Origin of the sequence: Agromyces binzhouensis (assembly GCF_042672355.1) — a bacterium.
Classification (GTDB): Bacteria; Actinomycetota; Actinomycetes; order Actinomycetales; family Microbacteriaceae; genus Agromyces; species Agromyces binzhouensis.
In genome coordinates, this window is the sequence record NZ_JBHXVJ010000002.1 from 1 (window position 1) to 55,915 (window position 55,915).

Below are 55,915 nucleotides of genomic sequence, written 5' to 3' on the forward strand. Positions count from 1 at the left end.
GGCGCGACGTGCACGGGAAGGCGCGTCACGCCCGCGGCATCCGTCGCCGCCTTCTTCGGCGCGTCAGCCGATCTGGCCGCGGATCTCGCCGCTCGGGATGTCACCCGGCTCGCCCGTGACCGGTGCGACGCCGTCGTTCGTGTGGACGTTGACGTATGCGCCGCCCGACTCGATCGCATCGACGAGGTCGGCGAGCGACGCGCCCGCCAGCGGACCGATGAGGTCCGCCGCCGTGATCGTTCCCGTGGCGATCACGCCGCTCGTGCGTCCTCCACCCGGTGCCGCCGGCCCGAACAGGAAGGCGACGACCTGGCCGTTCTGGCCGGCGGGGGCGAGGTGGATGTGGGACGCGACCGGGTTGTCCAGGTTCGCCACGATGAGGCGGTAGTCGAGTTCGGTGCCGTCGGCCGACAGCATGAAGACCGCTTGGCCTCGCGCGAGCGAGTCGTTGGCCGGGGCCTCCTGTGCCGCGGAGAGCGGGGCGGTCCAGGTCGACGGGGACGCCTGGGCGATGCCCGGGCTCAGTGCGGCCGCGACGGCCAGGGCGGCCGCGGCGAGGATCCGGGAGGTTCGCATCATCGGACTCCTGTCTCGAACGTCGCCGACTCCGGTGTCGGCCGACGAGGGCATTCTCCTCGCGCCGAGCGAGCGCCGGAACCCCCAGTCCAGGTCGGCACCACCCGTGCCCCCTCCGCCCGGTCGCACCCGCGTGCGCGCCACGCGCGACGCATCCCTCCGCTCCTTCGCCTTCGGGTCTACCGTGTGCGGCAGGGGAGGCACATGGAATTCGGACCGGTCATCACGAGGGCGGGCGAGGTCATCGACCTCCTCGGCGTGGTCGCGATCGTCGTCGGCGTGCTCTACGCGATGGCGGATGCCGCGATCCGTCGCATCCGGAACCTCGGCCCCGTCTACACGCGGTTCCGTCGCGTGCTCGGCCGCGGCATCCTCATCGGCCTCGAGCTCCTGGTCGCCGCGGACATCATCCGGACGGTCGCGGTCGAGCCGACGCTCGAGTCGGTCGGCGTGCTCGCCCTCATCGTCGTCATCAGGACCTTCCTCAGCTGGTCGCTCGAGGTCGAGATATCCGGCCGCTGGCCGTGGCAGAAGGCGCGGGCCGGCGCGGTGGACGACGATGCGGTCCGAGCGGCGACGGCCGCCGACTGATCGACGCCCGAACCAGCCGTCCAGTCCCACGTTGCTCAGCCCTGCATGCCGGAGTAGCGTGCGGCCATGGAGTGGATGTGGATCGCGATCGGGATCCTCGCCGCCCTGATCGTCCTCGGATTCGTGCTTGCATCGCGCATCCGTCGCGACCGATCGGCAGGAACCGAAGGACCGGATCTGTGGGATGACGCCGACGCGCAGCGTGGGCGAGATGATCCTGAAGTCCGGGAGTGGAGTCACGGCGGACCGTACTGACCTGCCGTCCGAGCCGTCAGCCGTCGAGTGACCAGACCGCCGCGACGGAACGCATCGCGCGACCCTCGGGTGGGCGAAGGTCGACCAGCGCGACTTGGGCGAATCGGATCGAGCGGCCGGGCGGCACCGAGCCGTGCGCGGTGTCGGTCACGTGCGGTCGGTAGTCCGGACGGGCGCGTGCGACGTCGACGTCGGCGTCGCGGAGCGCATCGAGGAGTCGCGTGCGCATCGCTCCGAGCGGGCCGTCGTCGCGGACCAGCGTCACCGGGACGTCGCGGCGTCGACCGAACATCGCACGATCGAAGGCGGTCGCCCGGATCGAACGCCGACCGTGCAGCACCGGTCCGATCAGGTCGGAGACCCATGCCGTGCCGTGATCGGTCTCGAAGGGCTCGACGACCGTGACGTGCAGCGGCCACGACGAGACCGGGAAGCTGCCGCCGACCTCGAGCGGGTCGATCGGCAGCACCACGGCGTAGCGTCCCATGCGGCGAGGCTACGCCGCACGGGACGCCCGCGGGTGTCGGATGCCGGCGTCAGATGCCGGTGTCGCCGAACAGGTCGAGCAGCGCGTCGGGCGCGAACCGCACCTCGACCGACCCCGTCGGGCCGCGGTCGGCGGCGCCGACCCAGAGCCCGGATCCCTCGTGCACGCGCATCCAGCCGTCGCGGAACACGATGTCCGTGCCGACGACGATGCCGATGACGGGCGACTCGCCCGCACGCACGGCGATCGAGCCCTCGATGTCCTGCTCGGCGTGTGCGTCGACGTCCTCGCGCGCCGTGACGCCGACGAGCGGGCGCAGTGCCGGGGTCGCGAAGCCCGGCACGTCGAACGGGCTGCCGGTGGCCGCATCGGCGACGACTCCGACGTGCACGCTCGTCGAGACGAGCGCGGTCTCGGCGCGACCGTCGAGCACGAGGCGACTGCCGACGCGGAAGCGGTAGAACACGCGGCCGTCCGCCGGCGCCGTCGGCAGCACGACCGCGGTGACCCAGTTGCGGGTCCACGCGAGCGGATCCCCGCCGCGGCTCGGCGGGTCGTAGAGGCTCGCGGTGATGCGCACCGCGCCGTCGGTCCGCGTCGGCGCGGCGCGGAGCGAGGTCGGGCGCTCGCCGGCCGGGGCGACCGAGCGCGCCTGCTCGAAGGCGGGCAGGCGCTGGGTGTCCCACTCGCGCAACCAGGACTGGAGGCGCGAGCGGAGTGCGTCGAACGTGGGCTCGGGCGAGGCCGGGGCCTCGTCCTCGACGGTGGCGGGGGTCGCGAGGAGCGCGGCGAGGTCGCGCACGGTCGTCGCGCCGCGGGCGGCGGTCCTGGGAGCGTCGAGCAAGGTCATGATGGTCCTGTCCTCCGGGTGGGTGGCGCGTGCGCGCCGGAAACGCGATGAGGACACGGTACGGACGCGCCGGGGCCCGCGGCATCCGCGCAGGCACCGGGGCGGGGTGGGGGGTGACCCTGAATCCGAGGGTGTGGGATTCCCCTGCTCAGACCAGCAGCTGGTGCTCGGCGAGCTCGCGGTAGAGCGGCACGGTCTCGACGAGTTCGTGGTGCGTGCCCTCGCCGATGACCCGGCCCGCTTCGACGACCACGATGCGGTCGGAGTCCACGACCGTGGAGAGTCGATGCGCGATGACGATGAGCGTGCGCCCGGCGGCGACCGCGTCGATCGCCTCGCGCATCATCCGCTCGTTCACCCCGTCGAGCGAGGACGTCGACTCGTCGAGCAGCAGGATCGGCGGCGCGGCGAGGAGCGCTCGCGCGATCGCGAGGCGCTGGCGTTCACCGCCGGAGAGCATGATGCCGTTCTCGCCGACCTGCGCGTCGAGGCCGGCCGGGTCGCGCTCGAGCACCGTGCCCAGGTTCACGGCCTGGAGCACGTGCTCGCACTCGGCGTCGGTGGCGTCGGGGCTGCCGAGCTTCAGGTTGTCGCGCAGGGTGCCCGCGAGGACCGGTGCGTCCTGCTCGACGTAGCCGATCTGGGCGCGGAGCTCGGAGCGGTCGAGCGAGCGGAGGTCGAGTCCGCCGAGGCGCACGGTGCCGACGCTCGGGTCGTAGAAGCGCTCGATGAGCGCGAGGATCGTGGACTTGCCCGCCCCCGACGGCCCGACGAGCGCGATGCGCCGCCCGCGCGGAACGCTGAAGGAGACCCCTCGCAGCACCGGCTGGCGCTCGGTCACGTCGGGTTCGGGCAGGTGCTCGTCGGGCGACTCGTTGCCCGGGTCGGCCGGGTCGGACGGACGGGTGACCGCGTACGCGAAGTGCACGTCGTCGAACTCGACGGCCGCGGCATCCGGCAACAGGCCCTCGTTGGCCGGACCGACCATGACGGCTCGCGCGGCGAGCTGCCGGTCGTGGGCGTCCTCGTCGGGGAGGTCGAGGATCTCCTGGATGCGACCGAGTGCGCCGAGCGCCTGGTTGACCGACGTGATCGCGCCGAAGGCCTGCCCGAGGGGCAGGATCATCATGAACAGGAACAGGATGAAGGCGACGAGGTCGGCGATCGTGATCGCGCCCGACGCGACCCGGAATCCGCCGACGCCGAGCACGACGAGGAACGACACCTGCATGGCGATGCCCGCGATGGGCACGATGAGCGCCGAGACCCGCGCGACCTTGACGCCCATCTCCCATGCGCCCTCGGCCTCGATCTCGACGTCGCGCACCTCGCGCTCGGTCGCGCCGGCGGCGCGGATCGTGCGGACCGAGGTGATCGCCCGCTCGACGGATGCCGCCACGTCGCCGACCTTCGCCTGGGCGGCGTGCGACGCTTCGCGCACCCGGGTGGAGAGCAGGGTCACGGTCGTGATCGCGACCGTGATGACGAGGACCGTGAGGCCGAGGAGGACCGGGTCGATGACGAGCATCGCGATGATCGCGCCGACGAACGTGACGGCACCGCCGACGGCCTCGACGAGCCCCTGGGTCAGCACGGCGCGCAGCATGGTCGTGTCGCTGCCGACCCGCGAGACGAGGTCGCCGGTCCGGCGCGTGTCGAACTCGGCGATCGGCAGGTGGAGGATCTTCGCGATGAGGCGCCGACGGCTCGAGAGCACGACGCCCTCGCCGGTGCGCTGCAGCAGGTAGTGCTGGTAGCCCGTGATGACCGCGCTCACGACGACGAGTGCGACGAGGGCCCAGACGATGCCGTCGAGCGGATCGTCGGCCTCGACGATGGTGATGACGCGACCCACGAGCAGCGGCTGCGCGAGGCTCGCGATCGCGCCGATGACGGAGAGCACGGCGACGACGATGAGCACCGGCCGGTGCTCGAAGATGAACGGGAGGAGCTGGCGGAAGGTCGCGCGCGGGCCGGCCGGGGTCTCGCCGCGACGGCCGAACGGGATGCGGCGCACCGGCCGCGAGGGTCCGTCGGCCGCGGCGTCGGCGCCGCCTCCTCGCCCCGGCCGGCCGCCGGTCGCGTCGCGTCGGCCGATGAGGGGGATGCTCCCCGTCCGGGCCGCGCGGGCGGCCGCGCGTTCGGCGGCGCGCGCCGCCGAACGGGTGCCGGGTGTGGTCTCGGTGTCGCTCATGAGGTCTTCCTTCGCGGCGCGCGTCGGTGGCGTCCGCCGTCGGGGGATCGCGGGCCGCATTGCAGCATACGTCGCCCGGCTGGGAGCTCCGGCTCCGGCCGGCGCCGCCTGTGGACAGCCCGGCCGTGCCCGGCGGGCCGTCAGTCGTGCGCGACGTCGCCGCCCGGCGACGCGATGACGGATGCCGCGAGCGCATGCCCCGCGACGCACGCCGCCGCGGCATCCGCTCCGGCGATCGCCGCCGTGACGTAGCCCGCCGCGAACGCGTCACCGGCGCCGGTGAGGTCGCGCACGGCATCGACTGGCGGGACGGGGACGCGCGCGACGGGCACCCCGGCGTCGAACACCTCGGTGGGGTGCGGTCCGTGCTTGACCACGACCCGGTGCGCGACGGATGCCGCGACCTCGCCGCCCGCCGCGACGCCCAGCAGCTCGGCCTCGGTCTCGTTGGCGAACAGCACGTCCGGGCGGAGCTCGGCGAACCAGCCGAGCACGCGCTGCACGCCGAGCCCCTCGAGCAGCCCCGTGGACGACGCGTCGATCGACACGCGCGCGCCACGCCCCCGTGCGAGCGCGATCAGGCGCTGGACCTCGTCGCGCATCGACTCGTGCTCGAAGCCGTAGCTCGGAACGTGCAGCCAGGCGACGCCGTCGAGCCAACCCGGCTCGACGTCGGAGAGTTCGGCCGCCGCCGCGCGGTCGGGGAACATCGTGCGCTCGCCGTCGGGGGCGACGACCAGGACGACCGCTCCCGTGCGTCCCTCGCGCTGGACGCGCACGTCGACACCGGCCTCGGCGAGCACCGACACGAGCGCGGCGCCGGCGCCGTCGTCGCCGACCCGGCCGATGAAGCGCGTCGGCGTGCCGGATGCGGCGTGCGCCGCGACGTTCGCGGCGCTGCCGCCGCGCGACCGGAACACCCGCGCCGCCGAGTCGGTCGCGGCCCGGATCGGCTCGGTCGCCCAGACGACGATGTCCTCGAGCAGGTCGCCGACGACGACCAGGAGCTGCGGCTCGCGAGCCCCGGACCCGGCGCCGCGGCGGGCCTCAGCCGGCGAGCTCACGCGCGATCTCCGCTCCGAGCCGGGCGTTGCCGCGGTACACCGCGAGGTTGGCCTCGAGGCTGCGGCCGCCGGTCGCGCGCTGGACGAAGTCGAGCAGGAACGGCGTCGTGTCGTGCCCGGTCACGCCCGCGGCATCCGCCGCGGCGAGCGCCTCCGCGAGGACCCGGGTGTGGACGTCGGGATCGAGCTGGTCGAACTCGGCCACCGGGTTGGCGACGAGCACCGCCGAGGCGAGGCCGAGCTCGTCGCGGGCGCGTGCGACGGCCGCGGCCTCGGCGGCCGACTCGACGCGCGACGGGACCGGGAACCCGGAATCGGCGACGTAGAAGCCGGGGAAGCGGTCGGTCCGGTAGCCGAGCACCGTGATCCCGAGCGTCTCGAGCCGCTCGAGCGTCGCAGCGACGTCGAGGATCGACTTCACCCCCGCGCTGACGACCACGACGGGCGTCGTCGCGAGCGCCGGCAGGTCGGTCGACTCGTCGAAGGTGTCGCTCGCACCGCGGTGCACGCCGCCCAGCCCACCGGTCGAGAACACCCGGATGCCGGCGCGGTGCGCCAGCCACGCCGTCGCCGCGACCGTCGTGCCCGCGTCGAGCCCCGCGGAACGGGCCACCGGGAGGTCGCGCGTGCTCGCCTTGACGACGTGCTCGGCGGTGCAGAGGCGCTCGATCTCCGCGTCGTCGAGGCCGACGATCGCGGTGCCCCCGACGACGCCGATCGTCGCCGGCTCCGCGCCGGCCTCCCGGACCAGCGCCTCGGTCGCGAGGCCCACCTCGAGGTTGCGCGGGCTCGGCAGCCCGTGGGTCAGGATCGTCGACTCGAGGGCGAGCACCGGTCGGCCGGCGTCGACGGCGTCGCGCACGCGGTCGGCGATGCGCAGGGCGGGGGAGCGATCGGGCTGCATGCGCCTCATCGTATGTCCGCGTGTGACGGCGACCCGCGACATCCGTCATGCCCGGGCGTATCGTCGCCTGCACGAACCGACCGACCGAGGAGCACGCCATGTCGCCGCAGAACCCGCACGCCGCCGCCGAGTCCCGCACGGGCCTCGCGATGGGCATGCGCGGCTGCGTCGAGGGCGAGTCGTGCGGCTCCGATCGGCCCGGTCACGGACTGCACCCGATGCAGGACCGGCTCTCGCGCATCGTCGCGAGCCGGTGGACCGACGCGGTCGTCGTCGCGACGGCGTCGGACGGGTTCGTCGAGCTCGTCGACCTCGAGGGCGGCGCGCACCGGGTGTGGAACCACGGCGCCCTCACGGGGCGGCTCGCAGTCGGCGACCCGGTCGCGCTGCACCCCGTGTACGGCGTGCTGGCGCGCGGGGACGACCGCTACAGCGTCGCCGCCGTCTGACGCACGCGACGCGGCCGCTCGGGCCGCGTCGACGTGATGCGCGCGTCAGCTCGCCGGCATCATCTCCCTCATCGCGCCCATCATCTTCTCCATGGCCATGACCGCCTGGTCGCAGGCCATCGCGCACATGCGGCAGTGCTCGTGCATGTCGGCGTGCATCATGCACTCCGCAGAGCACGCGCGGCACATCGTGATGCAGGTCTCCATCATCGACATCATGACCTGCATGTCGTACCCGGTGGTGCGGAGCATCATCCGCATCATCGTGTCGCACACGTCGGCGCAGTTCGCGCACATCGCGCCGCACCGGCCCAGGCCCTCGCCGGCATCGGCGTCGGCGCACATGACGCACGCCTGCATGCACGCGGAGAGGGCCTCCATACACTCCTGCATCATCGACATGTCCATGTCCTTCATGGGCATGTCCGACGCCGACATGGCGCCCTTCATCATGTCCATCGTCGTGTTCATCCCGCACCTCGCCGTCTCCGAGGAGCCGGGTGTCGGTGGTGCCGGCGCTGGGACCCGGCGACCCTCTCGAGCCGAATGCTACGCCGCGACCTCCGCGCCGAGAAGGGGGAGGAGCCGACCGTCACGCGCACGGAACAGGGCGGATGCCGCGCACGGGCGCGTCATGGTCCGTCGCCGATTTCGACGACTCGGAGCGGTCGCGTAAGGTTAGCCTTACCTTTCCGTCGATCCGGCGGATGCGACCCCCGAACCGGACACGTGCCATGACCATGCTGCTGACCAGGACCGAGCCCGCGCTCGACCTGCTCGGCGGCGACCCCTCCGCCCCCGCCCTCGTCACGCCGTCGTCGCGAGTGGACTACGGCGAGCTCCGTGATCGGATCGAGGACCGCCGCAGCGCGCTCGGCGGAGGGCGCCGCCTGGTGTTCCTCTCGGGTGCCAACACCGTCGAATCCGTCGTCACCTACCTCGCCGCACTCGCAGCCGGCCATCCCGTGCTGCTCCTGCCGACGGGCGTCGAGGGTGCGGCGCTCGACGCCCTCGTCGCACGCTACGCGCCCGACGTGATGGTCCGCGCCGACGCACGCGGGTTCGAGCTGACGGACCTCCGCGCCGGCCCGCGGCACGCGTTCCACCCCGGACTCGCGCTGCTCGCGAGCACGTCGGGGTCGACCGGTTCGCCCAAGCTCGTCCGGCTCTCCCGCACGAACGTGACCGCGAACGCGCGGAGCATCGCCGACTACCTCGACCTCGCGCCCGGCGACCGTGCCGCGACGACGCTGCCGCTCGGCTACTGCTACGGGCTCTCGGTCGTCAACAGCCACCTCGTCGCGGGCGCCAGCCTCCTGCTCACCGACCGGTCCGTCGTCGAGCCGGCCTTCTGGGACGAGTTCGCGGCCCTCGGCGCGACCTCCTTCGCCGGCGTCCCCTACACCTACGACCTCCTCGAGACCACGGACTTCGCGCGCCGCGACCTGCCCGACCTCCGCTACGTCACGCAGGCCGGAGGCCGGCTCGCCCCCGACCGGGTCCGAGCGCTCGCCCGCCTCGGGCGCGAGCGCGGGTTCGACCTCTTCGTCATGTACGGCCAGACCGAGGCGACCGCGCGCATGGCCTACCTGCCGCCAGACCTCGCCGAGGCGGCCGCCGGTGCGATCGGCGTGCCGATCCCGGGCGGGTCGTTCCGCATCGACGAGCGCGTCGACGGCGCGGCGCCGGGCGAGGGCGAACTCGTCTACACCGGACCGAACGTCATGATGGGGTACGCCGAGACGTCCGCCGATCTCGCTCGCGGCCCCGAACTCGACGAACTGCGGACGGGCGACCTCGCCCGGCGCCGAGCGGACGGCCTGGTCGAGATCACCGGGCGGCTCAGCCGCTTCGTCAAGAGCTTCGGCCTGCGCCTCGACCTCGACCGGATCGAGCGGATGCTCGCCGCCGACGGACTCGAGGCGCGCACGGTCGCGCTCGACGAGCGGCTCGCGGTGTTCGTGCGCCACGACCGGTTCATCGAGACCGCGCGCGCCGAGGTCGAGCGCGCCACGCAGCTCCCGGCGCACGCCTTCGACGTGCACGCCCTCGCCGAGTTCCCGCGCACCGCCAACGGCAAGCCCGACCATGCCGCGCTCCGCGCGCACGCGGCGCTGCTCCGGGCGACGGATGCCGCCGCGCCCGAAGCCCTGGACGTCCCGGCGACGGCCGCCGAGCTCCGCGACGTCTACGCCGAGCTCCTCGGCCGTCCCGATGCGACCGAGGACGACAGCTTCGCGTCGCTCGACGGGGACTCGTTGAACTACGTCGAGCTCGCGCTGCGCCTCGAGGAGCGGATCGGCGTGCTTCCCGCCGACTGGCCGAGCCGGAGCATCCGCTCGCTCGTCGCGCCGGAGCCCGACGCGCCGCCGGCCGCCGCACCCGGCGGGCCCGACACGACGCCGTCCGATGCGCTTTCGGCTCGCGCGGCAGCACGGGCAGGGGTGACGGCCCTCCGACCCCGGCGCATCGCACGGCTCGAGACGTCCGTGGTGCTTCGCGCGCTCGCGATCGTGCTGATCGTCGCGACGCACGCCGACGTCGTGCAGCTCAAGGGCGGAGCGCACCTGCTGCTCGCGGTCGCGGGGTTCAACCTCGCCCGATTCCGCTTCGCTGCGCCCGCTGCGCCGATCGCCGGCGAACGCACCGAACGCCGCCGACGCGTGCGCGGCCTGCTTCGCAGCGCGGCGCTCATCGCCGTGCCCGCAGTGCTCTGGATCGGCGGGGTCGCACTCATCGCCCGCACGTACGATCCGGCCACGGTGCTGCTCTCGAACTGGCTCGTACCGGGTGCGACCGGCTGGAGCGAGCAGTGGCAGTTCTGGTTCCTCGAGGCGCTCGTGTGGTCGATCGTCGGGCTGGCCGCGGTCTTCGCCGTCCCCGGCCTCACCAGGCTGGAGCGGCGCTTCCCGTACGCGTTCGCGCTGACAGTGCTCGGCATCGCACTCGCGGTGCGCTACGCGGTCTCGGGCGGGATCACCCCCTCGTCTCCGCTGCGCTACGCGCTGCCCGCCATCGCGTGGCTCATCGCCCTCGGCTGGCTCGTCGCCCGGTCGACGTCCGTGCCGCGCCGGGTGGTGGCGAGCGCGATCGTGCTCGCGACGGTGCCGGGCTTCTTCGGCGATCCGGTTCGCGAGGGGATCGTCGTCATCGGGCTCGCACTGCTGATCTGGGTGACGAGCCTGCCGGTTCCGGTCGTGATCACGGGCGCGCTCGGCGCCGTGGCATCCGCCTCGCTGTTCGTCTACCTCACCCATTGGCAGGTGTACCCGCCAATCGAGGAGTGGTCGCCGCCCCTCGCGATCGTCGCGTCGTTCGCGATCGGCCTCGTCGCGTGGTGGGCCTGGGGCCGGGCGACGAAGTGGCTGGTCGCCGCGCGGCGGCGCACGCGCACTGGACGCTGATCGCCGGGCGCCGTTCCCCGAGCTCAGCCGCGCAGCGCCCGGAGGGTGTTCGCCGTCGCGATCGCGGCCTCCGCGGCCTCGCGGCCCTTGTCCTCCTTCGACCCGGGCAGGCCGGCCCGATCGAGGCCCTGCTGCTCGTCGTCGAGGGTCAGCACGCCGAAGCCGACGGGCTTGCCCGTGTCGAGTGCGACGCGGGTGAGGCCGTCGGTCGCGGCCGACGAGACGTACTCGAAGTGCGGCGTGCCGCCGCGGATGATGACGCCGAGCGCCACGACGGCGTCGGCCCCCGCCTCGAGCGCCGCCTTCGACACCACCGGGAGCTCGAAGCTGCCCGGTACGCGCACCAGCTCGAACGCGGCGCCCGCCGCTTCGAGGGTGCGCGTCGCGCCCGCGATGAGCCCGTCGGTGATCTCGTCGTGCCAGCTCCCGGCGACGATCACGACGCGGAGGCCCTCTCCGTCCACGTCGAATTCGGGTGATCCGGTGCCGCTCATGATGCGTGTCCCTTCAGCAGTTCCTCAGCGGCAGCATCGGTCAGCTGCCGGTCGTCGATGGCGTGTCCCATGCGGGTGCGCTTGGTCTCGAGGTAGCCGGCGTTCACCGCGCCGACGCCCACCACGAGGGGGAGGCGGTCGGCGATCCGGATGCCGTGGGCCTCGAGCTGGTGCACCTTCTCGGGGTTGTTGGTGAGCAGGCGCACGCGCTCGATCCCGAGGTCGTCGAGGATCGCGCTCGCCGCCGTGTAGTCGCGCGCGTCGATCGGCAGGCCGAGCGCCACGTTGGCGTCGAGCGTGTCGAGGCCGCCCTCCTGGAGCCGGTAGGCGCGCAGCTTGTTGATGAGCCCGATCCCGCGGCCCTCGTGGCCGCGGAGGTACACGACCACGCCGCCCCGGTCGGCGATCGTCGACAGCGCCGCGTCGAGCTGGGGGCCGCACTCGCACTTGAGCGAGCCGATCGCCTCGCCCGTCAGGCACTCGGAGTGCACGCGCGTGATCGCTCCGGCGGGGTCGGCCGCGGGGTCGCCGGCGATGATCGCGAGGTGGTCGGCACCCGTGTTGCGGTCGCGGTACGCGCGCACGCGGAACATCCCGTGCATGGTCGGCAGGTTCGTCTCGACCTCGAACTGCACCCGGGCCGACTCGTCGATCGAGGCGGGGGACTCGCCGGCCGCGAGGTCCTGCCCGCCGTGGCGTGCGCGGAGCCAGTCGACGAGTGCGGCGACCGTCGTCACCGGCAGGCCCTCGCGCTCGCCCAACTCGATCAGGCCGGGCAGGCGCATCATCTCGCCGTCGTCCTCGACGAGTTCGCCGATCACGCCGACGGGGGAGAGGCCGGCGAGGCGCATGAGGTCGACCGCGGCCTCGGTGTGGCCCGCACGCTCGCGGACGCCGCCGTCCACCGCGCGGAGCGGGAGGATGTGCCCGGGGCGGATGAGCGTGTCGGGCGTCGAATCGGGGTCGGCGAGCACGCGCAGGGTGTGGGCCCTGTCGGATGCCGAGATGCCCGTCGAAGTGCGGTCCGCCGCATCCACCGAGACGGTGTACGCGGTGCCGCGCGCGTCCTCGTTGCGTTCGACCATGAGCGGCAGGCCGAGCCGGTCGGCGAACGAGTTCGGCATCGGCGCGCAGAGGTAGCCGCTCGTGTTCCGGACCATCCAGGCGATCCACTCGCGGGTCGCGAACTCGGCTGCCATGATCGCGTCGCCCTCGTTCTCGCGCGCTTCGTCATCGGCGACGATGACGGGCTTGCCGGCGCGGAGCGCGTCGAGCACCTCGGGGATCGTGGCGAGGCTCATCGGTCGCCTCCGATCGACGAGGACGCCGGGTCGTCCGCGCGGACCTCCCGGCCCGCCCCGCCCGGCTCGGCGAGCGAGGAGGGCAGGGCGTGGTGGGCGTCCAGGCGCAGCATCCGCTGGACATGACGGGCGAGCACGTCGGTCTCGAGGTTCACCCGGTCACCCGGTGCGAGCGATCCGAGCGTCGTCGCCGTGAGGGTCTCGGGGATGAGCGAGACCTCGAACCACGACCCCTCCGGCTCGTCGCCGAGGCCGCTGACGGTGAGCGAGACGCCCTCGACGGCGATCGACCCCTTGTCGACCACGAGCGCGGCGAGGCTCGCGGGGAGGGAGAAGCGCACCACGCGCCACGCGTCGCCCGGGACGACCTGGAGCACCTCGGCGGTGCCGTCGACGTGCCCCTGCACGATGTGGCCGCCGAGCCGATCGCCTACGAGCGCCGCGCGCTCGAGGTTGACCCGTCGACCCGCCGCCACGGTGTCGAGCGTCGACATCGCGAGCGTCTGCGCCATCACGTCGGCGGTGAACGTCTCGTCGGATGCGTCGACGACGGTGAGGCACACGCCCGAGACCGCGATCGAGTCGCCGTGGCGGACGCCCTCGACCACCTTCGGCCCGCGGACCGTCACGCGCATGACGTCGGCGGCCGGCTCGACGCGGGTGACCTCGCCGAGCTCCTCGATGATTCCGGTGAACATGTCAGACCCTCTCTCGGGTGGTGGTCTCGGGGTGCGCGGCCGTGTCGGGCCGGGCGACGACGAGGACGTCGTCGCCGAGTCGCACCAGTTCGGTGATGTGGAAGCGATGCGCCTCGGCGATCGTGCCGACGCCGATGTCGCCGATCGCGGCGCGCGGCCCGCCGATGACGGCGGGTGCGAGGTAGACGAGGAGGTCGTCCGCGAGGCCGGCGGCGAGGAACGCGCTCGCGAGCGTCGGCCCGCCCTCGACGAAGAGCGAGCGGATGCCGCGTCGCTGGAGCTCCGCCAGGTCGTCGGAGAGTGCGGTGCCGGCCAGCCTGATGGGCTCGATCGGATGCCGCAGCACGGACGCGTCGGCGGGGATCGCACGCGTGCCGAAGACGACCGGGACCGGCTGGTCGTCGAGGAGTCCTCCATCGTCGTCGCGCGCGGTGAGCGCGGGGTCGTCCGCGAGCACGGTGCCCGTGCCGACGGCGATCGCGTCCGCGACCGCCCGGCGGCGATGCACGTCGGCACGCGCCTCCCGGCCGGTGATCCACCGGCTCGTGCCGTCCGCGGCGGCGATCCGGCCGTCGAGGCTCGACGCCCACTTGACCGTGACGCGCGGCCTGCGCTCGCGGGCGGCGAAGAGCCAGTCCTCGAGGAACGCCTCCACCTCGTCGGCGAGCACGCCGCCGACGACCTCGACGCCGGCCTCGCCGAGCGTTCGCGCGCCGCCCGCCGAGTGGGGCCCGGGGTCGTCGACCGCGTAGACGACCCGCGCGACGCCCGCCTCGACGAGTGCTCCGGCGCACGGACCGGTGCGGCCGACGTGGTTGCACGGCTCGAGCGTGACGACCGCGGTCGCGCCGCGCGCGCCGCCCGGTGCCAGCTTGGCGAGCGCGTCGACCTCCGCGTGCGCGGTGCCCGCGCCACGGTGCCAGCCCTCGGCGAGCACGTCGCCGCCGGGGGAGAGGATGACGCACCCGACGCGGGGGTTCACGCCCCTCGCCGGTCCGCGTTCCGCGAGCTCCAGCGCCCGACGCATCGTCGCGGCATCGGTCGCCGCCCGCGTGACCGTGGTCATCGCCTGTCGCCTGCCTTCCAGGCTCCGGGGCGCCCGGGCATCGCCGGACCGGTCGACCACGCGCATGGCGTCGCCGACACGTGCTGCCTCCCATCCGGACTTTCACCGTCGGTACCGGAATTCCACCGGATCAACCGTCCGCGCGTGACCGGGTGGTCACACGCTCGCGGCTCGCGGACTTTCACCGCCGGTTCGGACTTGCACCGACCCCGGAGCACGTTACGTGTTCGATTCTAGGTCAACGTCCCGGGGCGCCGGGTATTCCCGCAGCCCCCGGGGCCGGGACGCGCGCACGTGGGTGCCTCGCGCGGTTCAGCGGCAGGCGGTGGATGCCTGGATCTGCGCGTCGCTCGGCCGGCCGTACGCCTCGATGCCCGCGCCGGGCAGGTCGTAGCCCATGCCGATCGCCCAGGCGGTCGCCCAGATCTCGTGGTCGCCCGCGAACTCGGGTCCGTCGAAGATCGTCGCGCACGCCTCGCGGAGCACCTGCACGTGGCCGACCTCGTGCACGACGACGGCCTTGGCGTTCTCGTCGAAGTACCACGCCTCCTCGATGCTGTGGGTCAGGGAGATGAGTCCCCAGCCGTCGCCGTCGACGTCCTCGAAGAACTCGGCCGTGCCCGAGTAGTACCCGTCGCTGGAGAAGCCGCCCACCTCGTCGGCCCAGACGACGTCGAACGGGACGTCGAAGGCGATGGACCTGGCGAACGACTCGATCTCGGCCCGGAGGGGGAACTCGGCCAGGCGCGTGACCTCGGCGGCATGCGACGCCCGCAGTTCGTCGACCGCGGACGCGAGGTCGGCGAACCGGCTCGAGTCGCCGGACGAGATCGTGGGGGAGTGCCGGAGCTCGGCGACGGCTTCCTCCACTGCGACGCGCGAGGCGACGGTCGCCGACGGGTTCTGCTCGAGTGCGGCGACGGCGCGCGCCTCGGTCCCGGCGATGAGCGCCTCGGCGGCGTCGGCGATCGCCAGGTTGCCCTCGGCGACCACGTCGCGCGCGGCGCCGTAGCGGGCGGCGGCGTCCTCGCGGGCGGGGACGAGGTCGATCATGCTCAGGAGGTCGGCGTACCGCTCCCATGCGGGCGCGAAGGCGACGGGGTCGCCGATCGCGGCGATTCCCGGGCTCCTCGGTCGTTCGGCGAGGATCGCCCGCGCCTCGGCGATGCGCTCCTCGAGGTTCGCGCGGTCCTCCTCGGCGACGAGGTCGCCGACCGCGATCCCGACGAGGGCGTCGCCGCGGTCGATCGCGCTCTCGGCCCGTTCCGTCGTCTCGCGGTAGTCGGCGGCGGCCTCGTCGTATGCGGCGTCGGCGGCGGCCCACATGGGCCACATCTCCGCGTGGACGGCCGTCGCGATGAGCTGGTGGCCGATCGCCCACGCGGCGATGACGGCGGCGATGGCGCCTGCAGCGGCGAATCCGCTCATGCGCCGAGGGGCGCGGGGCTCACGCGATTCGGACGGGACCATGACGAACTCGACCGGGCCGTCGGGCATGGGCAGGCCGGCGGCGGGCGGGAGCCCGTCCCACGGGGGCGGACCCGCGGCCGGGTCGCCGGTGGGCTCCGGGGCGTCGGGGTCGTGCATGCGGTCCTCTCGCGCGCCGATGATCAGGCAGTCGCGAAGGCAAACCTACCCTGCAGTTCCGCGGTTCGGGATCACGATTCCATCGCGGTGCGACTCAGTCGGCCCGGTCGTCCCCGGCGTCGTCGACGGGCCGCTCGACCAGGCGCCGGGCCGTTCCCTCGTCGACGATCAGGTCCGTGATCAGGCCGGCCGCGAGCGCGCCGGTGAGGCCGGGGAGCTTCGCCTGGCCGGAGACCACGCAGATCCGGCGCGGCGCCCGGCGGAGCACGGCGAAGTCCGGTCCGGTCGCGCGGGAGTTCAGCGGGATCCCGTCCGTCGAGCCGTCGGCCCGGTAGAACACGGTGGCGACGTCGCCGACGACGCCGTCGCGAGAGAGCGCCTCGTAGTCGGCGCGCTCCAGGTAGCCGCCCTGGTAGACGTGGCTCGGCACCTCGGCGAACGGCGAGCCGATGCCGAAGATGGCGACGTCCATCGACGCCTGCAGGTCGAGCAGGCGGCGCGTGCTCCGCTCGCGCCAGAACGCCTGCTTCGTGGCGGGGTCGTCGAAGAACGCCGGCACGGGGAACTGCTGCACGCGCGCGCCGAACGCGTCGCCGAAGCGGCGCAGCAGCTCCGAGGCGTACAGGATGCCCGTCGTGCGGAGGTTGCCCGCGCCGTTCAGCTGCACGATCTCGGAGTTGTGCGTCGCCTTGGGGGCGAGGTGGCGGCTCATGGCGCTCATGGTGGAGCCCCACGCCACGCCGATGGTCTGGTTCGAGTCGATGAACCGGCTGAGAATCCGTGCAGCCGAGAGCGCGACGCGCTCCAGCCGGTCGACGTCGCTCGCGTGGTCGGGCACCGGGACGACGTGCGCCGAGACCTCGTGGCGCTCCAGGATCTCCTGCTCGAGTCGGCTCGGCAGGTCGAGGGGGGAGTGGATCGAGATCTCGACGAGCCCGGTCGCACGGGCGTGGCTCAGCAGGCGTGACACCGAGGATCGCGAGGTGTGCAGTTCCTTCGCGATGGCGTCCATGGTGAGGTCCTGCAGGTAGTACAGGTGCGCGGCCCGAAGCGCGTCCCGCGTCTTCCCGGTGGGCAGCTCGCCTCCCGCGGCCGGGCCCGCGGCGTCCGTCACGACCATGGAACTCTCCCTGCACGTTTGTTCATTCGGCTTGCAAGCATGTTCAACGATGCCCACGATGTATTCATCCACAGCCGGGCGGTCCACGCAAGCCCGGCGTGACCAGCTCGAAAGGACAGCGATGTCGCCCACCACGTCGCCGACGACGAACCGCCCCACGCCCGCCTCCGGCGCCCGCGCCGAGATCGCCGCGCTGCGCGCCCGACCCGCCGCCCAGGTCGTGATCATCGGCGGCGGCATCAACGGCATCGCCACGTTCCGCGACCTCGCGCTGCAGGGCGTCGACGTCGTGCTCGTCGAGCGCGACGACTTCGTCTCGGGTGCCTCCGCCGCCTCGAGCCACATGATCCACGGCGGCATCCGATACCTCGAGAACGGCGAGTTCCGCCTCGTGCAGGAGTCGGTCCAGGAGCGCAACGGCCTCATCCGGATCGCACCCCACTACGTCAAGCCGCTGCAGACGACCGTGCCGATCTTCTCGACGTTCTCCGGCATCCTCTCCGCCCCGCTCCGCTTCCTGACGCACCGGCAGGGCAAGCCCACGGAGCGCGGCGCGGCGCTCATCAAGGCCGGCCTCACGATCTACGACGCGTTCTCGCGTGACGGCGGCTCGGTGCCGCGGCACCGGTTCCTCGGCGCGAAGCGGTCGCGCGCCGAACTCCCCGCACTGAACCCCGGCCTCAAGTACACGGCGACCTACTACGACGCGAGCATGCACGACCCCGAGCGACTGGCGCTCGACGTGCTGCACGACGGACTCGCCGCCGGGGCGCACGCGCGCGCCGCGAACTACCTCGAGGCCGTGGGCCTCGGCGCCGACGGCGTGCGCGTCCGCGACGGCGTGACGGGAGAGGAGTTCGACCTCGCCGCCGACGTCGTCGTCAACACGTCGGGACCCTGGACCGACCTCACGAACGCGCAGCTCGGTCGCGACACCCGCTTCATGGGCGGCACCAAGGGGTCCCACATCGTGCTCGACAACGACGAGCTCCTCGCCGCCACCGGCGGGCGCGAGATCTTCTTCGAGCACGAGGACGGCCGCATCGTGCTGATCTACCCGCTCAAGGGCCGCGTGATGGTCGGCACGACCGACCTCGAGCACGACATGCGCACGCCCGCGGTCTGCACGGAGGAGGAGGTCGACTACTTCTTCGACCTCGTCGCGCACGTTTTCCCAGGCATCCGGGTCGACCGCTCGCAGATCGTCTTCCGCTTCTCCGGCGTGCGGCCGCTGCCCAGGCACGACGACACCCAGCCCGGCTTCGTCAGCCGCGACTACCGCATCGAGCGGGCGGAGGTCGCCGAACGACCCGGCACGACGCTGCTCAGCCTGGTCGGCGGCAAGTGGACCACGTTCCGTGCGCTCGCGGAGCACCTCGCCGATGACGTCCTCGGCCTCGTGGGCCGCGACCGCGTCCTGTCCACCAAGGGCCTGCCGATCGGCGGCGGCGCCGGCTACCCGACGACGGATGCCGCGCGGCTGGTGTGGGTCGTCGGGCACGGCGACGGCGTGGGCCGAGAGCGGGCCGAGCAGCTGCTCGAGCGCTACGGCACGCGCGCCGCGCAGATCATCGAGGCGATCGAGGGCGCCGCCGAGACGCCCCTCGCAGACGCGCCCGACTATTCGCGCGAGGAGGTCGCCTGGCTCGCCGCGAACGAGCGCGTCGTCCACCTCGCTGACGTCCTGCTCCGCCGCACGAGCCTCGCGTTCACGGGTGCCGTGACCGCACCCCTGCTCGACGAGCTCGTCGCCGTCGTGGGCGACGTCCTCGGCTGGGACGCCCAGACCCGATCCGTCGAGGTCCGACTCGCGCGCGCGGTGCTCGCCGAGCGTCACGGCGTGATCCTCGAGGAGCTCGCCGCGCAGTGAAATCTGCACGGATGTGCATGTGGAACCGCCGCTGACCGGCCGATTCCGCGGGTACGTTTCATCCGGGCCGCCCCGGCGCGGCCCTCAGCGGCAGCCCGCCCCCGGGCCGCCCGGTCCTACCCAGAAAGGTCAACGTGGACAATCTCGGAGTGCTGTTCCTCTCGGAACTCGTCGGTACCGCCATGCTCGTGCTGCTCGGCTGCGGCGTCGTCGCGAACGTCGCCCTCGCCAAGACGAAGGGCTTCAACGGCGGGTTCCTCATGGTGAACATCGGCTGGGGCCTCGCGGTCTTCGCCGGCGTCATCGTCGCCTACGCCTCGGGCGCGCACATCAACCCCGCCGTCACCCTCGGCCTGGTCGCCAACGGCGCGACCGAGTTCGGGAACCCCGCATTCGGCACGACGGTGCCCGTCACTGTCGTCAGCGTGCTCACGTTCATCGGCGCGCAGCTGATCGGCGCGATCCTCGGTGCCGTCATCGTCTGGCTCGGGTACAAGCAGCACTTCGACGGTGAGCCGGAGAGTGCGACCAAGCTGGCCGTGTTCTCGACGGGTCCGGCGATCCGGTCGTACGGCTGGAACCTGGTGACCGAGATCATCGGCACCTTCGTGCTCGTGTTCGTCGTCATCGGCTTCGGCCGCAACGGCGACGCCTCCGGCCTGGCCGCGCTCGGCGCGCTGCCCGTGGCCCTGCTGGTCATCGGTATCGGCGCCTCCCTCGGTGGCCCGACCGGCTACGCGATCAACCCGGCCCGTGACCTCGGGCCGCGCATCGCGCACGCCATCCTCCCGATCGCCGGCAAGGGCAGCAGCGACTGGTCGTACTCCTGGGTCCCGGTCGTCGGCCCCATCATCGGCGGCGTACTCGCCGGATGGGCCGCGCTCGTCGCCCTCCCGGTGCTCGGCTGATCCGACCCACCCCACCACCTCCACCCATCCATCACTGACAGCAATGGAGTTCTCAGATGGCTGACTACGTCCTCGCGATCGACCAGGGCACGACCTCGTCGCGCGCGATCATCTTCGACAAGCACGGATCGATCGTCTCGACCGGGCAACTCGAGCACGAGCAGATCTTCCCCAAGGCGGGCTGGGTCGAGCACGACCCGAAGGAGATCTGGAAGAACACCCGCGAGGTGATCGGCCAGGCGCTCGGCAAGGCCGACCTGACCCGCCACGACATCGCCGCGGTGGGCATCACGAACCAGCGCGAGACTGCCGTGGTCTGGGACAAGAACACCGGCGAGCCGGTCTACAACGCGATCGTCTGGCAGGACACGCGCACGCAGCCCATCGTCGACCGCCTCGCGGCCGACGGCGGCGTCGAGCGCTTCAAGGCCAAGGTCGGCCTCCCGCTGGCCACCTACTTCTCGGGCACCAAGATCGTCTGGATCCTCGAGAACGTGCCCGGCGCGCGCGAGAAGGCCGAGGCCGGCGACCTGCTCTTCGGCACGACCGACAGCTGGGTGCTGTGGAACCTGACCGGCGGCGTCGACGGCGGCGTGCACGCGACGGATGTCACCAACGCGAGCCGCACCCTGTTCATGGACCTCGAGACCCTGGAATGGGACGACGAGATCCTCGGCATCTTCGGCGTCCCGCGCTCGATGCTCCCGGCGATCAAGTCCTCCTCGGAGGTCTACGGCACCGTCGAGTCCTCGAGCCTGCTCCGCGAGACGCCCATCGCGGGCATCCTCGGCGACCAGCAGGCGGCGACCTTCGGCCAGGCGGCGTTCGATGCCGGCGAGGCGAAGAACACCTACGGCACGGGCAACTTCCTGATCTTCAACACCGGCGAGGAGATCGTCCACTCGAAGAACGGGCTGCTCACGACCGTCGGATACAAGCTGGGCGACCAGCCCGTGCACTACGCCCTCGAGGGATCCATCGCGGTCACCGGTTCGCTCGTGCAGTGGCTGCGCGACAACCTCGGGCTCATCTCCTCGGCACCCGAGGTCGAGGAACTCGCGAAGACCGTCCAGGACAACGGCGGCGCGTACTTCGTCCCGGCGTTCTCGGGGCTCTTCGCCCCGTACTGGCGTCCGGACGCGCGCGGTGCGCTCGTGGGCCTCACCCGCTACGTGAACAAGGGGCACATCGCGCGGGCGGCACTCGAGGCGATCGCGTTCCAGACGCGCGACGTCGTCGAGGCCGTGAACGCCGATGCGGGGATCGACCTCACGGAGCTGCGCGTCGACGGCGGCGCGACGGCCAACGACACGCTGCTGCAGTTCCAGGCCGACATCCTCGGCGTGCCCGTGGTGCGTCCGGTCGTCGCCGAGACGACCGCGCTCGGCGCCGCCTATGCGGCGGGCCTCGCGGTCGGCTTCTGGGCCGACCTCGACGACCTCGCCAAGAACTGGCAGGAGGACCGTCGCTGGGAGCCCTCGATGGACGAGGCCGAGCAGGGGCGCCTCGTGCGCAACTGGAAGAAGGCCGTCACGAAGACCCTCGACTGGGTCGACGACGACGTCCGCTGACGCGAGCGCTCGCTCGCCGAGGGTGAGCGGATGACACGGGCCGGGGTGCACGGGAAGGCACCCCGGCCCGTTGCCGTCCCGATGCGGGTGCGCGGCTCAGGCGAACCGGCCGGCCAGCAGCGGTGCGAGCTCGGCGAGGGTGCGGATCTCCACGACGCCCGCGGCTTCGGCATCCGCCGCCTCGGGCTCGGCCGGTCGCCCACCCGAGCGGTTGAGCCACACCCCGACCAGCCCGGCCTCGGCCGCGCCGATCGCATCGGTCCGCAGTCGGTCGCCGACGTACGCGGCGCCCGAGACCGCGCCGCCCGCGGCGAACCGCGCGACCGCGACCTCGAAGATGCGGCGATCCGGCTTGGTCACGCCCTCGGCGCCGGATGCCACGAGGTGCTCGATCCGACCCGGATGACCGACCTCGAGGCCGAGTCGCACGAGCTTCGCGAGCTGGAAGTCGTGCTCGCCGTTCGTGATGATGCCGAACCGCACCCCCGGCAGCGCTGATTCGAGCGCATCGAGCGAGGTCATGACGTCGTCGTGCAGCGCCCACGACTCGCGGTAGCGCTCGAAGTACGTCGCGAACCAGGCGCCGGCCGACTCGTCGTCGATCGGGTCGCCGTGCGCACGGGCGAACTCGGCGGCACGCGCCCGCCGCTGCTCCTCGAACGTCAGCTCACCGGCGAGGTAGGCGTGGTAGTGCCGTTCCTCGAGCTCGTGCCACAGCGACTGCGCCGCGGCCTCGTCGGCGGCGTAGCCGCGGTCCCGCAGGTGCAGGACGATGCCCGACGCGACCGCCTCGCGGTGCGCCATGAGCGTGTCGTCGAGGTCGAACAGCACGACCGGGCGCCCTTCGCCCGCCGCCTCGTCGTCGTTCGCCGAGGCTGCCGTGTCGGAGCGCTCCACGCCCGTCACGCCCGGCGGAGGAACCCGACCCGGTCGTACACGGTCGCGAGCGTCCGCTCAGCGCGCTCCGACGCCTTGTCGGCGCCCATCGCCAGGAGCCGGTCGAGCTCGGCCGGATCCTCCATGAGCTCGAGCGTGCGCTCCCGGATCGGCGCGACCCGCTCCACGACGACCTCGGCGAGGTCCTTCTTGAGGTCGCCGTAGCCCTTGCCGTCGTACTCGGCCTCGAGCTCGGGGATCGAACGGCCCGTCACCGTCGCGTAGATGTCGAGCAGGTTCGCGATGCCGGGCTTGGCCCGGGGGTCGTATCGGATCTCCCGCTCCGTGTCGGTCACCGCGCTCCGGATGCGCTTGGCGATGACCTTCGGGTCGTCCATCAGGTTGATCAGCCCGTTCGGGCTCGCCGCCGACTTCGACATCTTGGAGGTGGGCTCCTGGAGGTCGTAGATACGGGCGGACTCCTTCGGGATCATCGCCTCGGGCACGACGAACGTCTCGCCGTAGCGCGAGTTGAACCGGCCCGCGAGGTCGCGCGTCAGCTCGAGGTGCTGGCGCTGGTCGTCGCCGACGGGTACGAGGTGGGTGCCGTAGAGCAGGATGTCGGCGGCCATCAGCACCGGGTAGGTGAACAGTCCGACCGTCGTGGACTCCGCCCCGTACCGCGCCGACTTGTCCTTGAACTGGGTCATCCGGCTCGCCTCGCCGAAGCCCGTGAGCGTGCCGAGCACCCAGGCGAGCTCGGCGTGCGCGGGCACGTGCGACTGCACGAACAGGGTCGAACCCGCGGGATCCACGCCCGCGGCGAGGTACTGCGCCGCCGTGCGGCGGGTCGCCTCGCGGAGCGTCGCCGGGTCCTGCGTCACGGTGATCGCGTGGAGGTCGACGACGCAGTAGATCGGGTCGTGGTCCTCCTGCAGGGCGACCCAGTTGACCAGGGCGCCCAGGTAGTTGCCGAGGTGCAGGGAGTCGCCCGACGGCTGCATGCCGGAGAAGACGACGGGGCGTGCGGTGTTCATCGTGGTGTCAGGGTCCTTCGGTCTCAGATGGCGTAGTCGACGACGACGGGAGCGTGGTCGGACCATCGCTCGTCGTACGCGTCGGCGCGGTCGACCGCGTAGGAGACCATCGTGTCGGCCAGCGCCGGCGTCGCGAGCTGGTAGTCGATGCGCCATCCGCTGTCGTTGTCGAACGCCTTGCCGCGCCACGACCACCACGTGTAGGGGCCGGGGACCTCGCCGGCGGAGCGTCGCCCGAGGTCGACCCAGCCGAGCCCGGCGCCGGCGTTGTAGCCGTCCTCGCCCTCTGCTCCCATGAAGCGGTCGAAGTAGGCGCGCTCCTCGGGGAGGAAGCCGGCGCGCTTGACGTTGCCCTTCCAGTTCTTGATGTCGAGGGTGCGGTGGCCGACGTTCAGGTCGCCGACGACCACGGCGAGCTCGTGCGTGGCGAGCTGCGACATCCGCTCGCTCATCGCGTCGAGGAAGCGGTACTTGTCGACCTGCTTCGGCGTCTCGGCCTCGCCGGAGGGCACGTAGCAGCTGACGACGGTCACGATGCGGCCGTCGACCTCGTAGTCGGCCTCGAGCCAGCGACCCGCCGTGTCGTGGTCCTCCGCGCCGAGTTCCACGCGGTGGATGTGCGCGCCGGCACGGCTCGCGATCGCGACGCCCGCGCGACCCTTCGCGGTGGCCGGGTCGTGGAGAATGCTCCACTCGTCGCCGAGGAGCGCCGACAGGTCGTCGGTGGACGCCCGCACCTCCTGCATCGCGAGGATGTCGACGTCGCGGGCGGCGAGCCAGTCGCCCATGCCGCGTCGGAACGCCGCCCGGACCCCGTTCACGTTGGCGCTGACGATCCGGAGCGGGGAGGCGGAGGGCATGCCTACGATCCTAGGCGAGCCCACCCCCACGGCCGTTCCCGTTCCGCCACGGGTGCGGCTTCGTCGGCGGGGGCGGCGGGGCGGATGCCTCGAGCTGGTCGAGATCCCGCCGAGCCCGCGCGAGCCGCCGGCTCGTGGGCACGCGCTCGTACCAGCGCGCCGTGTCGGCGGCCGTCCGTGCCTCCCGCACACGGATCCTCGCGGCCGTGAGGAGCGCCTGGTACTCGCGCTGGCGGCGCTCGGCCTCGAGCTGCTCGGCGGACACCCGCCGCAGCGACTCGTTGCGGTCCGCCGCCTCGACCGCGATCCACGCCGCCGCCACGAGGATGATGATGCTCGCGATCCGGAACCAGAGCAGGAGTGCGACGATGACGGTGAACGTCGCGAGGAGCGGGTTGCTCCCGGCCCACGACAGGACCCATCCACCGAGCATCTGGAGCACGCTGAGCGCGGCGGAACCGAGCAGCGAACCGGTCCACATCCGGCGCCAGGGCATCTCCGCGCCTGAGAGGAATCGGAACATCACGGCGAGCGCGAGCGTGTCGATGACGAACACGACGACGATCGCCCCGAACTGCAGGCCGAGCCGCACGACGGCCGACTCCGTCGTGAGGTCGATGCCGAGCAGTCCGAACAGCCAGTCGAGGAATCCCGTGGCGACGATCGAGAGGACCGCGGCGATGAGGATGGCGACGCCGAACATGAACGCCGCGGCGAAGTCGCGCGCCTTGAGGTAGAGGTACGCGCGATCGTCCTTCGGGAGGAGGAAGATGCTCCGAACGGCCATGCGGGCGTAGGTGACCCACCCGATGGCGGTCCAGATCAGGCCGCCCAGGGCGACGGCGCCGGTCCAGCCGAACAGGCTGGTGCTCGCAGTCGCGGCCGCCTGCAGGTCCTCGGTGCTGATCACGCCGTTCGGGCCGACGAGGCCGGGCGCGTAGGTGTTGATGAGGAGCAGGAGCGCGTTCAGCGTCTCCTCGTCTCCCAGCAGCCAGATCCCCGCGACGGCGAACACGACGTAGATGGCCGCGAACACCGCGAACAGCGACTGGTAGCTCATCCCAGCCGTGAGCAGGAAGCCGTTCCGGGCGAGGAAGTGGCGCCAGACGCGCACCGGGAAGAGCGCCATCGTCCACTGGGTGAACTGCTCGGCGCGGGAGATCGGCTCGTCGAAGCGCTCCAGGATCGGCGCGCTCGCGGCTTCGATCCGGTCGCGGACGCGCAGGGTCGTGGGTGGCCGTCCGGCGGGCACGCCGTTGCCGGCGGCCGCGCCGGGAGGCACGACGCCGTCGGATGGCGCGGAACCGCCGTCGCGTCCCCGTCCGCGATCGCTCACGGACTCACCCTAGCGAGCGGATGCCGCGAGCCGGATCACCCCGCGCCCGCTCCTGAGGTCGACGGGGCCGGCCGCCGAGACGGCGGAGGGGCCGGTGCGACGCGCACCGGCCCCTCCGCTCCGCGGGAATCCGTCAGGGCGTTCCGCGGAGGATGGCCTGCTTGACCTCGGCGATCGCCTTGGTCACCTCGATGCCGCGCGGGCACGCGTCGGTGCAGTTGAAGGTCGTGCGGCAGCGCCAGACGCCCTCCTTGTCGTTCAGGATGTCGAGGCGCACCTTCGCCTCCTCATCGCGCGAGTCGAAGATGAAGCGGTGCGCGTTCACGATCGCGGCCGGGCCGAAGTACTGGCCGTCGGTCCAGAACACGGGGCACGACGAGGTGCACGCGGCGCAGAGGATGCACTTCGTGGTGTCGTCGAAGCGGGCTCGCTCGGCGACCGACTGCACGCGCTCCTTGCCGGCGACCGGCGCGGAGCTCGCCTGGAGGAAGGGCTGCACCTCGCGGAAGCTCGCGAAGAACGGCTCCATGTCGACGACGAGGTCCTTCTCGAGGGGAAGGCCCTTGATCGCCTCGACGTAGATGGGCTTCGAGATGTCGAGGTCCTTGATCAGCGTCTTGCAGGCCAGGCGGTTGCGACCGTTGATGCGCATCGCATCGGAGCCGCAGATGCCGTGCGCGCAGGAGCGGCGGAAGGTCAGCGAGCCGTCCTGCTCCCACTTGATCTTGTGCAGGGCGTCGAGCACCCGGTCGGTCGGGTACATCTCGACGTCGAAGTCCTGCCAGCGCGGCTCCGAGTCGACCTCGGGGTCGAAGCGGCGGATCAGGAACGTGACGGTGAAGGACGGCGTCGCGGCGTCCGCCGAGCCCGTCGACGTGTTCTCGAGCGTGGCGGTCGTCACGTCAGTACTTCCTCTCCATCGGCTGGTATCGGGTGATCGTGACCGGCTTCCAGTCGAGCCGGATGTGGTCGGAGGCGACCGACGAGTGCGCGTCACCCGACAGGTAGGCCATGGTGTGCTGCATGAACTTCTCGTCGTCGCGGTTCGGGAAGTCGTCGCGCATGTGACCGCCGCGGCTCTCCTCGCGGTTGCGCGCGGATGCCACGACGACCTCGGCGAGGTCGAGGAGGAATCCGAGCTCGACGGCCTCGAGCAGGTCGGTGTTGAAGCGCTTGCCCTTGTCCTGGACGGCGATGTCGCGGTACCGGTCTCGGAGGCCGGCGATGACCTCGGCCACGTGGTCGAGCGACTCGCTCGTCCGGAACACCTGGGCGCCCTTGTCCATCTCGTCCTGCAGCTCCTTGCGGATGGCGGCGATCCGCTGGGTGCCGTTCGAGTCGCGCAGCATCTCGAGGAGGCGGCGGATGTCGCCGGCCGGGTCCTCGGGGAGGGGCGTGAGGTCGACGCCGGAGTTGACGTACTCGACCGCGTTGCGGCCCGCCCGCTTGCCGAACACGTTGATGTCGAGGAGCGAGTTCGTGCCGAGGCGGTTGGAGCCGTGCACCGACACGCACGCGCACTCGCCGGCGGCGTAGAGGCCCGGGACGACCGTCGTGTTGTCGCTCAGCACCTCGGCCTTGACGTTGGTCGGGATGCCGCCCATCGCGTAGTGCGCCGTCGGCATGACCGGGACCGGCTCGTACACCGGGTCGACGCCGAGGTAGGTGCGCGCGAACTCGGTGATGTCGGGGAGCTTGGTCTCGAGGACCTCGGCGCCGAGGTGCGTGCAGTCGAGCAGCACGTAGTCCTTCTCGGGGCCGGCGCCGCGACCCTCCGCGACCTCCTGCACCATGCAGCGGGCGACGATGTCGCGCGGCGCCAGGTCCTTGATCGTCGGCGCATAGCGCTCCATGAATCGCTCGCCCGAGGCGTTGCGGAGGATGGCGCCCTCGCCTCGTGCGCCCTCGGTGAGGAGGATGCCGAGGCCGGCGAGACCGGTCGGGTGGAACTGGAAGAACTCCATGTCCTCCAGCGGCAGGCCCTTGCGCCAGATGATCCCGACGCCGTCGCCGGTCAGCGTGTGCGCGTTCGAGGTCGTCTTGTAGATCTTCCCGAAGCCGCCGGTCGCGAAGATCACGGCCTTGGCCTGGAACACGTGGAGCTCGCCGGTGGCGAGCTCGTAGGCGACGACCCCCGACGGCTTCCGGACGCCGTCGACGTCGGTCATGACGAGGTCGAGCGCGTAGTACTCGTTGTAGAACTCGATGCCGAGCTTCACGCAGTTCTGGAACAGCGTCTGCAGGATCATGTGGCCCGTGCGGTCGGCGGCGTAGCACGCGCGCCGGACCGGGGCCTTGCCGTGGTCGCGCGTGTGTCCCCCGAAGCGTCGCTGGTCGATCTTGCCGTCGGGCGTGCGGTTGAAGGGCAGGCCCATGTTCTCGAGGTCGATGACCGCGTCGATGGCCTCCTTCGCGAGGATCTCGGCGGCGTCCTGGTCGACCAGGTAGTCGCCGCCCTTGATCGTGTCGAAGGTGTGCCACTCCCAGCTGTCCTCCTCGACGTTGGCGAGGGCGGCGGCCATGCCGCCCTGCGCCGCGCCCGTGTGGGAGCGCGTCGGGTAGAGCTTGGAGATCACCGCGGTCTTCGCGCCGGGCCCGGCCTCGATGGCGGCCCGCATGCCGGCGCCGCCGGCGCCGACGATCACGATGTCGTACTGGTGGTAGTGGACGCCGTCGACGACCGTCGTCTCGACGTGGTTCTCGCTGGTCACGTGTCTCCTATGCGGCGGGGCAGAACGAGGGCAGCAGCTCGGCGGGCGAGCCTGCGGGGCACGGGTCGAAGGTGAAGACCACGAGCGTGCCGAGGACGATCAGCACGACGGTGGACAGGAGCAGCGCGCCCTTCAGGATCCGCTGCACGGTGCCGGGGTTCGTGTAGTCGTTGACGATGGTCCGCATGCCGTTCGCGCCGTGGATCAGCGCGAGCCACAGCATCAGGACGTCCCACCACTGCCAGAACGGGTCGGCCCACTTGCCGCCCACGAAGCCGAAGTCGATGGCCTTGACGCCCTCGCCGACCATGAGGTTGACGAAGAGGTGTCCGAAGATCAGCACGACGAGCACGACGCCCGACGCGCGCATGTAGATCCAGCCCCACTTCTCGAGGTTGACGCCGCGTCGCGGTGCCCGGCGAGCGGGGGTGCGCGGGGATTCGATGACGGTCATCACGGCGCTCCTAGTGGCTGAAGACGTTCATGAGGTGCCGAGGCACGAACCCGAGCATCGTGACCACCCAGAGCGCGATCACGATGTAGAAGAGGACCTTCTGGTTGCGGGTCGCCCATGACCAGAAGTCGACGAGGATGACGCGCAGGCCGTTGAACGCGTGGAACACGATCGCACCGACGAGGGCCACCTCGCCGAGGCCCATGATCGGGGTCTGGTAGGTGCCGATGACCGCGTTGTAGGCCTCGGGGCTCACGCGCACGAGCGCGGTGTCGAGGATGTGCACGAGGAGGAAGAAGAAGATCGCCACCCCGGTGATCCGGTGCAGCACCCACGACCACATGCCCTCGCGGCCGCGATAGAGCGTGCCGCCCGGCTTCTGCTTCGCCGGCTCCTCGGGTGCGATCGGGGTCCGTGTCGTCGTTGCTGACATGGACGTCCCTCCTGACGGTGTGCGTCGCCCGACTGCGGGCATGACGGGACCGATGGCCCGGGTCCGAGTCTAGTGCGCTCGCGGGGGTGGTCCGGTTCGCCGTCGTGGCGAGGGAGGCGCCCGCCGTTGTCCGGGGCGGCCCACGGCTATCCTGATCGGATGCGACAGGCTCCGCTCGACCGCTTCTACAGCGTCATCCCCGCCGGCGGCGTGGGATCCCGGCTCTGGCCGCTCTCGCGCGCCGACGCACCGAAGTTCCTGCACGACCTGACCGGGTCGGGCCAGACGCTGCTCCGCGACACCTGGGTCCGGCTCGCGCCGCTCTCTGGCGAGCAGCGCATCATGATCGTCACCGGTCGCGCGCATCGTGCGGCGGTCGAGGCCCAGCTGCCCGAGCTCGCCGACGCGAACATCGTGCTGGAGAGCGAGCCGCGCGACTCGACCGCGGCGATCGGCCTGGCCGCCGCGATCCTCGAGCGTCGCGAGCCCGGTGTGATCATCGGCTCGTTCGCGGCCGACCACGTCATCTCGGGGTCCGCGCTCTTCCGCGATGCGGTGACGGCGGCCGTCGCGGCCGCCGACGCGGGGTTCATCGCGACGATCGGCATCACGCCCACCGAGCCGGCCGTCGGGTTCGGCTACATCGAGTGCGGCGAGCCCCTCGACATCCCTGGCACCGACACGGTCACGGCCGTGTCGAGCTTCGTGGAGAAGCCCGACCTCGAGACCGCGCGCGAGTACCTCGAGGGCGGACGCCACCTCTGGAACGCCGGCATGTTCATCGCTCGGGCCGATCTGCTCCTCGAGGAGCTGGCGCGCACCGAGCCCGAGCTCCACGCGGGCGTGGTCGAGCTGGCCGAGGTGTGGGACGACCCCGAGGCCCGGGGGCCGGCGGTCGACCGCATCTGGCCGACGCTGAAGAAGATCGCGATCGACTACTCGGTCGCCGAACCGGCAGCCGCCCGCGGCCGCCTCGCGGTCGTGCGCGCGCACTTCCAGTGGGACGACGTCGGCGACTTCGCCTCGCTCGCCAAGCTGAACACTGCGGGGCGGTCGGGCGAGCTCGCGATCCTCGGCGAGCACGCCAGGGTCCTCTCCGACGCGTCCAGCGGCATCGTCGTGAGTCGGTCGGACCGCGTGATCAGCCTCATCGGCGTCAAGGACATCGTGGTCGTGGACACGCCCGACGCGCTGCTCGTGACGACGAGCGAGCATGCGCAACGGGTCAAGGCCGTCGTGGACGCACTGCGCCTCGGCGGATCGAACGACGTGCTCTAGGCACGGGAAGGTGGTCGGACGGATGTCGCTGCGACGGATCGTCACGTTCGGAGTCGCGCTCGTCGTGGCATCCGCTGCCGTCACCGGCTGCGCGCCCGCGCCGGAGGGCGCCGGCGATGCCGTCGCGGACGGGTGCGTGCGCATGGTCACGAACTCGGGCGGGCTCGAGGACCGTTCGTTCAACCAGTCGAGCTGGGAGGGCCTGCAACTGGCGGAGGACGAGCTCGGCGTGGAGGCGGAGGCGCTCGTGTCGACGAGCGAGACCGACCTCGCACCGAACGTCCGCCAGGCGGTCGACTCCGGATGCGCGCTCGTGGTGACGGTCGGGTGGGAGCTGGCGGAGGCCACGCTCGCCGAGTCGGAGGCGAACCCCGAGGTCTCGTTCGCGATCGTCGACGAGACGGTGGATGCGGCGAACGTCAAGCCGGTCGTGTTCGACACCGCGCAGGCGTCCTTCCTCGCGGGCTACCTCGCGGCAGGCGTGTCGCGGACGGGAGTGGTCGCCACCTTCGGAGGCGGGAACCAGCCCCCGGTCACCCTCTTCATGGACGGCTTCGTGGACGGGGTCGCGAGGTACAACGAGGTGCACGGCGGCGACGTCCGCGTGCTCGGCTGGAACAAGGAGGAGCAGGACGGCTCCTTCACGGGCGACTTCGAGGACATCAACAAGGGCAAGGTGCTCGCCGAGGGGTTCATCGACCAGGGTGCCGACGTGATCCTGCCGGTCGCGGGCCAGGTGGGGGAGGGCGCCGCGGCGGCGGCGGTCGAGCACGGCTCGACGTCGGTGATCTGGGTCGACAGCGACGGGTACGAGACGCTGCCCGCCGAGTTCCGACCCGTCCTGCTGACGAGCGTCCTGAAGAACACGCGGCAGGCGATGGTCGAGATCGTCGGCGCGGTCCAGGACGGCACCTTCATGAGCGACCCCTACATCGGAACGCTGGAGAACGGGGGCGTCGAGATCGCCCCGTACCACGACCTGGAGTCGCTCGTGGCCCCGGGGTTGCAGGGCGAGATCGAGGGTCTGCGACAGGCGATCATCGCGGGCGAGCTCGTCGTGGAGTCGCCCTCGGCGCCCTGACTGTCCCCTGCTCGGGGGAGCCCCGCGCTTGCTCATATGAGCAGAAGGTCGCGGGTTCATAACCTTTGACTGCTGCGGGTCGAGGGGCCGATGGCGCTGATCGAAACATTGGGTAACGTGACCTCACGGTCCCCGCGATCGTTCGGGGTGCACTGTCTTTTGGAGGACACTGTGACGTTCACGTTCAAGAAGGCGGCAGTCGGCGGCCTCGCGACCATCGGTGCGGTCGCGCTCCTCGCAGGTTGCGCGTCGGCTCCCGAGGAGACCGACGGCGACGGCGGCGAGGCGCTCGACTACCTGCCCTGCATGGTCTCCGACGCCGGTGGCTTCGATGACAAGTCGTTCAACCAGCTGGGTCGCGAGGGCCTCGAGGCCGCATCCGATGAGCTCGGCGTCGAGCCGACGCTCGTCGAGTCGTCCGCCGAGACCGACTACGCGTCCAACCTGCAGAGCCTCGTCGACCAGGGTTGCAACACCATCGTGACGGTCGGCTTCCTGCTCGCTCCGGCGGCGCTCGAGTCGGCGACCGCGAACCCCGACCTCGAGTACGTCTCGATCGACGACACGGTCGACACCGACTTCGACGGCACGACCGACGCCGAGAACATCAAGCCCATCATCTTCGACACCGCGCAGGCGGCGTTCCTCGCGGGCTACCTCTCGGCCGGCATGAGCGAGACGGGCGCGGTCGGCACCTACGGCGGCATGAACATCCCGACCGTCTCGATCTTCATGGACGGCTTCGCGCAGGGCGTGGAGTACTACAACGAGGAGAACGGCGCCGACATCCAGGTGATCGGCTGGGACCGCGAGGCGCAGGACGGCTCGTTCACCGGCGGCTTCGAGGCGAACGACACCGCTCGCCAGGTCGCGCAGGGCCTCATCGACCAGAACGTCGACGTCATCCTCCCGGTCGGCGGACCGATCTACCAGTCGGGCGCTGCGGCCATCCGCGACTCCGGCCGTGACATCATGCTGCTCGGTGTCGACGCCGACGTGTACGAGACCGACCCGTCGGTGGGCGACCTGCTGCTGACCTCGATCCGCAAGGGCATCGACGTGGGTGTCGAGGACGCGATCCTCGCCGCCGGCAACGGCGAGTTCGACCCGTCCCCGTTCGTCGGCACGCTCGAGAACGAGGGCGTCGGCCTCGCGCCGTTCCACGACTTCGAGGACGCGGTTCCGGCCGACCTGTCCTCGAAGATCGACGAGCTCCAGCAGATGATCATCGACGGCGACATCACCGTCGAGTCCTACCTGGCCGGCTGAGCCGAGCCGTTCTCGGAGGGAGGCCGGTGCTGCACCGGCCTCCCTTCGTCATATTCTCGGGCGCTGCTGAGCACGCCCGCCAACATCTGAGCAGTTCGGGACGCTCATCGGCGCACTTCGGCGCACGACCGCTGCGAAACCCGGCGCGATCATTAGGATCGGTGGCATGAAACTCGAACTCCGAGGAATCACGAAGAAGTTCGGTTCCCTGGTGGCGAACGACCACATCGACCTCACTGTCGAGGCGGGGGAGATCCACTGCCTCCTGGGTGAGAACGGGGCGGGCAAGTCGACGCTGATGAACGTCCTGTACGGCCTGTACCGGGCCGATGAGGGCGAGATCCTCCTCGATGACCAGCTGCAGCATTTCGAGGGGCCCGGTGACGCGATGCGCGCGGGCATCGGCATGGTGCACCAGCACTTCATGCTGATCCCGGTGTTCACGGTCGCGGAGAACGTGATGCTGGGTCACGAGCAGACCCGTCGGGGCGGGCTCATCGACCTGGCCGCGGCGCGCGAGCGGGTGCGGGAGATCAGCGACCGGTTCGGGTTCGACGTCGACCCGGACGCGTTGGTCGATGACCTGCCGGTGGGCGTGCAGCAGCGGGTGGAGATCATCAAGGCGCTCTCGCGCGACGCGCGGGTGCTGGTGTTCGACGAGCCGACCGCGGTGCTGACGCCGCAGGAGACCGACGAGCTGATGGCGATCATGCGGCAGCTGAAGGAGTCGGGCGCGTCGATCGTGTTCATCACGCACAAGCTGCGCGAGGTCCGCGAGGTCGCGGACAAGATCACGGTGGTCCGCTTGGGCAAGGTCGTCGGCGAGGCCGAGCCGACGGCCACGAACGCCGAGCTGGCCTCGCTGATGGTGGGTCGTGCGGTCGAGCTCACGGTGCAGAAGGAGGAGCCGACCCTGGGCGAGGAGGCGTTGCAGGTGTCGCACCTGAGCGTCATCGATCCGATCGGCCAGCTCGTCGTCAACGACGTGAGCTTCACGGTCCGTCGTGGCGAGGTGCTCGCGGTCGCGGGCGTGCAGGGCAACGGGCAGACCGAGTTGACCGAGGCGCTCGTGGGGCTCCAGCCGCGCGTGCAGGGAGAGATCCGGCTCGACGGGCAGGAACTCACCCGGCATTCCGTGCGGAAGATCCTGGACGCGGGGGTCGGGTTCGTGCCCGAGGACCGCACGGAGGACGGCCTGGTCGGCGAGTTCACCGTCGCGGAGAACCTCATGCTCGACCGCTCGGACGGGGCGCCGTTCGTGAAGGCCGGGAACGTGCAGCGCGGCTTCCTCGCGGAGTTCGCGAAGGACAAGGTCGCGGAGTTCGACGTCCGCACGCCCGGCATCGAGACCAAGGCGGGTCGTCTCTCGGGCGGCAACCAGCAGAAAGTGGTGCTCGCCCGTGAGCTGAGCCGCGACCTGAACCTGCTCGTCGCAGCCCAGCCGACGCGTGGTGTCGACGTGGGTTCGATCGAGTTCATCCACAAGCGCATCATCGAGACCCGTGACGCGGGCGTGCCCGTGGTGGTGGTCTCGACCGAGCTCGACGAGGTCACCGCCCTCGCCGACCGGATCATGGTGATGTACCGGGGCAGGGTCGTGGGCATCGTGCCCGGCGACACGCCCCGCGAGGTCCTCGGCCTGATGATGGCCGGCGAGCGTCCGGCGCCGTCCGGTGACGCCCCCACCCCCGAAGGAGCCGCGGCATGAGCGACCGCAACGACCCCGACGTCGCGCTCGAGACCGGAGCGCAGGTCCCACCTGACGAGCCCGTGATCGAGCCCGAGCCCGAGCGCGAGGAGCCGTCGCGCTGGCAGCAGGCGCTGCGTCAGATCGCGACCGGGAACGCGATCATCTCGGTGCTCGCGGTGCTGCTGGCCCTCGTCGTCGGCGCAGTCATGATCGCGTTCACCGACGAGCGCGTGCAGGCGGCATCCGGGTACTTCTTCGCCCGCCCGGGCGACACGTTCGCCGCGATCTGGGACTCGGTGGCCGGGGCCTACTCGGCGCTGTTCCAGGGCGCGGTGTACAACTTCCGTCGTCCGGACTTCGCGTCCGGTATCCGGCCGCTGACCGAGACGCTGAACTTCGCGACCCCGCTGATCGCGGCCGGTCTCGGCGTGGGCCTGGCGTTCAAGGTCGGCATGTTCAACATCGGTGGTCGCGGGCAGATGCTGCTCGCGGCATCCGCCGCCGGGTGGGTGGCGTTCTCGTTCGACCTGCCGTTCCCGCTGCACATGATCGTCGCCGTGATCGCGGGCATCATTGCCGGGTCCCTGTGGGCCGGGATCGCGGGCCTGCTGAAGGCCCGCACCGGCGCGCACGAGGTGATCGTGACGATCATGCTCAACTACGTCGCCCTGTACCTGGTGTCGTGGATGCTGCGCACTCCCGGGCTGCTGCAGGCGCCGGGATCGAACAACCCGAAGACGCCGCCGATGAAGGACTCCGCGATCTTCCCCGACCTCCTCGGGTCCGGGTTCAACCTCCATCTCGGCTTCCTGCTGTCCCTCGGCTGCGTCGTGCTCGTGTGGTGGATCCTGGACCGCTCGAGCCTGGGCTTCCAGTTCCGCGCGGTCGGACTGAACCCGAAGGCCGCCCGCGTGGCCGGCATCAACGTCAACCGCATGTACGTCTACGGCATGCTGATCGCCGGCGCCCTGGTCGGCCTGGCCGGCGTGGACCAGGTCCTCGGCACCGTGACCACCGGGTTCTCCTCGGGCATCGACGCGGGCATCGGCTTCGACGCGATCACGGTCGCCCTCCTGGGCGGCTCGAACCCGTGGGGCATCCTCGCCGCGGGCATCCTGTTCGGCGCGTTCAAGGCCGGCGGGTTCGCGATGCAGGCCGCCGAGGGCGTCCCGATCGACATCGTCCTGGTCGTGCAGTCCCTGATCGTGCTGTTCATCGCGGCGCCGCCGCTGGTGCGCGCGATCTTCCGGCTCCCGCAGCCGGGCGCCAAGCCCAAGAAGCGAACCCGCACCCCACGCAAGGAGGAGGTGGCGGCGAAGTGACCGCTCCCAGCCAGCACCACGCCACCGCCGCTCCGACCGAGCGGACCCTCGACAGCACGACCCTGATCAGCTGGAAGGCGCCGATCTCGTTCGCCGTGATCACCGTGCTGCTCGCCGTTCTGTTCCTCACCACCCGGCACGGCGGCGACGCGACGTTCCGCCTGTCCACGGGCAGCGACCTGATCCAGATCCCCGAGATCACCATCAGCGGCCCGGTCACGACGTGGACCTGCATCATCCTGCTGACCGCGATCACCGTCGTGTCCGCGGCGATGGTCCGCGCCAAGCGGTCCGTCCCGCTGTGGCTGATCGTGGTCTTCGCCGTGATCGGCCTGGTCGCGTTCCTCACCTGGGCCGCCGCGGGCGCCCGCACCCCGGTGATCCCGCTGCCGGGCCTGCTCGCCGGCGCGCTCAGCCTCTCCGTCCCGCTGATCTTCGGCGCCCTGTGCGGTGTCATCAGCGAGCGGGTCGGCGTGATCAACATCGCCATCGAGGGCCAGCTGCTGGCCGGCGCGTTCACCTCGGCCGTGGTCGCCTCCGTGATCGGGCAGCAGTGGCTCGGCCCGATCGTCGGCCTGGCCGCGGCCGCCGTGTCGGGCGTGCTCGTCGCGTTCGTGCTCGCCGCGTTCGCGATCAAGTACTTCGTCGACCAGGTCATCGTGGGTGTCGTGCTCAACGTGCTCGTGATCGGCCTGACCAGCTTCCTGTTCTCCCAGGTCCTGGCCCCGAACGCGGCCCTGCTGAACTCGCCGCCCCGCCTGCAGCGCATCCCGATCCCGCTGCTGTCCGAGATCCCGCTGATCGGGCCGATGTTCTTCCGCCAGACGCTCATCGTGTACGCGATGTACGTCATCATCGCCCTGGTCTACGTCGGCCTGTTCCACACCCGCTGGGGCCTCCGGCTCCGGTCCGTGGGCGAGCACCCGCAGGCCGCGGACACGGTCGGCATCAACGTCGCCCGCACCCGGTTCTGGAACGTCTCCCTCGCCGGCGCGATCGCCGGGTTCGGCGGCGCGTTCTTCACCCTCGGCGCGGTCGGCGCGTTCAACAAGGAGATGACCGCAGGCGCCGGCTTCATCGCCCTCGCCGCGGTGATCTTCGGCCAGTGGGACCCGATCCGGGCCACCCTCGCGGCGCTCCTGTTCGGGTTCGCATCCAACCTGCAGAACACCCTCTCCGTGATCGGCTCCCCGGTGCCGAGCGAGTTCATGCTCATGCTGCCCTACGTCGTCACGATCCTCGCCGTCGCCGGATTCGTCGGCAAGGTCCGCGGACCCGCCTCCGCCGGCAAGCCCTACATCAAGTCCTGATCGAGGAGCGTCACCGATGACCGACCACCAGTCGACCGACTGGGGCCACCTTCGCGAGATCGCCCGCGAGGCGATGGCGAAGGCGTACGTCCCGTACTCCCAGTTCCCCGTGGGCGCCGCCGCCATCGCCGACGATGGCCGCGTCGTGAGCGGGTGCAACGTCGAGAACGCCTCGTACGGAGTGACCCTCTGCGCGGAGTGCTCGCTCGTCTCGGCGCTCGTCATGTCGGGCGGAGGCAAGCTCGTCGCCTTCACCTGCGTGGACGGGCACGGCAACGTCCTGATGCCGTGCGGCCGCTGCCGCCAGCTGCTCTACGAGCACTCGGCCGAGGGCATGGTGCTCGAGACCGTCTCGGGGCTGAAGACCATCGATGAGGTGCTGCCCGACGCGTTCGGTCCGCGACAGCTCGCCGAGTACCGAGGGGAGAGCGCATGAACGCCGTCGAGGCCTTCGACGCCGTCGACCTGATCCGCACCAAGCGCGATCGAGGCGAACTGTCCACCGATCAGATCGACTGGCTCGTCGACGCCTACACGCGCGGCTACGTGGCCGACGAGCAGATGTCGGCGATGGCCATGGCGATCTTCCTCAACGGGATGAGCCGCCGCGAGATCCGCGACATGACGATGGCGATGCTCGCCTCGGGCGAGCGCCTGGACTTCTCGGCGCTCGGCAAGCCGACGACCGACAAGCACTCGACGGGCGGCGTCGGCGACAAGATCACGCTGCCGCTGATGCCGCTGGTCGCCTCGTTCGGCGTGGCCGTCCCGCAGCTCTCGGGGCGGGGCCTCGGGCACACCGGCGGCACGCTCGACAAGCTGGAGTCCTTCCCCGGCTGGCGCGCCGAGCTCTCCAACGAGGAGGTGTTCGCCCAGCTGCGCGACGTGGGCGGCGTCATCTGCGCCGCCGGCGCCGGGCTCGCCCCGGCCGACAAGAAGCTCTACGCGCTGCGCGACATCACGGGCACGGTCGAGGCCATCCCGCTCATCGCGTCGTCGATCATGTCGAAGAAGATCGCCGAGGGCACGGGCGCGCTCGTGCTGGACGTGAAGTTCGGGTCGGGCGCGTTCCTGAAGGACATCGAGCGCTCGCGCGAGCTGGCGCGCACGATGGTCGAACTCGGCGAGGACGCCGGGGTCGCGACCTCGGCGCTCCTGACGAACATGAACGTGCCGCTCGGGCTCACGATCGGCAACGCGAACGAGGTCCGCGAGTCCGTCGAGGTGCTCGCCGGCGGCGGGCCGGCCGATGTGCGCGAGCTCACCATCGCGCTCGCGCGCGAGATGCTCGAGCTCGCCGGGGTCGCGGACGCCGACGTGGAGCGGGCGCTGGACGACGGCCGCGCGATGGACACGTGGCGCGCCTCGATCCGCGCCCAGGGCGGCGACCCCGACGCCCCCATGCCCGTCGCCAAGGAGCAGCACGTCGTGACGGCCGATCGCGACGGCGTCCTCCTCCGGCAGGACGCGCTGTCGTTCGGCATCGCCGCCTGGCGCCTGGGCGCGGGTCGCGCGCGCAAGGAGGACCCGGTGCAGCACGCGGCCGGCATCGACCTGCACGCGAAGCCCGGCGACGAGGTCCGCGCCGGCCAGCCGCTGTTCACGCTGCACGCCGACCAGCCCGCTCGCTTCGCGCGCGCCCTCGAATCCGTCGAGGGGGCGTGGGAGATCGGCGACGCGGGAGCGGCCGTGCAGGACGGCGGGCCGCTGATCGCCGAGCGCATCGGCCGCTAGCGACGTCGACGCGCACGTCCGTTGCGTGACCAACCGTCGCACGCAGGGATTTCCCTGCGTCGGCGACGGCCCGCGCCGCTATCGTGGTGGGGTGGACACGCACGCGACCGAATACCGGATCGAGGGAGACGGCACCGACATCCGGTCGCTGCCGAAGATCTCGCTGCACGATCACCTCGACGGCGGCCTGCGGCCGCAGACCGTCATCGAGCTCGCCGATGAGGTCGGGTTCGAGCTCCCCGCGACCGAGGCCGATGATCTCGGTCGATGGTTCGCCGACCAGTCCGACTCGGGTTCGCTCGTCGAGTACCTGAAGACGTTCGACGTGACCACCGCGGTCATGCAGACGCGCGACGGCCTGGCGCGCGTCGCACGCGAGTTCGTCAACGACCTCGCAGAGGACGGCGTGATCTACGGAGAAGTCCGCTGGGCGCCGGAACAGCACCTCACGCGGGGGCTCTCGCTCGACGAGGCCGTGGAGGCCGTGCAGGCGGGCCTCGAGCAGGGCGTCGACGACGTGCGGCGCCAGGGCGCCCGCATCCGGGTCGGCCAGCTCATCACCGCGATGCGGCACGCCGACCGAGGACTCGAGATCGCGGAGCTCGCCGTGCGTCACCGCGATCGCGGCGTCGTGGGCTTCGACATCGCGGGTGCCGAGGCGGGCTTCCCGCCGAGCCGGCACCGCACCGCGTTCGACTTCCTCGCGACCCGGTTCATGCCCGTCACCGTCCACGCCGGCGAGGCCGACGGCCTCGAGTCGATCCGGAGCGCCCTGTTCGACGGGCGTGCGCTCCGCCTCGGCCACGGCGTGCGGCTCGCGGAGGACCTCACCATCGAGCGGCAGGACGACGAGAACACGTACGTCTCGCTCGGCCCGATCGCGCAGTGGGTGCGTGACCGCGAGATCGCCCTCGAGACGAGCCCGTCCTCGAACCTGCAGACCGGCGCGATCGCGGCGTGGGGAGACGAGCTCGTCGACCATCCGTTCGACCTGCTGTACCAGCTCGGGTTCCGCGTCACCGTCAACACCGACAACCGCCTCCAGTCGGGCACGTCCCTCACCCGCGAGCTCGCCCTGCTCTCGGATGCGTTCGGGTACGACCTCGACGACTTCGAGGTGTTCCAGCTCAACGCCGCTGCGGCGGCCTTCCTCCCGCTCGACGACCGCGAGGACCTTGTCGAGCAGATCCAGGACGGCTTCGACGAGGGTTGACTCCGTCCGCCGGCGCCGGCTCCCGGCTCCGGTCCACTGCGCTGGTCCAGAACCATGCGGCGTGCATCCGCAGGCCACGCGATCACCGCTCCAGCCGAACTCCAGAACCACCTCCGAACGGACATCGATGAGTCTCCCTCCGCTTCCCGACGACGCGATCGTGCTGCGCGTCGACGTCGCCGACTGGCGCGACGCCGTCCGCGCCGCCGGGCGTGCGCTCGCCCGGTCCGGAGCGACGCTTCCGGGGTATGCCGACCGCATGATCGACGTGCTGGAGGAGTTCGGGGCGTACATCGTGATCGCGCCGGGTCTCGCGCTCGCGCATGCCCGACCCGGACCGGACGTGCGCCGGAGCGGGTTGGCGGTCGTGACCCTCGCCGATCCCGTCGCGTTCGGCCATCCGCACAACGATCCCGTCCGCGTCGTCCTGGGCCTGGCGGTCTCGAACGCCGAGGAGCACGTCGCGAGCGTCGCCGACCTCGCGAACGTGTTCAACGAGCGCGACGCGATCGACCGCATCGCCGCGGCCGAGACCCCGGCGGAGGTCCGCGCGGTCCTCCGCGTGGCAGACGGCGAGGGTCGACCTGCGACGGATGCCGCGGGGGCGCCGTCATGAGGATCGTCGCGGTCTGCGGTGTCGGCGTCGGCAGCTCGGCCATCCTCAAGGGCAACGCCGAGCGCGCGCTCGACCGGCTCGGCCTGACGGCCGACGTGACGGCGAGCGACCTCGCGAGCGTCCGCGAGGCGGCCGCCGACGCGCAGGTGGTGCTCACGTCGACGGAGCTCGCCGACCGGGTCCGCGAGGCGCTCGGCCGGACCTGGGCGGAGATCATCGAGGTCGAGAACTACTTCGACGTCGAGGAGATCGGGCGCAAGCTCGACGCGTCGCTCGGCTGAGCCGGCGGGCGGCTCGGACCCGCGGAGGCGGCTCGGACCCGCCGAGGCCGTCCCGTTCGCGCGCGTCAGGCGACGAGCGCGCGCATCCCAGCCTCCAGGCGGGCCACCGCATCGGAGGCCGCGACACGACGTTCCTCGAGCGAGCCCTCGGTCGCCGCTGCGTCGATGTACACCTTGAGCTTCGGCTCGGTGCCGCTCGGACGCACCATCACGCGCGCGCCGCCCTCGAACACGAGGCGCAGCACGTCCGCCGGCGGGTACCCGTCGATTCCGGCGGCGAGATCGTCGATCCGCTCGACTCGGATGCCGCCCACCTCGGTCGGCGGCTCGGCGCGCAGCCGGGCCATCACGTCGGCGATGCGCGACAGGTCGGTCACGCGGATCGACACCTGGGTCGAGTCGAAGCGCCCGAACCGCAGTGCGAACGCGTCGAGGTGGTCGGCGATCGTGCGCCCCTCGGCGGCGAGTCGGGCGGCGAGGGAGAGGAACGCGATCGCCGCCGAGATGCCGTCCTTGTCCCGGACGGTGCGGGGGTTCACGAGGTAGCCGAGGGCCTCCTCGAACCCGAAGGCCAGCCCGGGTGCCCGCGAGATCCACTTGAACCCGGTGAGCGTCGCCCGGAAGTCGAGCCCGTGGGCGCGTGCCACCGCCTCGAGCCCGGGGGAGGAGACGATCGAGCACGCGAGCGTGCCGGGGGAGCCCGAGGCATCCGCCCCACCCGCCGTCGCCTGCGATGCGGCGACCTGCTCGGCGACCTGCCAGCCGAGCAGCAGCCCGACCTCGTTGCCGGTCAGGCGGCGGTAGCCCTCGGGCTCGGCGTCGTCGGGGATCGCGACGGCGAGCCGGTCGGCGTCGGGGTCGTTCGCGATGACGAGGTCGGCGCCGGCCTCGCGCGCCGCCGCGAACGACAGGTCCATCGCGCCGGGTTCCTCGGGGTTCGGGAAGGCGACGGTCGGGAAGCGGCCGTCGGGCTCGATCTGCTCGGCGACGAGTTCCGGTGCCTCGAAGCCCGCGGCCTCGAGGACGCGCCGCATCGTCTCCCATCCGACTCCGTGCATGGCCGTGTACACGACGCGGGGCTGCGCGGCAGGAGCCGTCGCGATGGCCGCCGTCGCGGCGACGTACGCGTCGACGACGGATTCGCCGGCGGTCTCGAACGCGCCGCGTGGCAGCTCGGTGACCGGGGTCGACGCGGCGACGCGATCGATCTGGGCGGCGATCTCGGCATCCGCCGGGGCCACGATCTGCGATCCCTCGTCGGCGCCGCCGAGGTAGACCTTCATGCCGTTGTCGTTCGGCGGGTTGTGCGACGCCGTGATCATGACGCCCGCGCTCGTGTCGAGGTGCCGCACGGCGAAGGCCAGCACGGGCGTGGGCAGGAGCCTGGGGAGGAGGATGGCGCGCACGCCCGCGCCCGCCATCACCTCGGCGACATCGCGCGCGAACGCCTCGGAGTTCCGGCGACCGTCGTAGCCGACGACCACGCTCGGGGGCGCGGCATCCGTCGCCTGCTCGAGCAGGAACCCGGCGAGGCCGGCTGCTCCCTGCGAGACGAGCACCCGGTTCATGCGGTTCGGGCCGGCGGCGATCTCGCCCCGCAGGCCGGCGGTGCCGAAGGCGAGCCGCGAGTCGAAGCGGTCGGCGAGGTCGGCGGATGCCTCGGCATCCCCGTCTCGCACGCGCGCCACGATCGCGGCGAGCTCCTCGCGCGTCTCGGCGTCGGGGTCCTGGGCGATCCACGCCTCGGCGCGGGCGATGCGGTCGGCGTCGGTGAGGTGCGGCATCCGTTGCCTTCTCTCTCGAATGCGGCGGGCTGCGGCCCGCCGCGCGTGGCGTTCCTGGTGGGTCGTCTGGGCTCGCGGCCTAGATCGCCGCGACGACCTTGGCGAGCAGGTCGGAGATCTTCGTCTCGGCCGTACGACCGGCCTCGATGACCTCCTCGTGGCTGAGCGGCGTGGTCTGGATGCCCGCCGCCAGGTTGGTGATGAGCGACATGCCGAGGACCTCCATGCCGGCCTGGCGCGCCGCGATGGCCTCGAGCGCCGTCGACATCCCGACGATGTGCCCGCCGACGGCCTTGGCCATCTGCACCTCGGCCGGCGTCTCGTAGTGGGGGCCGCGGAACTGCACGTACACGCCCTCGTCGAGCGACGGGTCGATGCCCTTCGCGATGCCGCGCAGGCGCGCGGAGTACAGGTCGGTGAGGTCGACGAACGTCGCGCCTTCGAGCGGCGAGTCGGCCGTGAGGTTGATGTGGTCGCTGATCAGCACGGGGCTGCCGGGGGTCCAGTGCTCCTTGATGCCGCCGGCGCCGTTGGTGAGGATCATCGTCGTCGCGCCCGTGGCCGCGGCGGTGCGGACCGAGTGGACGACCCGACGTACGCCGTGGCCCTCGTAGTAGTGGGTGCGCGCGCCGATCACGAGCGCTCGCCGGCCGTCGGGCAGCGCGACCGAGCGGAGCGTTCCGACGTGGCCCTCGAGGGCGGGCTTCGAGAACCCCGGGACCTCGTCCGCGGCGATCGTGTGCGTGGTCTCGCCGATGAGCTCGGCGGCGGCGCCCCAACCCGAGCCGAGCGTGAGCGCGACGTCGTGGCGCTCGACACCCGTGAGCTCCGCGATGCGGGCGGCCGCGTCGCGTGCGACGGCGAACGGATCGGCGGCGGGGTCGTCGAGGGGATTCTGCTGCTGCATCCCCTCATCGTACGCAAGGGGCGGATGCCGCGGCACGGCGTGCGCGCGGACGTGCTCGTCTGCGCGCGCCATCCGCTCGCCCGCCCGCGTTCGCGCGCGCGCCTGCGCGTGCGTGAGAATGGGGGGATGCACACCACCTTCGAGCGCACCCAGAGGATCGCCGTACTCGGGGGTGGGCCGGGCGGGTACGAGGCCGCCCTCGCCGCCGCGCAGCTCGGGGCGGAGGTCACGCTCGTCGAGCGCGCGGGCGTCGGCGGCTCGGCCGTGCTCACCGACGTGGTCCCGTCGAAGTCGCTCATCGCCACCGCGGAGGCCTCGAACGCCGTCAAGGAGGCCGCCGACCTCGGCGTGCAGTTCTTCGCCCGCGGCGGCGACGCGAAGGCGGTGAAGCCGGACGTCGCGATCAACCTCCAGGCCGTCAACAAGCGGCTCCTGGGCCTCGCGGCGCAGCAGTCGGAGGACATGCGCACGAACCTGATCGACGCGGGCGTGCGGCTGGTGCAGGGCGAGGGCCGGCTCGACGGACCGAACGCCCTCATCGTCGCGACCGCGAAGGGCGGCACCGACTTCGACCGCATCGACGCCGACACGCTCGTCATCTCCACCGGCGCCACGCCACGCGTGCTGTCGTCGGCCGTGCCCGACGGCGAGCGCATCCTGACGTGGACGGAGCTCTACGCCCTGAAGCAGGTGCCCGAGCACCTCATCGTCGTCGGCTCCGGCGTCACCGGGGCCGAGTTCGCGTCGGCCTACCGTGCGCTCGGCGCGAAGGTCACGCTCATCTCCAGTCGCGAGCACGTGCTCCCCGGCGAGGACGCCGACGCGGCCGCCGTCATCGAGAAGGTGTTCAAGCGCAACGGCATGAAGGTCCTCTCGAAGTCGCGCGCCGACTCGGTCGTGGTCGACGGTGACGGCGTGCTCGCGACGCTCTCCGACGGCCGCGAGGTGCGCGGCTCGCACTGCCTCATGGCGGTCGGCTCGGTCCCGAACACGGCCGACCTGGGCCTCGAGGAGGCCGGCGTGCAGCTGGCCGAGTCGGGTCACATCCGTGTCAACCGGGTCGCGCGCACGTCGATGCCGAACATCTACGCCGCGGGCGACTGCACGACGTTCCTGCCGCTGGCGTCCGTCGCGTCGATGCAGGGCCGTACGGCCGTGTTCCACGCGATGGGCGACATCGTGAACCCGCCGGAGAACCGCAACATCACCTCGAACATCTTCACCCAGCCCGAGATCGCGACCGTCGGCTGGACCGAGAAGGAGATCGACGAGGGCGTCGTGCCGGGCATCGTCTACAAGCTCCCGCTCGCGTCGAACCCGCGCGCCAAGATGATGGGCATCCGCGACGGGTTCGTGAAGCTGTTCGCCTCGGCGGGCTCGGGCGCCATCATCGGCGGCGTCATCGTCGCGCCCAAGGCGTCCGAGTTGATCTTCCCGCTCGCGCTGGCCGTCGAGCACCGGCTCACCGTCGACCAGTTCGCCGAGGCGTTCCCGGTCTACCCGTCGCTCACGGGCTCGCTGACCGACGCCGCGCGCGCGTTGCACGTCGTGCGCTGACGCGCCGGCCGCGGTCCGAGCGATTCCCGGGCCGAGGCGCCGAGTCGTGCGGCGACGCGCCGGAGGGAGGCTCCCGGTCCGGTCGACTACGCGTCGGCGATCGAGAGGAGCAGGTGCCCGCTCGACACGGTCGCGCCGGGCTCGGCGTTCACGAGGCCCACGACCCCGTCCTTGTGGGCGACGATGGGCTGCTCCATCTTCATGGCCTCGAGCACGAGCACGAGGTCGCCCTTGACGACCTTGTCGCCCGCGGCGACGGCGACCTTGACGACGGTGGCCTGCATCGGCGCCGTCACGGCGTCGCCGGTTGAGGTGTCGACGGCGTGGTGCGCGGCGCGGCGGCGCGGTGCGGGGCCGCGCGAGCCGTTCGTCGACGGCGCGCCCGCGAGGCGCTTCGGCAGCGACACCTCGATGCGGCGGCCGTCGACCTCGACGACGAGGCTCGTCCGAGCGGCGGGTCCCTTGGTCTCCGCCAGCTCGCCCGTCCACGGCTCGAGCTGGTTGTCGTACTCGGTCTCGATCCAGCGCGTGTAGACCGAGAACGGCTCGTCGCCCTCCGGGGCGAAGGCGGTGTTGCGGACGATGTCGCGGTGGAAGGGGAGCACGGTCGGCAGGCCGGCGACGTCGAACTCGTCGAGCGCACGGCGGGCGCGCTCGAGCGCGTCCTTCCGGGTGGCGCCGGTCACGATGAGCTTGGCGAGGAGGGAGTCGAACGCGCCCGAGATCTCGTCACCGCTCGTGACGCCGGAGTCGACGCGCACGCCGGGGCCGCCCGGGAAGCGGAGCTGGTGGATGGGGCCGGGCGCGGGCAGGAAGTTGCGGCCGGGGTCCTCGCCGTTGATGCGGAACTCGAACGAGTGCCCGGTGGTGACGGGGTCGGGGTAGTCGAGCACGCCGCCCTCGGCGAGGCGGAACTGCTCGCGCACGAGGTCGAGGCCGGTGACCTCCTCGGAGACGGGGTGCTCGACCTGCAGGCGCGTGTTCACCTCGAGGAACGAGACCGTGCCGTCCTGGCCGATCAGGAACTCGCACGTGCCCGCCCCGACGTAGCCGACCTCCTTGAGGATCGCCTTCGACGACTCGTAGAGCAGGCGGTTCTGCTCCTCGGTGAGGAACGGCGCGGGCGCCTCCTCGACGAGCTTCTGGTGGCGGCGCTGCAGCGAGCAGTCGCGCGTGGAGACGACGACGACGTTGCCGTGCTCGTCGGCGAGGCACTGGGTCTCGACGTGGCGGGGCTTGTCGAGGTACTTCTCGACGAAGCACTCGCCGCGGCCGAACGCCGCGACGGCCTCGCGGGTCGCGGACTCGAAGAGCTCCGCGACCTCGGCGCGCTCGCGCGCGACCTTGAGGCCGCGACCGCCGCCGCCGAAGGCGGCCTTGATCGCGACGGGCAGCCCGTGCTCGTCGACGAACTCGAGCACCTCCGCGGCGTCCGCGACGGGGTTGAGGGTGCCGGGGGCGAGCGGCGCGCCGACCTTCTCGGCGACGTGGCGGGCCGACACCTTGTCGCCGAGACGCTCGATGGCCTCGGGGCTCGGTCCGATCCAGATGAGCCCGGCGTCGATGACCGCGCGGGCGAAGTCGGAGTTCTCGGCGAGGAAGCCGTACCCGGGGTGCACGGCGTCGGCGCCGGAGCGGCGCGCGACCGAGAGCAGCTTGTCGATGACCAGGTAGGTCTCGGCGCTCGTCGAACCGTCGAGGGCGTAGGCCTCGTCGGCGAGCCTGACGTGGCGCGCGTCGCGGTCCTGGTCGGCGTAGACGGCGACGGAGGCGAGCCCGGAGTCGCGGGCGGCGCGGATGACGCGGACGGCGATCTCGCCGCGGTTGGCGATGAGGACCTTGGTGATGCGACGCATGATGACCAAGCCTATTGGCGGATTCCCAGCCGCCTTTGGGTGGTGCACACAAAAAAGGCCTGCAGCTGTTTCGGTGAGTGACAACGAGCGGATGCCGCGGACCGCCCACGACCCCGCGGCACGCGCCGCGGGGATCAGTTCGTGCCGAGGTCCCAGAGGTCGATCCACGCGACGCCGAGCTCGCGGACGAGGTCGCGCAGCGTCGACAGCGAGAGTCCCACGACCGTCGACGGATCGCCGTCCACGGAGCGGATGAACGGGCCGCCGAGGCTGTCCACGGTGAACGCGCCGGCGACCGCGAGCGGCTCGCCGGTGGCGATGTAGGCGTCGATCTCCGCGTCGTCGAGCCGGGCGAACTCGACCATGGCCGACGCGGGACGACCGACCGCGCCGCGCACCGCGCCGCCGCGGTGGTCGATCACCCAGTGGCCCGACCAGAGGACCCCCGAGCGCCCGTTCTGCCCGGCCCACCGCTCGCGTGCGACGTCGGGACGGTGCGGCTTGCCGTGCAGCACGCCGTCGACGAGGAAGGCGGAGTCGCCGCCGAGGATCAGGCCGTCGATGGGCGCCCCGTCGACGTCGCGCCCGATGATCGCCTCCGCCTTCCGCTGCGCGAGCAGCTGCACGAGCTCCTGCGGGGCCAACGGACCGTGCTCGGCCTCGTGCTCCGCGACGGCCGCCTCCTCGTCGACCCCGGGGGCCAGCAGGAGCGGTTCGATCCCCGCCTGGCGGAGCAGCTGGCGGCGTGCGGGCGAGGTCGACGCGAGGTACAGGCGCATGCCTCCATCCTGCCGGTGCCGCTCCCGGCCCGCATGCGGGTCGATGTGCGATGCTCGGACGATGGCCAACTCGCGTCGCCGCCCCGCTCGCGGCACCCGCCCGGCGGGCGCTCGTCGACCCGCCCCGGCACGCCCGGCCGAGCCCGGGCCCCTGCTCGAACTCGACGTGGAGCGGATCGCCCACGGCGGCGTCGCCGTCGCCCGCCACGAGGGCCGGGTCGTCTTCGTCGCCGACGCGATCCCGGGCGAGCGCGTGCGCGCCCAGGTGACGGATGCCGGGCGCGACCGATTCTGGCGCGCCGAGACGGTCGAGGTGCTCGACGCCTCGCCGGACCGCCGCGAGCACGTCTGGGCGGAGGCATCCGTCGACCGCGCACCCGAGGACCGGGTCGGAGGCGCCGAGTTCGGGCACATCGTGATGCGACGGCAGCGCGAGCTGAAGGCCGACGTGCTCCGCGACGCCCTCGCGCGGATGGGCGGCGTCGAACGGGAGGTCGACGTGCGGGAGGTCGATCCCGGGCTCGCCCCCGGCGTCGACCGGGAGTCGGGCGCCCACTGGCGCACGCGGGTGCGCCTGCACGTCGGCCCCGACGGCGCCGTGGGACCGTACGCGGCGCGCAGCCATCGGATCGTGCCGGTCGCCTCGCTGCCGCTCGCGGTCGCGGAGATCGAGTCGATCGCACCGCTCGCCACCGATCGCCGCGGGGCCCGCGCCGCCGACGGAGCCACGGCGATCGATCTCGTCGCCCCGTCCTCGGGTACGGCAGAACTCGTGGTCCGCACCGCGGGAGATCGAGGCCCCGAGCATCCGCCGACGATCGTCGAGCGCGTGGGCGAGCGCAGCTTCACCCTCGACCGCGGCGGCTTCTGGCAGGTGCACCGGGGTGCGGCCGCGACGCTGACGCGTGCCGTGCAGGAGGCCGTCGACCCCGCCCGGTTCGACCCGGACGCGGAGAACCAGGACCTGTACGGCGGCGTGGGCCTGCTCGCCGCCGCGGTGGGCGACCGGTTCGGCCCGACGACGAGGATCACGACCGTGGAGGCCGACGCGCGCGCGACCGAGCACGCGGGTTCGAACCTCGCCGACTGGATCGGCGCGCGCGCCGTCTCGGACCGCGTCGACCGCCACCTCGACCGACTGGCCGCCGCGACGGACGCCTCGACCCGCGGCCTCCGCGGCGCCACCGTCGTGCTCGATCCGCCGCGTGCGGGCGCGGGGCGCGCGGTCGTCGAGCGACTGACGGAGCTGCGACCCGCCCAGGTGGTGTACGTCGCCTGCGACCCGGTCGCGCTCGCGCGCGACGTGGCGACGTTCCGCGCGAACGGGTACGAGCTCGAGACCCTTGGCGCGTTCGACCTCTTCCCGAACACGCATCACGTCGAGGCGGTCGCCCGGTTCGCCGCTATCGTGTGAGGACGGCGGGAATCGCGTGGTCGAGTCCGCGCGGGCGCCGGCACGACAGGAGGACGGCGTGACGGGGGACTGCGCGTGACGACGGTGACGGGCGAGGCGGGTGCGACGGTCGCCACGACGGTCGCGATCGTCGACGACCACGAAGCGGTCCGGCTCGGGCTCCGCGCCGCGTGTCGGGACGCCGGCTACGAGGTCGTCGCCGACACGGCCGACGTGCCGACGCTGCTCGCCGCATTCGACGACCCGGCGGTGGACCCGCCCAAGGTCGTGCTCCTCGACCTCTCGCTCGGCGACGGATCGAAGGTGACCGACAACGTCCGCGCCGTGCTCGCGACGGGGAGCCAGGTCCTCGTGCACAGCATCGCCGACCGGGTCGCGGCCGTGCGCGAGGCGCTCGCAGCGGGCGCAGCCGGCGTTATCCCGAAGTCCTCGCCGACGGCCTCCGTGATCGCGGCCATCGCGACGGTCGCACGCGGCGACGCGCTGAACAACGTCGAGTGGGCGAGCGCCATCGAGGCCGACCGGGACTTCGCGAAGGCGCAGCTCGGACGGCGCGAGCACGACGTCCTGCACCTGTACGCGTCGGGCCTGCCGCTGAAGCTCGTCGCCCAGCAGCTCGGCATCGCGCACTCGACGGCCCGCGAGTACCTCGACCGCATCCGCGCGAAGTACGTCGAGGTGGGGCGGCCCGCCCCGACGAAGGTCGACCTGCTGCGCCGCGCGGTCGAGGACGGCATCCTCCCAGGGCTCGATGCCGAGGCCGGGGATGGTCGGCGCTGACCTGCGGGCGAGCCGGCTCGTCCCACGCCGCGCGGCGGTGAGCCGCGCCCAGGTCGAGACCGTCTCCGGGCGGGCGCTGGGCGCCTTCGGACTCGTGTTCGGCGCGCAGACGGTGCCGACGGCCATCGACGAGGCGCGCTTCCTGGCGGACGGCGCGGGCGTGGCGATGATGGCGGTCGTCTACGGCACGATCGCCGCGCTCGCCGCGGCGACGTTCACGCGCGTCGCGGTGCGGGTGGCGGCCCTCGCCTTCGCGACGATCTACGTCATCGCGCTCCTCGCGTGGCCGTTCCTCGTGGTCGACACGGCGGCCATGACCGGACGCACGCCATGGCTCTACTACCTCTGCACGGTCGCGACCACCGCGGCGGTGATCGCGCTGCCGGTCGTGCCGGCCGCCGCGTACACCATCGCGGTTCCCGCGATCTACGGCGTCGTGCGGCTGAGCCCGTCCGGCGGCGGCGCCGGCGCCCTCCTCTCGGTGCTCGACACCATGTACGCGGTGATCCTCGGCGTCGTCGTGCTGGTGATCATCACCATGCTCAGGCAGGCCGCGATCGCGGTGGATGCCGCGCAGGAGGCCGCGCTCGAACGCTACGACGCCGTGGCCCGGCGTCATGCGATCGAGATCGAGCGCGTGAAGGTCGACGCACTCGTGCACGACAGCGTGCTGACGACGTTGCTCTCGGCGGCGGCTTCCCGGACGCCCGCCGAGCGCGCGCTCGCCGCGCGCATGGCCGGCGACGCGGTGCGCAGGCTCGACGAGGCGGCCGTCGAGGTCCCGGGCGTCGACGACCGCGTCGCCCTCAGCGTGCTCACGCGCCGACTCCGCAGCGGCGTCGCCGGGTTCTCCGCGCCGTTCATCGTCCGCATCGAGGGCGCCGACGGAGTGGAGCTGCCGGTCGAGGCGATCGACGCGCTGTCGTCGGCCGCGATGCAGGCGATGGTGAACAGCGTGCAGCACGCCGACGGCCCGATCGGCCGCGTCCGCCGGGAACTCGAGGTTCGCGGCGTCGGGGCGGGAGGATGCGTGATCCGCGTCATCGACAACGGGTCGGGCTTCGACCCGGCCGCGGTCCCGCCGAGCCGCCTCGGGCTCCGGGTCTCGATCGAGGAGCGGATGGCGAACGAGGGCGGTTCGGCGAGGGTCGCGTCCGTTCCCGGCGAGGGGACGACGGTGACGCTCGCATGGCCGGCGGGAGTGCAGGGGAGCGACGGATGATCTCCGTTCCCCGCTGGCTGCTCATGGCGCTCGCCGCGATGTTCTCCGGCTACCACGTCGTGCTCGGCGTCTCGTCGTTGTCGACGGATGTCGCGGCCTCGCCGTGGCCGATCATCGTCGCACTGGTGCTGTACGCCGTCGCGACGATCCTCAGCCTCTGGCCCGCACGTCGCGCGCGCATGCCGGACTGGCTCGCCGCCCTCGACCTCGCGGTCGGCATCGTGCTGCCGGTGCTCGTCACGAGCCAGCTCGATCCATCGGCGGACAACGGATACGCGACGTGGTACGTCGCGGCCGTCGGGACGCTGATGACCATCGCCGCCGCGCGTCGGCAGCTGGTCGTCGCGTGGGCGGGCGTCATCGTGCTCGCAGTGCAGACCGTCGTGTGGGCGGGACCGCTCGCACTCGGGCAGCTCGGCGTGATCGGCAGCCTGGTCTGGGTCGGGATCGCCCACATGCTCTCCGCCGCCCTCGCCGGCGCGGCCAGGGCGACCAGGCGCTACGCCCAGGCCGAGCGCGAGGCGGCGGCATGGCAGGCGGCGCAGGACGCGCACCTGTTCGAGGGGCGCATGCGGCTCGCGCAGACGCAGCGACTGGCCTCGCCGATGCTCCGGCGCATCGCCGACGGCGGCCACGCGCTGAGCGACGCCGAGCGCGCGGAGTGCCGCACGCTCGAGGCGGCGATCCGCGACGAGATCCGCGGGCGGATGCTGCTCACCGACGCCGTCCGCGCGGCCGTGCGGAGCGCGCGCGATCGAGGTGCCACCGTGACCCTCCTCGACGAGGGCGGGATCGACGAGATCGACGAGGCCGAGCGGGACCGGATCCTGTCTCAGCTGGCCGAGGTGGTCGAGTCGACACGGGCGGACCGGATCATCGCGCGCACGGCCGCCGAGGGGTCGCCGGTCGCGGTCACGGTCGTCGGACTGAGCGGCGGCAACGGCGAGACGGCCGAGTCGGAGGATGCCGAGGTCGAGCTCTGGCTGGAGATCCCGCGCACGGCGTGAGGCGCAGGCCGGGTCGCCTCCCCGGCGCTCGTCGCCGGAGGGTCCCGGACATGGAAGCGGGGGGTCGGCCCCTACCGACCCCCCAGCAAGCCCGAGTCACGGCGACAACCCGAATATCGCCCTGACTCGCCCCCAGAGCGCCACCGGTTACCCAGCCGGTGGCGGATACGACTCCGATGGAGTGCGTACCACCATGGTACGGATCCGGCGCGCTGTGCGAAGTCAGCATTTCGGGGGACATGGGGGACATCACCGGCGAGAATCGCGGGCGCCGGGCGCATTCGCCCCCGGAACCGGGGGACGTCGGCGCGCGCGGGGCGCCGTCGGCGGGTCAGCGCGCCGACGCCGTCCAACGCCCCGGGCCGACCTCGACACGCGGCCGAAGCGCGTTGCGCGGGTGCGACCAGTCGTTGCGCGGCGTCACCTCGTGCTCGCCCTGCGCCTCTCGGACCGTCGCCACGAGCACCGCGGTCACGGCCGCGGCCTCGTCGGCCGTCACGTCGCGGCTGAGGAACCGGAGGTCGAGCGCCTGGGCGTCGCCCTCCTGGGGTGCGCTGGTCATGGTGCCTCCTAGAGCGGGATGTTGCCGTGCTTCTTCGGCGGCAGGCTCGCCCGCTTCGTGCGGAGCGCGCGCAGCGCCTTCGTGACCGACACGCGCGTCGCCGCCGGTTCGATCACGCCGTCGAGCTCGCCCCGCTCCGCGGCCAGGAACGGCGAGGCCACGTTGTACGTGTACTCGTTGGCCAGCTTGGTGCGCACGGCCGCGACGTCCTCGCCGGCCTCCTCGGCGCGCCTGATCTCGCCGCGGTAGAGGATGTTCACGGCGCCCTGGCCGCCCATGACCGCGATCTCCGCGGTGGGCCAGGCGAGGTTGATGTCGGCGCCGAGCTGCTTGGAGCCCATGACGATGTACGCGCCGCCGTACGCCTTGCGCGTGATGACCGTGACGAGCGGCACGGTCGCCTCGGCGTAGGCGTAGAGCAGCTTCGCGCCGCGGCGGATCACGCCCGTCCACTCCTGGTCGGTTCCGGGAAGGTAGCCGGGCACGTCGACGAGGGTGAGGATGGGGATCGAGAACGCGTCGCAGAACCGCACGAAGCGCGAGGCCTTCTCTCCCGCGGCGATGTTCAGCGTTCCGGCCATCTGGCTCGGCTGGTTGGCGATGATGCCGACCGACCGGCCCTCGACCCGTGCGAAGCCGACGACGATGTTCGGTGCGAACAGCGGCTGCACCTCGAGGAAGTCGCCGTGGTCGACGATGCCCTCGATGATCGAGTGCATGTCGTACGGCTGGTTCGGCGAATCGGGGATGATCGCGTTGAGCCTGCGGTCGTCGTCGGTGATCTCGAGTTCGACCTCCGCCTCGTACACCGGCGCCTCGGACATGTTGTTGTCGGGCAGGAACGACACGAGCGTGCGGGCGTAGTCGAGCGCGTCGGACTCGTCGCTCGCGAGGTAGTGGGCGACGCCCGAGATCGTGTTGTGGGTGAGCGCGCCGCCGAGCTCCTCCATGCCGACGTCCTCGCCGGTCACCGTCTTGATGACGTCGGGGCCGGTGACGAACATCTGGCTGGTCTTGTCGACCATGATGACGAAGTCGGTGAGCGCGGGGGAGTAGACCGCGCCGCCGGCCGCCGGGCCGCACACGATCGAGATCTGGGGGATGACGCCCGAGGCGGCCGTGTTGCGGCGGAAGATCTCGCCGTACTTGCCGAGGGCGACCACGCCCTCCTGGATGCGGGCGCCGCCGGAGTCGAGGATGCCGATGATGGGCACGCCGGTCTTCAGCGCGTGCTCCATGACCTTGATGATCTTCTCGCCGGCGACCTCGCCGAGCGAGCCGCCGAAGATCGTGAAGTCCTGCGAGTAGACCGCGACGGGGCGACCGTGGATCGTGCCGAGGCCGGTCACGACGGCATCGCCGTACGGCCGCTTCGCGTCCATCCCGAACGCGTGCGTCCGGTGCCGCACGAACTCGTCGAGCTCGACGAACGAGCCCGGGTCGAGGAGCTCGTCGATGCGCTCGCGCGCGGTCATCTTGCCCTTCGCGTGCTGCTTCTCGATGGCCGCCTCGCCGGAGGCCGTCACGGCCTCGTGGTAGCGCTGCTTGAGGTCGGCGAGCTTGCCCGCGGTGGTGAAGAGGTCGGGGCCGTCGTTCGTCGATTCGGTCACGCCGTTCACTCTACCGGCGCCCATCCGGGCCCGTTCGTTGAGGGATTCCCACAAAAACCCATGGCTGCGTGGTGGTGATCGCCATCGCCGCGCCGCCCGCGGACACTACCCTGAACCTCGACGGAAGGGGAGGTCGCATGGACTGGGAGCGATCGCGACGTGCGGTGCCGAGGTTCGAGTGGCGCGACTCCGTCGGGTCGACGAACGACGTCCTGCGCGAGGCCGTGACCGGTGCGGATGCCTCGGGCTGGCCCCACGGCGCGACCGTCGTGACCGACGACCAGACGCGCGGTCGCGGGCGACTCGGGCGGACCTGGCTCGCGCCGACCGGGAAGACGCTCGCGATCTCGGTCCTCATCCGCCCGAGCGAACTCGGCGGCGCGGCGCTTCCGCCCGACGCGCTCGGCTGGCTCCCGCTCCTGGCGGGCGCGGCGATGACCGAGGCGGTCCGCGGAGCGCTCGCCGCGGCATCCGTCGACCGTGGCGGCGAGGAGGACGGCACCGGCGGCGTCGAGGCGTGGCTGAAGTGGCCGAACGACGTGCTCGTGTCCGGGTTCAAGGTGTGCGGCATCCTGTCGGAGCTCGTCGCCGAGGGCACCGTCGTCATCGGCGCCGGCCTCAACCTCACGCTCGACGAGCACGACCTGCCGACGCTCACCTCGACCTCGCTCCAGCTGGCGACCGGAGTCCGGCCCGATGCCGACGCCGTCCTCGCCGACTACCTGGAGCGGCTGCTCGCGTCCATCGCCGACTTCGTCGTATCCGGCGGAGACCCGATCGCGAGCGGCATCGCCGAGCGGGTGGCGTCGTTGTGCGGCACGCTCGGCCAGGACGTGCGTGTCGAGCTCCCGGGCGGCGGCGAACTCGTCGGCGTGGCCGAGCGGATCGACGCCGACGGCCGGCTCGTGGTGCGCGACGACGAGAACGGCGACGAGCAGGCTGTCGCCGCGGGAGACGTCACCCACCTGAGGTATTAATGGGCCTATGGGGCAGACGGCCGAGGTTCCCGTGCCCGACGGGGCCGAGCACGTCGTGGCGCGCCTTCGGCGCCACGGCCGCATCCTCGTGCTGCCCTCGCTCCTGCTCGTCGCCGTGGCGGGCGCCACGGCGTACGCGGTCCCGTGGCTCGACGACGGATGGCCGCGGCTCGCGGCGATCGTGGCGGGCGCGCTCCTCGTGGTGCTCGGCAGCCTGCTGCCGTACCTCGCCTGGCTGAGCTCGCGGACCACGGTCACCACGCGTCGCGTCATCGTGCGTCGGGGGCTGTTCGTCCGCGTCCGGCGCGAGCTCTGGCATCGATCGGGCTACGACGTCCAGGTCGCCCGGTCGTGGCTGCAGCGGATGTCGGGTTCGGGCGACGTGCGACTGGAGACCGGGCACGAGGTGGCGGTGGTGATCCGCGACGTCCCGAAGCCCCTCCAGGTGCAGGCCGCGCTGCACGAGCTGATGGCCGACGCGCACGCACTCGGCGGCCCCGCGGTCGGTCCGGCCGCGCGCCCGGCGGCGTTCGCGTCGACGGATGCCGTCACCTGGGGCGGTCGCTGACG

52 protein-coding genes and 1 riboswitch are annotated in these 55,915 nt (G+C 72.0%); of the genes, 25 read left to right on the forward strand and 27 right to left on the reverse strand.

Annotation, left to right across the window (positions count from 1 at the left end; all coding sequences use genetic code 11):
• Positions 1 to 63: 63 nt before the first annotated feature.
• Positions 64 to 579 (reverse strand): CHRD domain-containing protein, encoded by a 516-nt coding sequence (locus ACFVHK_RS03735; RefSeq protein WP_376927664.1) that lies wholly within the window; start codon positions 577 to 579, stop codon positions 64 to 66.
• A gap of 201 nt (positions 580 to 780) precedes the next feature.
• Here ACFVHK_RS03735 and ACFVHK_RS03740 point away from each other — a divergent pair, with 201 nt between their 5' ends.
• Complete coding sequence (locus ACFVHK_RS03740; RefSeq protein ID WP_376927665.1) at positions 781 to 1,167, forward strand: DUF1622 domain-containing protein; 387 nt, start codon at positions 781 to 783, stop codon at positions 1,165 to 1,167.
• A 66-nt stretch (positions 1,168 to 1,233) separates the two neighbouring features.
• Positions 1,234 to 1,422, forward strand: coding sequence for a hypothetical protein (locus tag ACFVHK_RS03745; RefSeq protein WP_376927666.1), 189 nt, complete (start codon positions 1,234 to 1,236; stop codon positions 1,420 to 1,422).
• Positions 1,423 to 1,438: 16 nt separating this feature from the next.
• Here ACFVHK_RS03745 and ACFVHK_RS03750 read toward each other — a convergent pair whose 3' ends face one another.
• The 5 genes from ACFVHK_RS03750 to ACFVHK_RS03770 form a co-directional block, all read right to left on the reverse strand.
• Positions 1,439 to 1,909: a 2'-5' RNA ligase family protein gene (locus ACFVHK_RS03750; protein WP_376927667.1), complete on the reverse strand. Its 471-nt coding sequence runs from the start codon at positions 1,907 to 1,909 to the stop codon at positions 1,439 to 1,441.
• Positions 1,910 to 1,958: 49 nt separating this feature from the next.
• Positions 1,959 to 2,759, reverse strand: coding sequence for a hypothetical protein (locus tag ACFVHK_RS03755; protein WP_376927668.1), 801 nt, complete (start codon positions 2,757 to 2,759; stop codon positions 1,959 to 1,961).
• Positions 2,760 to 2,907: 148 nt separating this feature from the next.
• Positions 2,908 to 4,953 carry an ABC transporter ATP-binding protein gene (locus ACFVHK_RS03760; protein WP_376927669.1) on the reverse strand — a complete coding sequence of 682 codons (2,046 nt, stop codon included), beginning with the start codon at positions 4,951 to 4,953 and terminating at the stop codon, positions 2,908 to 2,910.
• Positions 4,954 to 5,093: 140 nt separating this feature from the next.
• Positions 5,094 to 6,017 (reverse strand): carbohydrate kinase family protein, encoded by a 924-nt coding sequence (locus ACFVHK_RS03765; protein ID WP_376927670.1) that lies wholly within the window; start codon positions 6,015 to 6,017, stop codon positions 5,094 to 5,096.
• The gene (locus ACFVHK_RS03770) at positions 6,001 to 6,921 is read right to left on the reverse strand and encodes a pseudouridine-5'-phosphate glycosidase (protein ID WP_376927671.1); all 921 of its coding nucleotides are present in this window, start codon (positions 6,919 to 6,921) and stop codon (positions 6,001 to 6,003) included. Before ACFVHK_RS03770 ends, ACFVHK_RS03765 begins: the two co-directional genes overlap by 17 nt.
• Before the next feature lie 98 nt (positions 6,922 to 7,019).
• Here ACFVHK_RS03770 and ACFVHK_RS03775 point away from each other — a divergent pair, with 98 nt between their 5' ends.
• Complete coding sequence (locus ACFVHK_RS03775; RefSeq protein WP_376927672.1) at positions 7,020 to 7,370, forward strand: hypothetical protein; 351 nt, start codon at positions 7,020 to 7,022, stop codon at positions 7,368 to 7,370.
• A gap of 45 nt (positions 7,371 to 7,415) precedes the next feature.
• On the opposite strand, the gene ACFVHK_RS03780 is transcribed toward ACFVHK_RS03775, so the two are convergent.
• Positions 7,416 to 7,841 (reverse strand): hypothetical protein, encoded by a 426-nt coding sequence (locus ACFVHK_RS03780; RefSeq protein WP_376927673.1) that lies wholly within the window; start codon positions 7,839 to 7,841, stop codon positions 7,416 to 7,418.
• Positions 7,842 to 8,104: 263 nt separating this feature from the next.
• On the opposite strand from ACFVHK_RS03780, the gene ACFVHK_RS03785 reads away from it, so the two are divergent.
• Positions 8,105 to 10,774 carry an AMP-binding protein gene (locus ACFVHK_RS03785; RefSeq protein WP_376927674.1) on the forward strand — a complete coding sequence of 890 codons (2,670 nt, stop codon included), beginning with the start codon at positions 8,105 to 8,107 and terminating at the stop codon, positions 10,772 to 10,774.
• A 23-nt stretch (positions 10,775 to 10,797) separates the two neighbouring features.
• On the opposite strand, the gene ribH is transcribed toward ACFVHK_RS03785, so the two are convergent.
• The 6 genes from ribH to ACFVHK_RS03815 form a co-directional block, all read right to left on the reverse strand.
• A complete protein-coding gene (ribH, locus tag ACFVHK_RS03790) occupies positions 10,798 to 11,268 on the reverse strand; it encodes a 6,7-dimethyl-8-ribityllumazine synthase (protein WP_129235564.1) in 471 nt (156 codons plus the stop codon).
• A complete protein-coding gene (ribA, locus tag ACFVHK_RS03795) occupies positions 11,265 to 12,569 on the reverse strand; it encodes a GTP cyclohydrolase II (RefSeq protein WP_129235565.1) in 1,305 nt (434 codons plus the stop codon). Before ribA ends, ribH begins: the two co-directional genes overlap by 4 nt.
• Positions 12,566 to 13,267, reverse strand: coding sequence for a riboflavin synthase (locus tag ACFVHK_RS03800; RefSeq protein WP_376927675.1), 702 nt, complete (start codon positions 13,265 to 13,267; stop codon positions 12,566 to 12,568). The genes ribA and ACFVHK_RS03800 overlap by 4 nt, the downstream gene beginning before the upstream one ends.
• A 1-nt stretch (position 13,268) precedes the next feature.
• The gene (ribD, locus tag ACFVHK_RS03805) at positions 13,269 to 14,333 is read right to left on the reverse strand and encodes a bifunctional diaminohydroxyphosphoribosylaminopyrimidine deaminase/5-amino-6-(5-phosphoribosylamino)uracil reductase RibD (RefSeq protein WP_376927676.1); all 1,065 of its coding nucleotides are present in this window, start codon (positions 14,331 to 14,333) and stop codon (positions 13,269 to 13,271) included.
• Between the two features lie 76 nt (positions 14,334 to 14,409).
• Positions 14,410 to 14,555: riboswitch (FMN riboswitch) on the reverse strand.
• Between the two features lie 90 nt (positions 14,556 to 14,645).
• Positions 14,646 to 15,920 carry a hypothetical protein gene (locus ACFVHK_RS03810; protein ID WP_376927677.1) on the reverse strand — a complete coding sequence of 425 codons (1,275 nt, stop codon included), beginning with the start codon at positions 15,918 to 15,920 and terminating at the stop codon, positions 14,646 to 14,648.
• Positions 15,921 to 16,014: 94 nt separating this feature from the next.
• On the reverse strand, positions 16,015 to 17,040 hold the full coding sequence (locus ACFVHK_RS03815; RefSeq protein WP_376927678.1) for a sugar-binding transcriptional regulator: 1,026 nt from the start codon (positions 17,038 to 17,040) through the stop codon (positions 16,015 to 16,017).
• Between the two features lie 121 nt (positions 17,041 to 17,161).
• Here ACFVHK_RS03815 and ACFVHK_RS03820 point away from each other — a divergent pair, with 121 nt between their 5' ends.
• From ACFVHK_RS03820 to glpK, 3 genes are all read left to right on the forward strand, one after another.
• Entirely contained in the window at positions 17,162 to 18,910 is a 1,749-nt protein-coding gene (locus ACFVHK_RS03820; RefSeq protein ID WP_376927679.1) for a glycerol-3-phosphate dehydrogenase/oxidase, read from the forward strand.
• Between the two features lie 134 nt (positions 18,911 to 19,044).
• Positions 19,045 to 19,818, forward strand: a complete 774-nt coding sequence (locus ACFVHK_RS03825; protein ID WP_376927680.1) for an MIP/aquaporin family protein — start codon at positions 19,045 to 19,047, stop codon at positions 19,816 to 19,818.
• 56 nt (positions 19,819 to 19,874) lie between these two features.
• The gene (glpK, locus tag ACFVHK_RS03830; protein ID WP_376927681.1) at positions 19,875 to 21,389 is read left to right on the forward strand and encodes a glycerol kinase GlpK; all 1,515 of its coding nucleotides are present in this window, start codon (positions 19,875 to 19,877) and stop codon (positions 21,387 to 21,389) included.
• A 96-nt stretch (positions 21,390 to 21,485) separates the two neighbouring features.
• Here the strand turns inward: glpK and ACFVHK_RS03835 are convergent, their stop codons facing one another.
• From ACFVHK_RS03835 to sdhC, 8 genes are all read right to left on the reverse strand, one after another.
• The gene (locus ACFVHK_RS03835; RefSeq protein ID WP_376927682.1) at positions 21,486 to 22,286 is read right to left on the reverse strand and encodes an HAD family hydrolase; all 801 of its coding nucleotides are present in this window, start codon (positions 22,284 to 22,286) and stop codon (positions 21,486 to 21,488) included.
• A gap of 5 nt (positions 22,287 to 22,291) precedes the next feature.
• Positions 22,292 to 23,302, reverse strand: a complete 1,011-nt coding sequence (gene trpS, locus ACFVHK_RS03840; RefSeq protein ID WP_376927683.1) for a tryptophan--tRNA ligase — start codon at positions 23,300 to 23,302, stop codon at positions 22,292 to 22,294.
• 23 nt (positions 23,303 to 23,325) lie between these two features.
• Positions 23,326 to 24,162 (reverse strand): exodeoxyribonuclease III, encoded by an 837-nt coding sequence (locus tag ACFVHK_RS03845; protein WP_376927684.1) that lies wholly within the window; start codon positions 24,160 to 24,162, stop codon positions 23,326 to 23,328.
• Between the two features lie 10 nt (positions 24,163 to 24,172).
• Positions 24,173 to 25,498, reverse strand: a complete 1,326-nt coding sequence (locus tag ACFVHK_RS03850) for a YihY/virulence factor BrkB family protein (RefSeq protein WP_376927685.1) — start codon at positions 25,496 to 25,498, stop codon at positions 24,173 to 24,175.
• A gap of 133 nt (positions 25,499 to 25,631) precedes the next feature.
• Entirely contained in the window at positions 25,632 to 26,399 is a 768-nt protein-coding gene (locus tag ACFVHK_RS03855; protein WP_376927686.1) for a succinate dehydrogenase iron-sulfur subunit, read from the reverse strand.
• A 1-nt stretch (position 26,400) separates the two neighbouring features.
• Positions 26,401 to 28,209, reverse strand: a complete 1,809-nt coding sequence (gene sdhA, locus ACFVHK_RS03860; protein WP_376927687.1) for a succinate dehydrogenase flavoprotein subunit — start codon at positions 28,207 to 28,209, stop codon at positions 26,401 to 26,403.
• 7 nt (positions 28,210 to 28,216) lie between these two features.
• On the reverse strand, positions 28,217 to 28,663 hold the full coding sequence (locus tag ACFVHK_RS03865; RefSeq protein WP_129233307.1) for a succinate dehydrogenase hydrophobic membrane anchor subunit: 447 nt from the start codon (positions 28,661 to 28,663) through the stop codon (positions 28,217 to 28,219).
• Positions 28,664 to 28,673: 10 nt separating this feature from the next.
• Positions 28,674 to 29,096 carry a succinate dehydrogenase, cytochrome b556 subunit gene (gene sdhC, locus ACFVHK_RS03870; RefSeq protein WP_129233306.1) on the reverse strand — a complete coding sequence of 141 codons (423 nt, stop codon included), beginning with the start codon at positions 29,094 to 29,096 and terminating at the stop codon, positions 28,674 to 28,676.
• Between the two features lie 159 nt (positions 29,097 to 29,255).
• Between sdhC and ACFVHK_RS03875 the strand changes: the two genes are divergently transcribed.
• The 11 genes from ACFVHK_RS03875 (at position 29,256) to ACFVHK_RS03925 (ending at position 40,890) form a co-directional block, all read left to right on the forward strand.
• Entirely contained in the window at positions 29,256 to 30,374 is a 1,119-nt protein-coding gene (locus ACFVHK_RS03875; protein WP_376927688.1) for a mannose-1-phosphate guanylyltransferase, read from the forward strand.
• 22 nt (positions 30,375 to 30,396) lie between these two features.
• Entirely contained in the window at positions 30,397 to 31,455 is a 1,059-nt protein-coding gene (locus ACFVHK_RS03880) for a BMP family lipoprotein (protein ID WP_376927689.1), read from the forward strand.
• A 171-nt stretch (positions 31,456 to 31,626) separates the two neighbouring features.
• Positions 31,627 to 32,724, forward strand: a complete 1,098-nt coding sequence (locus ACFVHK_RS03885; protein ID WP_376927690.1) for a BMP family lipoprotein — start codon at positions 31,627 to 31,629, stop codon at positions 32,722 to 32,724.
• 166 nt (positions 32,725 to 32,890) lie between these two features.
• Positions 32,891 to 34,432, forward strand: a complete 1,542-nt coding sequence (locus ACFVHK_RS03890) for an ABC transporter ATP-binding protein (RefSeq protein WP_376927691.1) — start codon at positions 32,891 to 32,893, stop codon at positions 34,430 to 34,432.
• Positions 34,429 to 35,736 (forward strand): ABC transporter permease, encoded by a 1,308-nt coding sequence (locus tag ACFVHK_RS03895; RefSeq protein ID WP_376927692.1) that lies wholly within the window; start codon positions 34,429 to 34,431, stop codon positions 35,734 to 35,736. Before ACFVHK_RS03890 ends, ACFVHK_RS03895 begins: the two co-directional genes overlap by 4 nt.
• Positions 35,733 to 37,046, forward strand: a complete 1,314-nt coding sequence (locus tag ACFVHK_RS03900) for an ABC transporter permease (protein ID WP_376927693.1) — start codon at positions 35,733 to 35,735, stop codon at positions 37,044 to 37,046. Before ACFVHK_RS03895 ends, ACFVHK_RS03900 begins: the two co-directional genes overlap by 4 nt.
• A 16-nt stretch (positions 37,047 to 37,062) precedes the next feature.
• Complete coding sequence (locus ACFVHK_RS03905) at positions 37,063 to 37,482, forward strand: cytidine deaminase (RefSeq protein ID WP_376927694.1); 420 nt, start codon at positions 37,063 to 37,065, stop codon at positions 37,480 to 37,482.
• Positions 37,479 to 38,780 carry a thymidine phosphorylase gene (locus tag ACFVHK_RS03910; protein WP_129233298.1) on the forward strand — a complete coding sequence of 434 codons (1,302 nt, stop codon included), beginning with the start codon at positions 37,479 to 37,481 and terminating at the stop codon, positions 38,778 to 38,780. Before ACFVHK_RS03905 ends, ACFVHK_RS03910 begins: the two co-directional genes overlap by 4 nt.
• A 91-nt stretch (positions 38,781 to 38,871) precedes the next feature.
• The gene (locus ACFVHK_RS03915) at positions 38,872 to 39,993 is read left to right on the forward strand and encodes an adenosine deaminase (RefSeq protein WP_376927695.1); all 1,122 of its coding nucleotides are present in this window, start codon (positions 38,872 to 38,874) and stop codon (positions 39,991 to 39,993) included.
• Between the two features lie 127 nt (positions 39,994 to 40,120).
• A complete protein-coding gene (locus ACFVHK_RS03920; protein WP_376927696.1) occupies positions 40,121 to 40,609 on the forward strand; it encodes a PTS sugar transporter subunit IIA in 489 nt (162 codons plus the stop codon).
• Entirely contained in the window at positions 40,606 to 40,890 is a 285-nt protein-coding gene (locus tag ACFVHK_RS03925; RefSeq protein ID WP_129233295.1) for a PTS sugar transporter subunit IIB, read from the forward strand. Before ACFVHK_RS03920 ends, ACFVHK_RS03925 begins: the two co-directional genes overlap by 4 nt.
• 65 nt (positions 40,891 to 40,955) lie before the next feature.
• Here the strand turns inward: ACFVHK_RS03925 and ACFVHK_RS03930 are convergent, their stop codons facing one another.
• Both ACFVHK_RS03930 and ACFVHK_RS03935 read right to left on the reverse strand, forming a co-directional pair.
• Positions 40,956 to 42,674, reverse strand: a complete 1,719-nt coding sequence (locus tag ACFVHK_RS03930) for a phospho-sugar mutase (RefSeq protein ID WP_376927697.1) — start codon at positions 42,672 to 42,674, stop codon at positions 40,956 to 40,958.
• A gap of 79 nt (positions 42,675 to 42,753) precedes the next feature.
• Positions 42,754 to 43,581, reverse strand: a complete 828-nt coding sequence (locus tag ACFVHK_RS03935; protein WP_376927698.1) for a purine-nucleoside phosphorylase — start codon at positions 43,579 to 43,581, stop codon at positions 42,754 to 42,756.
• A gap of 126 nt (positions 43,582 to 43,707) precedes the next feature.
• Between ACFVHK_RS03935 and ACFVHK_RS03940 the strand changes: the two genes are divergently transcribed.
• The gene (locus tag ACFVHK_RS03940) at positions 43,708 to 45,138 is read left to right on the forward strand and encodes an NAD(P)H-quinone dehydrogenase (RefSeq protein WP_376927699.1); all 1,431 of its coding nucleotides are present in this window, start codon (positions 43,708 to 43,710) and stop codon (positions 45,136 to 45,138) included.
• An 86-nt stretch (positions 45,139 to 45,224) separates the two neighbouring features.
• Here ACFVHK_RS03940 and ACFVHK_RS03945 read toward each other — a convergent pair whose 3' ends face one another.
• Both ACFVHK_RS03945 and ACFVHK_RS03950 read right to left on the reverse strand, forming a co-directional pair.
• Complete coding sequence (locus tag ACFVHK_RS03945) at positions 45,225 to 46,994, reverse strand: ATP-binding protein (RefSeq protein WP_376927700.1); 1,770 nt, start codon at positions 46,992 to 46,994, stop codon at positions 45,225 to 45,227.
• Between the two features lie 134 nt (positions 46,995 to 47,128).
• Positions 47,129 to 47,773, reverse strand: coding sequence for a Maf family protein (locus ACFVHK_RS03950; RefSeq protein WP_376927701.1), 645 nt, complete (start codon positions 47,771 to 47,773; stop codon positions 47,129 to 47,131).
• A 61-nt stretch (positions 47,774 to 47,834) separates the two neighbouring features.
• On the opposite strand from ACFVHK_RS03950, the gene ACFVHK_RS03955 reads away from it, so the two are divergent.
• From ACFVHK_RS03955 to ACFVHK_RS03970, 4 genes are all read left to right on the forward strand, one after another.
• Positions 47,835 to 49,187, forward strand: a complete 1,353-nt coding sequence (locus ACFVHK_RS03955; protein WP_376927702.1) for a class I SAM-dependent RNA methyltransferase — start codon at positions 47,835 to 47,837, stop codon at positions 49,185 to 49,187.
• Positions 49,188 to 49,262: 75 nt separating this feature from the next.
• The gene (locus tag ACFVHK_RS03960) at positions 49,263 to 49,967 is read left to right on the forward strand and encodes a response regulator transcription factor (protein ID WP_242492444.1); all 705 of its coding nucleotides are present in this window, start codon (positions 49,263 to 49,265) and stop codon (positions 49,965 to 49,967) included.
• Entirely contained in the window at positions 49,954 to 51,189 is a 1,236-nt protein-coding gene (locus ACFVHK_RS03965) for a sensor histidine kinase (RefSeq protein WP_376927703.1), read from the forward strand. The genes ACFVHK_RS03960 and ACFVHK_RS03965 overlap by 14 nt, the downstream gene beginning before the upstream one ends.
• Complete coding sequence (locus ACFVHK_RS03970; protein ID WP_376927704.1) at positions 51,186 to 52,196, forward strand: hypothetical protein; 1,011 nt, start codon at positions 51,186 to 51,188, stop codon at positions 52,194 to 52,196. The genes ACFVHK_RS03965 and ACFVHK_RS03970 overlap by 4 nt, the downstream gene beginning before the upstream one ends.
• A gap of 331 nt (positions 52,197 to 52,527) precedes the next feature.
• On the opposite strand, the gene ACFVHK_RS03975 is transcribed toward ACFVHK_RS03970, so the two are convergent.
• Together ACFVHK_RS03975 and ACFVHK_RS03980 are read right to left on the reverse strand one after the other, a co-directional pair.
• Positions 52,528 to 52,758, reverse strand: coding sequence for an acyl-CoA carboxylase epsilon subunit (locus ACFVHK_RS03975; RefSeq protein ID WP_376927705.1), 231 nt, complete (start codon positions 52,756 to 52,758; stop codon positions 52,528 to 52,530).
• Positions 52,759 to 52,766: 8 nt separating this feature from the next.
• Positions 52,767 to 54,392 carry an acyl-CoA carboxylase subunit beta gene (locus ACFVHK_RS03980; protein ID WP_129235798.1) on the reverse strand — a complete coding sequence of 542 codons (1,626 nt, stop codon included), beginning with the start codon at positions 54,390 to 54,392 and terminating at the stop codon, positions 52,767 to 52,769.
• Between the two features lie 113 nt (positions 54,393 to 54,505).
• Here ACFVHK_RS03980 and ACFVHK_RS03985 point away from each other — a divergent pair, with 113 nt between their 5' ends.
• A complete protein-coding gene (locus tag ACFVHK_RS03985; RefSeq protein ID WP_376927706.1) occupies positions 54,506 to 55,345 on the forward strand; it encodes a biotin--[acetyl-CoA-carboxylase] ligase in 840 nt (279 codons plus the stop codon).
• A 7-nt stretch (positions 55,346 to 55,352) separates the two neighbouring features.
• Positions 55,353 to 55,913 (forward strand): PH domain-containing protein, encoded by a 561-nt coding sequence (locus tag ACFVHK_RS03990; protein ID WP_376927707.1) that lies wholly within the window; start codon positions 55,353 to 55,355, stop codon positions 55,911 to 55,913.
• The last annotated feature ends 2 nt before the right edge of the window (positions 55,914 to 55,915 follow it).

Bases quoted from the DNA above. Each gene is read 5' to 3' on its own strand.
- ACFVHK_RS03735 (WP_376927664.1), bottom strand. From the start codon at position 579: ATGATGCGAACCTCCCGGATCCTCGCCGCGGCCGCCCTGGCCGTCGCG.
- ACFVHK_RS03740 (WP_376927665.1), top strand. From the start codon at position 781: ATGGAATTCGGACCGGTCATCACGAGGGCGGGCGAGGTCATCGACCTC.
- ACFVHK_RS03745 (WP_376927666.1), top strand. From the start codon at position 1,234: ATGGAGTGGATGTGGATCGCGATCGGGATCCTCGCCGCCCTGATCGTC.
- ACFVHK_RS03750 (WP_376927667.1), bottom strand. From the start codon at position 1,909: ATGGGACGCTACGCCGTGGTGCTGCCGATCGACCCGCTCGAGGTCGGC.
- ACFVHK_RS03755 (WP_376927668.1), bottom strand. From the start codon at position 2,759: ATGACCTTGCTCGACGCTCCCAGGACCGCCGCCCGCGGCGCGACGACC.
- ACFVHK_RS03760 (WP_376927669.1), bottom strand. From the start codon at position 4,953: ATGAGCGACACCGAGACCACACCCGGCACCCGTTCGGCGGCGCGCGCC.
- ACFVHK_RS03770 (WP_376927671.1), bottom strand. From the start codon at position 6,921: ATGCAGCCCGATCGCTCCCCCGCCCTGCGCATCGCCGACCGCGTGCGC.
- ACFVHK_RS03775 (WP_376927672.1), top strand. From the start codon at position 7,020: ATGTCGCCGCAGAACCCGCACGCCGCCGCCGAGTCCCGCACGGGCCTC.
- ACFVHK_RS03780 (WP_376927673.1), bottom strand. From the start codon at position 7,841: ATGAACACGACGATGGACATGATGAAGGGCGCCATGTCGGCGTCGGAC.
- ACFVHK_RS03785 (WP_376927674.1), top strand. From the start codon at position 8,105: ATGACCATGCTGCTGACCAGGACCGAGCCCGCGCTCGACCTGCTCGGC.
- ribH (WP_129235564.1), bottom strand. From the start codon at position 11,268: ATGAGCGGCACCGGATCACCCGAATTCGACGTGGACGGAGAGGGCCTC.
- ribA (WP_129235565.1), bottom strand. From the start codon at position 12,569: ATGAGCCTCGCCACGATCCCCGAGGTGCTCGACGCGCTCCGCGCCGGC.
- ACFVHK_RS03800 (WP_376927675.1), bottom strand. From the start codon at position 13,267: ATGTTCACCGGAATCATCGAGGAGCTCGGCGAGGTCACCCGCGTCGAG.
- ribD (WP_376927676.1), bottom strand. From the start codon at position 14,333: ATGACCACGGTCACGCGGGCGGCGACCGATGCCGCGACGATGCGTCGG.
- ACFVHK_RS03810 (WP_376927677.1), bottom strand. From the start codon at position 15,920: ATGCACGACCCCGACGCCCCGGAGCCCACCGGCGACCCGGCCGCGGGT.
- ACFVHK_RS03815 (WP_376927678.1), bottom strand. From the start codon at position 17,040: ATGGTCGTGACGGACGCCGCGGGCCCGGCCGCGGGAGGCGAGCTGCCC.
- ACFVHK_RS03820 (WP_376927679.1), top strand. From the start codon at position 17,162: ATGTCGCCCACCACGTCGCCGACGACGAACCGCCCCACGCCCGCCTCC.
- glpK (WP_376927681.1), top strand. From the start codon at position 19,875: ATGGCTGACTACGTCCTCGCGATCGACCAGGGCACGACCTCGTCGCGC.
- trpS (WP_376927683.1), bottom strand. From the start codon at position 23,302: ATGAACACCGCACGCCCCGTCGTCTTCTCCGGCATGCAGCCGTCGGGC.
- ACFVHK_RS03845 (WP_376927684.1), bottom strand. From the start codon at position 24,162: ATGCCCTCCGCCTCCCCGCTCCGGATCGTCAGCGCCAACGTGAACGGG.
- ACFVHK_RS03865 (WP_129233307.1), bottom strand. From the start codon at position 28,663: ATGACCGTCATCGAATCCCCGCGCACCCCCGCTCGCCGGGCACCGCGA.
- sdhC (WP_129233306.1), bottom strand. From the start codon at position 29,096: ATGTCAGCAACGACGACACGGACCCCGATCGCACCCGAGGAGCCGGCG.
- ACFVHK_RS03875 (WP_376927688.1), top strand. From the start codon at position 29,256: ATGCGACAGGCTCCGCTCGACCGCTTCTACAGCGTCATCCCCGCCGGC.
- ACFVHK_RS03880 (WP_376927689.1), top strand. From the start codon at position 30,397: ATGTCGCTGCGACGGATCGTCACGTTCGGAGTCGCGCTCGTCGTGGCA.
- ACFVHK_RS03890 (WP_376927691.1), top strand. From the start codon at position 32,891: ATGAAACTCGAACTCCGAGGAATCACGAAGAAGTTCGGTTCCCTGGTG.
- ACFVHK_RS03895 (WP_376927692.1), top strand. From the start codon at position 34,429: ATGAGCGACCGCAACGACCCCGACGTCGCGCTCGAGACCGGAGCGCAG.
- ACFVHK_RS03905 (WP_376927694.1), top strand. From the start codon at position 37,063: ATGACCGACCACCAGTCGACCGACTGGGGCCACCTTCGCGAGATCGCC.
- ACFVHK_RS03910 (WP_129233298.1), top strand. From the start codon at position 37,479: ATGAACGCCGTCGAGGCCTTCGACGCCGTCGACCTGATCCGCACCAAG.
- ACFVHK_RS03920 (WP_376927696.1), top strand. From the start codon at position 40,121: ATGAGTCTCCCTCCGCTTCCCGACGACGCGATCGTGCTGCGCGTCGAC.
- ACFVHK_RS03925 (WP_129233295.1), top strand. From the start codon at position 40,606: ATGAGGATCGTCGCGGTCTGCGGTGTCGGCGTCGGCAGCTCGGCCATC.
- ACFVHK_RS03930 (WP_376927697.1), bottom strand. From the start codon at position 42,674: ATGCCGCACCTCACCGACGCCGACCGCATCGCCCGCGCCGAGGCGTGG.
- ACFVHK_RS03935 (WP_376927698.1), bottom strand. From the start codon at position 43,581: ATGCAGCAGCAGAATCCCCTCGACGACCCCGCCGCCGATCCGTTCGCC.
- ACFVHK_RS03940 (WP_376927699.1), top strand. From the start codon at position 43,708: ATGCACACCACCTTCGAGCGCACCCAGAGGATCGCCGTACTCGGGGGT.
- ACFVHK_RS03945 (WP_376927700.1), bottom strand. From the start codon at position 46,994: ATGCGTCGCATCACCAAGGTCCTCATCGCCAACCGCGGCGAGATCGCC.
- ACFVHK_RS03950 (WP_376927701.1), bottom strand. From the start codon at position 47,773: ATGCGCCTGTACCTCGCGTCGACCTCGCCCGCACGCCGCCAGCTGCTC.
- ACFVHK_RS03955 (WP_376927702.1), top strand. From the start codon at position 47,835: ATGGCCAACTCGCGTCGCCGCCCCGCTCGCGGCACCCGCCCGGCGGGC.
- ACFVHK_RS03965 (WP_376927703.1), top strand. From the start codon at position 49,954: ATGGTCGGCGCTGACCTGCGGGCGAGCCGGCTCGTCCCACGCCGCGCG.
- ACFVHK_RS03970 (WP_376927704.1), top strand. From the start codon at position 51,186: ATGATCTCCGTTCCCCGCTGGCTGCTCATGGCGCTCGCCGCGATGTTC.
- ACFVHK_RS03975 (WP_376927705.1), bottom strand. From the start codon at position 52,758: ATGACCAGCGCACCCCAGGAGGGCGACGCCCAGGCGCTCGACCTCCGG.
- ACFVHK_RS03980 (WP_129235798.1), bottom strand. From the start codon at position 54,392: ATGGGCGCCGGTAGAGTGAACGGCGTGACCGAATCGACGAACGACGGC.
- ACFVHK_RS03985 (WP_376927706.1), top strand. From the start codon at position 54,506: ATGGACTGGGAGCGATCGCGACGTGCGGTGCCGAGGTTCGAGTGGCGC.
- ACFVHK_RS03990 (WP_376927707.1), top strand. From the start codon at position 55,353: ATGGGGCAGACGGCCGAGGTTCCCGTGCCCGACGGGGCCGAGCACGTC.